A 57,671-nucleotide genomic window follows, 5' to 3' on the forward strand; every position below is an offset into this window, starting at 1 on the left:
AACATCATGAATACATTCGAAGCTTAAAGCCACTCATAGCATAGGACTTACCACTTTCATAAAGCAGATAGCTTATTAAAGTGCGCCTAAAATATCCGGTTATCCACTTTTCATCCCAAAACTCCTTCCCTGTACGAATTTTCCTTGTTTTGCTTCAAGTTTACGAAGGAGTTTCGCAATTACCTATATGTTTTTTGTTTATGCTAAAGTGCTTTGCACTGTAACATCATCAGTATCTTTTTTCACGCAGTTCTTATGTGACTACAAGCGTGCAGTTGACTTCCGCCCCGTTCCTTGGAGTCATCTCTTCGTCTGCAGTAAATGTTTCATACTTCACCGTCAAGGGATATTCCCCCGTCTCCATCTCCTTTTCCAGCGTGATCTCATAGAGACTCTGCCCCGGTTTGATTATTTTTGACGTGTAGATAGTCTCCTCTGTCTCAGGCAGATAAAAGGAAATCCGGAAATAGACCTGATTCTCTTCCGGGTTATTCAGCTCAACGGACACATCTTTTGTTCCGGAAGGAATTTCTATTGATTTGTATCCCGGAATCCGGATCCCCTCTCCCACGGAAGGAGTTGTAGATTCACTCTCCGGCTTTTCCTGATCTTCCTCAAACGCCACATCATAATTGGTCACTTCTTTTGGCCTGGTATAGAACCAGATGCCTGCGGCCGCAATTATCACCAGAAGGATCAGGATCCCGATTTTTTTCTTACTCTTCATATCATCTTTCTCCATAGTTAATTCAGTTAGTTATTACTAACTCTTGTTTTAAAAAGAATCTCACATAAACAAAGAATGAAATATGTGAGATTCATACACTGGAATTAGTTTCTACTAACTGCCGTAATCATATCATACCATTTCTATTTCTGTCAATCCGTGCTAATGATACTAATTCTCATTTATTCTATTTTCTGTTTCTTCTGTTTTCCGGGAATCCACGCACACCGCATGAACCGCGAACCGTCTGCTATATCCGCTGTCAGTGCATGTGGAAAGCGTCATTACTTTATGACTGCTGTCCGGATGAATTCCTGTGTCGATCAGAGAATTACAGACCATACTGTCAATCAGCTTCTGATATTTCTCCCCCGGTTCATATCCGATCTTATAGACATCCCCGCCGTTTTCCGCTTCGTGGCAGGCAAAGATCTGATACCGGTATACTGCCCCTTCTGTGTACAGGGTAAAATACGGATTTTCTTCCCAGAATTCTTTTTTCCGGTATTTTTTCAGGCCGCCGAACATGCTCCCGTCATTCATGTTATGCCCGTATATGACTGTATAATAATCCGTGAAATCCGGCCGGTTCAGTCCCTCCAGAAAGATGCTCCCAGCGATGTGGGATTTGCCATACAGATCCCGTCTCAAATATTTCTCATTATCTCCCGAGTAGAAAACCGGATAATCGATTCCTGTGTTTTCCGGATCATCTGACCGGATCCATGCCACGATATCCGGATTTTCTTCTCTTAATTCGTCAAACCGGATCATCACATCCGTGAGCCACCAGTCTTTTTCCTTTTCCCCGCCGTCCCCTTTCCGGATCTTTGTATAGCTTTCTCTCAGGTTTTCATAGGTCCGGGATGAATTATGTTTATCAAGATAATCCGGGAGAATGTTCCCGAGAGAAAGACTGATCAGCACAAGGGATACCGGAATCAAAAGTTTTGACAAACTGAAATGTTTTCCCTCTTTACAGTCCTGCTTTTTTCTATTCATTTTCATTTATGCCGCTCTCTCTTTTCGGCATCTCCTGACTATGATAAATAATCTTTGATATTTTCTTTCCCTTGCCAAGATAACCACATTTTCTGACTCCATCCCGGACAATCTGATCCAGCTTTTCTTTTGGCATCCGGAACACAGTACTGTCCTCCAGAATAATCTCGCATCCCTCTTCATCTGTAAGATCTTCTGCACATTCCACTTTGTACATATTTTTTCTGTTGATCGCCCCGATCTCTTCCAACGCATTGATCATACGGTAGACAGTCGCTACTCCGATCCTGTTGTCTTCCCTCGAAGCCTTATAAAAGATTTCCTTGCAGCTTGCACAGTCATTTTCCAGAATAATGTCAATCAGTATCTTCCTCTGTCTAGTAATACGGCATCCGTTTTCTTTCAGTCTCTCAATAATCTCATCTTTTCTGTTCAAGATACTATCCCGCTTTCTGCCCGTAAAACGTTGGAACCTGCACTAATATGTTAGCCATATCTACTCCTCCATACACTGCTGATTATCATTATTCTGTCATATTTTTCTTTCCTTAAATTAGTATAGACTAACCGAATTGAAAAATCAACAATTATTCATGTTGTTTTATATTTGACATGGTATAAAAGAATACTGTTAACAGAAAGAGGGAGATTCCGCACACAACGTGAATCTCCCTCTTTGAATGATTTTTATTTCTTTTCATCAGTCAGCAGATTTCTCATGCTCCTGAGACTGATCAGTAAAGTCGATGTGTTATGAAAAAGAGCTGATGACGTTGGCTGAATCATGCCTGCAACGCCAAGAAGGATCAGTCCTGCATTGATACCGATGATCTGATGATAGTTTTTTACGACCCGATTCATCATTCTGTTTGCAAGATGTTTCAGTGTAACCAGTTCCCGAAGGTCTTCCGCCGCAATGGTTATGTCGGCAATTTCCCTTGCGAGTTCTGCACCATCGCTGATAGCGACACCTACATCCGCCGCTGACAGGGCCGGAGAGTCATTGATTCCGTCCCCGATCATGATTACCTTATGCCCCTGCGCCTTCTCTTTCTCCACAAACCCCGCTTTTTCTTCCGGGAGCACTTCCGCATAATATTCATCTACGCCGACCCTTCGGGCGACTGATGCTGCGGTCTTCTCACTGTCGCCGGTCATCATAACGGTTTTCTTTATTCCTGCCGTTCTCAATGCCCGAATCATATCCCCTGCCTCTTTTCTCAGCGGATCTTCAATACATATCACTGCCGTCAGTTCCTGTTCAATGGCAAGATACAGATGAGAATATTCGTCCGGCAGTGATTCGAATCTGTCCCGGTATTCCGGACGGACTTGACATGCTTCATCGTCAAATACAAAATGGCTGCTGCCGATTACCACTTTTTTCCCGTTAATATGGGAAGAGATCCCATGGGCAACAATATATTCTACTTTGGAGTGCATTTCCTCGTGGGCAAGATTCCGTTTCTTTGCAGCATCCACTACGGCTTTTGCCATGGAATGAGGGAAATGCTCCTCCAGGCACGCTGCAATCCGCAGGCATTCTTCTTCCGGCACATCACCAAACGGAACCACTTCTTTCACCGTTGGTTTCGCCTTTGTGAGCGTGCCTGTTTTATCAAAGACCACCGTGTCAGCTTCCGCGGCCGCCTCAAGGAATTTTCCGCCTTTCACGGTGATCCCGTATCCGCCTGCCTCCCGGATTGCTGAAAGTACGGTGAGAGGCATGGCCAGTTTCAGTGCACAGGAAAAATCCACCATGAGCACGGATAAGGCTTTGGTTACATTCCGGGTCAAAAGCCATACCCCCGCGGTTCCAAGCAGGGTATACGGTACGAGCCTGTCGGCAAGATGTTCTGCTCTGCTCTCCATAGAAGATTTCAGCTTTTCAGAATCTTCGATCATTGCCACGATCTTTTCAAATCTGGTGGAACCTGATACCGCTTTTACCAGAACATCAAGTTCCCCTTCCTCAACTACTGTACCCGCATAGACGGACTGTCCCTGTACTCTGCGTACCGGCATGGCCTCTCCCGTAAGAGAAACCTGGTTTACCATCCCTTCCCCGCCGGATACTTCCCCGTCAAAAGGAATGACATTTCCCATATGTACGGTCACTATGTCACCTTTCCGGATCTTGTCGGCCTTTACAAGAATTTCCTGTCCGTCGCGTTTCAGCCAGACTTTCTTAACATTCAAAGACATGCTCCGCGCCAGATCGCCAACTGATTTCTTATGGGTCCACTCTTCCAAAAGCTCTCCGACTCCGAGAAGAAACATCACAGATCCTGCAGTATTAAAGTCCCGGCGCAGGACAGAGACGCCGATTGCCGCTGCATCCAGAAGTGGGACTTCTATCTTTCTTTTTCGGATGCAGTGCAGCCCGGCTGCAAGATATTTTAAAGACCTGGCCGTCACAACCACCGCCCGGAGCGGTCCCGGAACCAGAAGCCGGCATCCGTAGTGCAGCAGCATTTTTGCAATCAGCTTTTCTTTATATGACGCATTCAAGGATCTCCCGGAATTCCGGATCATGTTTTCCGGTACGTTTACCTTTTCGTACCGGAATTCCTTCAACATCCGGATCAGTTCACCACGGTCTCCTGTATAGCAGATGACAGCGTCTGAGGTGCGTTCATACACTTTGACATCTGTTATATTTTTCTGCCTGTCCAGATACCAGAAAAGAGTATCCGCCTCCTCACATGTCATTTTCTTCTGAACGATGTGAATCCGGAGGCGGCCCTTGATCTCATGCTTGATAATATATTTCATGAGCGGTTACATCTTTCCATTGTCAGAAGAGGCCGCACCGTCTTCTTCCGCCTCCTGGACTGCCGCTTCTTCCACTGCGGCTCTTTCCTCATTGATCTGCTGTGCTTCTGCAAGAATATCCTCTGCGTTTTCCTGAACATTCGTTACCGTTTTCATCACGCAGTCCTTTGCGCGCAATGCAGCCGCTGTACACGTTGTATATACTTTCTTTGCATCTTTACTGGATAAAATCTTTACCCCTGCCGTCCCGAAAAGGACTCCTCCTGCGAATAATCCGATTTTCTTCATCAATGAATCACTAAACATATGTTTTACCTCCTGCTATAAATTTTTTTGATGTTTGAATTACTTATGCTTGTATCCGGTATAGAATACCATTATGAAACAGAACACGGCAGCCCATGCCCAGAATCTATGCTGCTTCATGCGCCATCACTTCCTTTTTTACTGAATTATCATAAGGATACTCTATAAGCATAGCAACACATTTTCAGGCTAGTCAAACCTAACTGTCCTTGTTGATAAATCTTCTCAATATCGCATATAATCAGCGATGTTCCCTTAAGTTCTATAACAAAACGGACCGAGGAGATCTGCTCTCTTCGGTCCGTTTGCCATATCTTAATCTATTGGGTTCCTGACGATTACGCCATCTGCGTCGCTGCGTTTTCGATACAGCGGTTTGCATTCAGGCTTCTCGGATATCCGATGTACGGAAGAATCTGAGAGACAACCCGTACAAGAAATTCTTTGTCATTTCCCAGATTCATATTTCCGATGGCATGGGATGTCAGCTGCGGCTCACAGCCTCCCTGTGCCGCCAGAAAGCAGAAGGTAATCAGCTCTCTCTGCTTGAGATCCAGTCCTTTTCTTGTATAAATATCTCCAAAACAGTTGGATGCAAGCCAGCGGTTGATATGTCCGGCTTTCCATGCTTCCAGCATCTGCGGTCCGAAGATTTCAGCCTGGGCAGCGGCTCCTTTTTCCAGACGGTCTTCCATCGTAGTCGTTCCGCGGTTCTCATCCGGATTCGGGATTCCGTTTGCTTCAAACACTTCATTGGTTGCTGCAAAAAATGGAAAAACTCTTCCAAATCCAAGATAGTCTACTGCCTGATAAACGACTTCTTTTACCATTGCCGGAGTCAGGGCGTTCTCCACCGCCTTAGGCAGATAATACCGGTATGCGTCCACGGACTGGCTTCCAATTAATGCAGCAAGGACTGCAAGATATCTGGTGGTCTCATCCAGTGTCTGTCCCGGTTCGTTTACAACTTCGTTATATGCAAATGCTTCCCACCGTTCCATAAATTCTGAATCTGTCTTGTGAAAATTCATTGTTTCTGTCATCGTTTCTGCCTCCTGTTTCTATGTGAATTTCAGGCTCTCCACCTCTTCTTACAGTATAAAACCCCGGTTTTACAAGATCAAATACTTAATCTGAATAGGTATATATAACCAGAAGCTATGCTTCCGGCTTCAGCGGCCCGTAAAAATACGATGCTGTTGCTCCTCCATCAATAAGTATATCTGCTCCGGTGATGAAAATGCTCTTTTCACTCATCAACAGTTCCGCCACATTGGCCACTTCATCGGCGGTACCCGGACGACCTGCCGGACATTTGGCGAACATATTTTTATAGAAATCTCCACGTGGACCGTTAAACTCATCTATTGCCAACGGCGTCACAATGATGCCAGGAGAAATGGAATTGATACGTGCGCCTTTTTCACCCCATTTTACGGACTCTGCCATGACACGTTTCTCATTACATCTCTTTGCCATCTGGTAAGCATGAAGAGTGTCTTTGATCTTTTCCGGTTGAAGAATATCCAGTTTCAAAAGTTCCTCTGTCGGTGTACAGGCAAGCTGCTCATCTTCCTCCGGGGTAAGCGCCGGCATCCTATGTCCGGACTGGCTTGAAACGGTCACGCCCACACCACCTTCCTTGATCACCTTTCCCACTTCCTCAAGAAGCACCGCCGTACCGTAAAGGTCCACTTTCAAAATCGCTTCAATCGGTGCCTGGCTCGGGGAGACTCCGGCGGCATTTACCAGCATGGTAATCTCACCGTACTCCTGTGCCTTTTCGATCAGACTTTGGATGGATGCTCTGGAAGAGAGATCCATCTCCACTGCCTCCGCATCAAATCCTGCGTCATTCATAATTTTTGCGATAGCCTTTGCATGATCCGGATTCTTATCTCCGATCACAATCTTTTTGCCATATCCCATACGGCGCGCAATGGCCATACCGATCTGCCCTGCACCTGTAAGAATCATGACATCTTTTTTCATCTTCGATTCCTCCTATCTTTTGATTCTTATTTTAATCTGATTTCAAAGATCAGCAATTTCCATTTTGAATCCATTTGATAAGTAAAACTTATGTGAAAAATTTGTGTTGCTAAGATGAAATGGTGTCCATAAAAACAGCAAGAATGATGAAAACAGAATCGTTTCATCGTGTTATAATGTTTCCTCAGAAAGGAGGAAATACAAATGCATGGACAATCAGTTTCTATCGTTTCACAGGCAATTCGATATATAGAAGATCATTTAGATAAGAAGCTGGATCTGGAAACAGTCGCGGCCGCTTTACACTACTCAAAATATCATTTACATCGCATATTTGCAAAGATAGTCGGACTAACCGTACATGAATATGTTCAAAGGAGACAGCTTACAGAAGCAGCGAAATTACTCGCTTTTTCTAAAAGATCAATTATGGAAATCGCACTGAGCAGCGGTTATGAAAGTCAGCAGGCTTTTACAAGTAGTTTTAAGGCAATGTATAAAATGACACCTGCTGAATTTAGAACGGCTGAAGAATTTTATCCTTTACAGCTAGAAATTCATTTGAGCAAAGAGCCGACGAAGATGGATTTTACAAAAGACGATATACAATTTGCAACGGTCGAAGACATCAATGACTGGATGGAGTTAGTTCAATTAACGATTGATGGCTATCCCCGGTTAGATGAAGTGGATTATATGGAAAAATTATCTTTCTATATAGCTGACAAAAGAGCCCTGATTTTAAGAGATGAAGGCATGGTAATCGGTATTATGGGGTTTTCAACCGAAACGAGAAGTATTGATTTTCTGGCAGTCCACCCGCAATATCGAAATGCCGGCATTGAAAAAGTCTTCCTTGATAAACTTGCAGATGAACTCCTTACAGGTAAAGAAATCAGTTTAACTACATATCGAGAGGGCGATAAAGCAGATACAGGGTATCGTGAAAAATATTTACGTCTTGGTTTTGCGGAAAGAGAATTACTTACTGAATATGGATATCCTACACAACGCTTTGTACTTCCACCAAAAGATAAGGAGGAAGTGTAAAATGCAGCAGGTACAGGTTACCTGGAAAAAGAAAGTTCTTCTTTTTCTTATCAGCCAAAGCGTCACTCTGTTTGGCTCCCAGGTCGTTCAAATGGCAATCGTCTGGTATGTAACGCTCCATACAACCAGCGGGGCATGGGTAGCAGTTTTTTCCGTATGCTCCTATTTACCACAATTTCTTGTTTCTTTTGCAGGTGGAGTCTGGGCTGACCGTTATAACCGCAAATTTCTTATTATAGGTGCTGATTCAGGAATTGCAGTGTCACATTTAGCATGCTGCTTATTATGCCCTATATTTCAACAGAAATCGTATTACTTGGCTTATTGATCATACTGTCTGTTCTCCGCTCTATTGGTGCCGGAATACAATCACCGGCCGTTAATGCGGTTATCCCACAACTTGTCCCGCCGGAAAATTTAATGCGCTATAACGGTCTCAATGCCATGATGCAGTCAGTTGTTCAGTTTTCTGCCCCTGCTGTTGCAGGAATCGTCCTATCTGTCGGAACATTGCAAAACACTTTGTTGATCGATATTTTGACTGCAATAGCAGGAATTGCATTGCTCTCATGGATATCATTACCGAAACAGGAAGAAAGAGTTACTTCCTCTCCAATTTTATTTGATATGAGAAACGGTGTTAACTATGTGTTCTCGAAAAAAATAATTGGTATCTTACTGGCGGTATACGGACTGTTTACTTTTTTATGTGTTCCGGCAGGCTATCTTTCCGGATTGCTGGTAAACAGAACATACGGTGATACATACTGGTATCTGACCACCGTTGAAATATGCGGATTTGGAGGTATGGCTGTTGGCGGATTACTAATGAGCGTATGGGGCGGCTTTCAAAAACGCAGTAAAACGATGTTCATTGGTTTCGCCGTGTTTGGAGCTATGGCAATAGGAATGGGCATAACTCAAAATTTTCTACTATACCTTATTTTTATGATTTGTTATGGCGTTGCATTAACAACAATACAGACAACAATTACTACCTTGCTTCAGGAAAATACGAATATTTCCATGCAAGAACGTGTATTTGGTTTTATGGGAGCGATGTATGCTGTATGCTACCCTTTTGGCATGGTGGTCTTCGGGCCATTAGCGGATATCATTCCACTGCAATGGGTTATGATCGGTTCCGGAATGATTTTACTTCTGATGCCTGTTTTCTTACATATGACTAGATTATGATTGTTTCAAAAATGCCCGGTTCATATTGAAACGGGCGTGGTATCTGAATATATCATATCTTTACATATCTTTGGTTCCTGCTGTTAGGTTTATCTGGTATTGTCATACGGATAAAATTCATGTCTACTGTTTCTTCTCAAATGTGGTTTGGATTCTAAATTACTGGTTGCCGAAATTCGTCCAATCTTTTCTGAAATCGAAGATACATATGATAATATTTCGTTTGTTATTGTAAAAGGCGGTTTATACTCTCCCATGACAGTACCTCCATGTACTTACGTATTATCTTGCGTACTTTCTTCCTCGTTATTATGAGTTCATCCACTGAAAAAGGGATTGCACACCAGTACCCTGTGTCCAATCCCTTTTCTCTTATTCCACAAATAAAATATGGATCTGTCCTTTTTTATCTTTGACGACTTCTGCCTCCACATCGTAAATTTCCCGGATAAACTCCGGTGTCAGCAAACTCTCCGGTGTCCCTTCTCCTGCGATCCTGCCGTCTTTGAGCGCGTAAATACGGTCACAGAACATGGCCGCGATATTCAGATCGTGGACGGCCGAGATCACCGTCACATTCAACTCCTTTACAATCCGCATCAGCTGAAGCTGGTGGGTAATATCCAGATGGTTGGTAGGTTCATCCAGAATCAGGCAGGGTGTCTGCTGTGCCAGGGCTCTTGCCAGAATGACCCGCTGCTGTTCTCCGCCGGAAAGTGTGGAGAAATTTCTGTCAGCAAATTTCTCCATACCGACGGCCTGCAATGCCTCTTTTACAATGGCATAGTCTCCGGCATTGTCCCGTTCCAGTGCTTTTTTATGGGGAGACCGCCCCATCATAACGATTTCCTGTACGGTAAATTCAAAATTATAATGGTTATGCTGGGCCACCACCGCCAGTTTTCTGGCGGAATCTTTGACACGGATCGTACTCAGCTCTTTTCCATCCAGATAGACAGCTCCCTGATCCGGCCTCAAAGTCCGGTAAATGCATTTGAGGAGCGTTGACTTTCCGCTTCCGTTCGGCCCGATCAGTCCGACAAACTCTTTCTCTTTACTCTGGATGCTGATTCCCTTTAAAATCTCCTGCGCTCCGTAGGAAAGATGAAGATCTTCCGTATTGATTTTCACGCTTCCCCACCTCCAAATCCATAGGATCTCCTTATCATCAGATAAATAAAGCACGGCGCGCCGATCAGAGAGACTAAAATTCCGATCGGCAGTTCCGCATAGTCCAGAATAACCCTGCAGGCCACGTCCGCCCAGATCAGAAAGACCGCTCCGGTCAGTGCGCTGACCGGGATGAGCCTTTTATGGTCTGTCCCCAGACACATCCGTACTGCATGTGGAATAATCAGCCCGACAAACCCGATCATTCCTGCCGCACAGACTGCCGTTCCCACCATCAGGGAGGAAAGAATCAGATACACGATCCGCACCCGGTGGAGGTCGGTCCCAAGTGTCACCGCTGTCTCATCGCCCAAAAGCATCAGATTCAGCTTCCGGGATTGAGTCCAGAAAATCAGTGTTGTGACTATCATGACCGGAAGAACAACCGGCACATTGTCCCAGTCAGCCGTGGCAAGACTTCCCATGCTCCAGTAGGAAATCTGAGTCGTTGCTTCCCGGTTCTGGGAAATATAAATCAGGAAGTTCGCAAACGCGGAGCAGACGGTACTGACCGCCATTCCGGCCAGAATCAGTTTCCCCGCGCTTGTGCGTCCGCCGATGCCGGAAATAAAAAGCACACCAAAGGATGCTGCCAGAGCCCCGAAAAAGGCCATAATCCCCATGCCCTGATCCCCGAATACGGAACCGATCCCAAGCAGAATGGATGCCGCGGCCCCAAGGTATGCCCCGGAGGAGACTCCAAGGACATACGGGTCCGCCAGGGGATTTTTGACGACTGCCTGCATGACAACGCCGCACACGGAAAGCCCCGTCCCCACTGCTGCCGCCATCAGCACTCTCGGAAGACGGATCTGCCAGACTACATCATGGACAGCTCCCTGGCCGTAGGCGGACAGGCTCTCTGTATGAAAGACTTCATATCCGATCACACGGTACACATCCTGAAAGGACAAATCCGCATTTCCAAACAGTACCGCCGTAAAAAGTGACAGTATAAGAGCCGCAGACAGCCCCAAAATCAGAATTCCGTATGTCTTTGTTTTCATCGCTCCTCTTTTCATCATGCTCCCTCTATTCGTTCAGATCCAGATCCGGATACAGGCCCTTGGCAATGGTCTCAATCCCGTCCTGCGTCCTTGTGGCACTTGCATACATCTCACTTAACATAATCGGAACAACCCGGTCATTTTTCACAGCGCTCAGGCTCTGAAATGCTTCGTCTTCCAGAATCTTATCCAGATTTTCCTGCTTCACCGTTTCCGGATCATCCCCGGTATATGGCATGTAGACGACAAAAATCACATCCGGATCTGCCGCTAAAATGTCTTCCTTTCCAACCGTGGATGCGTCCGGATTTGCAAGGCTGGCACCAAGCTGGGTCACCATGTCCCCCGCAATGCTTGCCGCGCCATAATTGGTAAAGGTATCATTCATGCTCTCCACCACCATGACAGACGGCTTTTCTTCCTGTTCTTCGGCCAGCGTTTTTACGTGTTCTACGGTCTCTTTCATTTGATTTACGATCTCTTCTGCACGGCCCTGCACATCAAAAATCTTTCCAATGTTCAGGATATCGTTATATTCATTTTCCAGAGAATCTTCTTTCACCGCGGTATTCGTATTGATATAGACATTTGTTCCTTTTTGAATCCATTCATCCGGGCTTCCAAGGTTATCCTCATCAAACAGGGATACCCAGGAAAAAATCATATCCGGTTCCAGCATCGTCATTGTCTCTTTGGACGGTGTAAACTCGTCCAGATAGTCTGTTTTGGAAAATGCGGCTTTCTGATCATCCGGCACCTCATTATCAAGCCCTGCCGTCGCTACAATCCGGTCCTCCAGTCCAAGAGCAAGCAGCGTCTCCACCGATCCCTGGTAAACCGCTGCCACCTTTTCCGGCGCCTTTTCATAAGTCATCGTGTACTCGGCGCCATCTCGGCCATAAGTCGTGATCGTCAGCGGATATTCTGTTTTTTTCGTACTCTCTGTGGTGTCCTTGCTGTCAGACGAACCGTCATCTGCAGCCTGATTGTCCTCTTTCACCTGATCAGAGCTGATTCTGCCCGCATCCCCGCTGTTGTTTCCGTCACTGCCTCCACAGGCGGAAAGTCCCACCGTCATTGTGGCTGTCAGAAGACACGCCAGTACCTTTTTCACCATGTTCTGTTTCATGTTCTCTCCTTCTTTCTTTCGGTATATTTTCCTTTCCTGTTACAGGATCTTTGGCTTACCCGTCAGATCCATATTCCTACTTACCGGAAGATTCGTTTTGCAGAACAAAAAAACCTGCTTTTTATAAGCAGGCATGACAAAAACATATGGACAGGCAAAGACCGCCGCCCATATTTTCAGATGTCTGCTTTACACGGAAGCTTCATCTTCTCTATCAAGCAGGTTTCCTGGCTTGCCTCTCCTTGCCTGTCCCGGCCTTCTCACGGCATTGCCGCAATGACATAAATTGGGACAGACTCCTTGCTTACAGTGACCGGATCGCCGGAGATTTCCACTCCGTTCCCTTTTAAAATTCATCCTCTTTGACAAAGGAATTCTTCACTTGATAAAGTTATTCAATTCTAACAGGAAATATTACAGTTCCCAATTTAGCATACTTTGGCGTCAATTGCAACCGCAGTTCCCACCGGACATTCTCCCTATGCTTTTTTCTAAAAGCCAGTGCAGAATCTCAGCAAACTCTTCCATGTAATAGTTGCTCCGGTCTTTCTTCCAGAACATGCAATAATTACGCAGAAACGGCTTCCCATCCTTATAAATCGGAATCCGGAGAAAGACGCGTCTTTTCCGCTCCCTCCTCTATCTTCTGATAATATGTTTCTCCATATTGCTGAAGCTGTCAGTCAAGGTAAAATTGTTCTCAATGCCTTCTGTCAGATAGATTTCTCCATCTTCCGTCATTAGAATCATGTCAAATCCCTCGTGGGATTTCCAGTATTCCTGTGCACCTTCCAGTCCTTTTACGAACATGGAGGTGGAAAGGGCATCTCCCATTTTCCCTTCCTCCGTCACAATGGTCACAGAGGCCAGCCCGTTATCCACCGGGTATCCGGTCTTTGGATCAATGATATGCCCGTATCGTTTGCCGTCCTCTCCGGTAAAATACCGCTCATAATTTCCGGAGGTCACCACGGCACAGTCTGACACTTCCAGTACACCGACTTCTCCATCCCCGTAAGGACTCCGTATAGCAAGCCGCCAGTCATTTCCATCCGGTCTGGATCCCACGGTCTGAACATTGCCGCCGATATTTAGAAGGGCAGACGTTACCCCGCTTTCTTTTACAATCTCTGCTGTCAGATCACCGGCATAGCCTTTTCCTACCGCTCCCAAATCCAGTTCCATACCTTCCGGCAGGTGTATTTTCTGCCCGTTCAGTTCCACTTTTTCGTAGCCGACCCGGCTAAGAAGCGACTGAATCTCCTCATTTCCCGGAATCCGGTTTTCGTCAGTTGTAAACCCCCATGCAGTCAGCACCGGATAAATCGTAGGTTCCAGCGCCCCATCGGTCTCTTTTGCCATTTCCAGGGCAAAGCTGACAACACCTGCTGTATCCTCACTGAGCGTCACCACATTTCCATTACTGTGATTGACCGCGTAAATTTCGCTGTTTTCATCCGTGACGGACCACTCGGACTCCAGTGTATGAATCTCTTTCTCCGCCTTTTCCAGCGCTTCGCCGGCATTGTCCCCGTAAGCGGTAAAGGTCATATAGGTATCCATGGCGAAAAACTCTTTTCTGGATTCCTCCTGACTATTGCCGCCTGTATTCTGTGCTCCCTGACATGCCGTCAAAGCAAGACTGCACAGAAGCACAAACGCTGCTGTCCCTGTACGGTAGTTATTTTCTGTCTTATATCTTCTCATGTCTGAACCGCCTTTTACATTGCTTTTAATGAGATTTTATATATTATTATTCGGTACGAAGTGCTGTCACCGGATCACTCTTTGCAGCTTTTCTGGAAGGAATCAATCCACCAAGCAACGTAAGTACGACACTTAACGCGATCAGAATCAGTGCCGGCACTACAGGGAGCACGGCGCTTACCTCATTCGTATCTGCAAGATGATGGATCAATGCATTTCCCGGTATGAGAAGCAGAAGGGTAAGCCCGATTCCAATGAGCCCGGCGCAAAGCCCGATGATAAAGGTCTCCGCATTGAACACCTGGGAAATATTCCCCTTTGAGGCACCAATGGCCCTGAGAATTCCGATTTCCTTTTTCCGCTCCAGCACGCTGATGTAGGTAATGACACCGATCATGATGGAAGAAACCACCAGAGAAATGGCCACAAAGGCGATCAGTACATAGCTGATAATATCGATAATATCCGTAACCGAAGACATAAGAGTACCAACCATATCTGTGTAGGTGATCACCTGCTCGTCTTTTCCCTGTGCCTCCATCTGACTATTATAGCCGTCCAGAATCTTTACGACTTCTTCTTTGCTCTCAAAATCCTTTGGGTAAATGGCAATACCTGTCGGGACATCAAAATCCACATATCCCAGATTTCTTAAATTACTGTCATAGGAAGTCTCTCCCGTAGACTGCATGGACATCATCAGCTCGGAGAGCTCCTCCTCACTCATGTTCATTTCAAACGCATTGGCAAAGGCGTCTGCATCGATGGTCATGGCATCTCCCATGGCCTCCTGAAGGCTCGTTCCCACCCGGCTCATCGCTCTTTGCATCACCGTCTCCATTCCGCTGCTCATCTGGCTTACCACCTGGCTCATGGCAGAGCTGATCTGAGTTTCCAGTGCGTTGGAAATTGCGCCTGTATACGCGCCCATCACTTCTTTCATATAAGTTTCAAGGGCCGTACCAACCTGCGACTGCAGGCTCTCCATATCAACTATCTCCGAAATTCCGGAGGAAAGCGCTTCTTTCCCCGCATCTGTATTCAGGTAGCTGACAAAATAGTCATCCATCTTTGTCAGATCCGGCAGCTGATTCTTTTCTGCGTAATCCAGATATCCGGCTGCCATCTCCCGGGCAATCTTCTGAAGCTGCTCTGTGGTGATGGAAATATCCTGTACAGAATCAAAGATCCTGCTGCCCCAACTGTTGATGATCTCTGCCGCAGCCGGTGTCTGAAGGTATTCCAGAAGATATTCATCAAACCTCTCCGAATCCGTATATCCATGCTCCGACGCATACTCCATAAAACCGCTTAAAACTTCATGGAAGAGGTTCTGAATCTGTTCAACCGATGCGGTGATGCCGCCGTTTGATTCAATGATCTCCAGAATATTTTCTTTGAGAATCTTCTGTGCGTCCGTACTTTTCAAATATCCTGCAAAGTCTTCGCTCAGCCCCGAATAATCTGCCTCCGGATGCTCTTTTGCGTAGTCCTGATAGCCGGAAATCAGATTTCCCGCCAGTTTTGTCATCCCTTCCGCCGAAACAGTCAGGTTCAGATTCCCCATCAGATCATTCAGATTCAGACTGCCTGCATCCGGAAGCTCGATCTGGATTCCGGAAAGATCCACCATTTTGGAAAGGTCCAGAGTGTTTCCATCCATCTGGAACAGGTCGGAAAAATCCACTGCCCCGGAAAGGCTGCCTGAGAGCGCATTGCTGTTGAACTGAAAAGCATTTTCCAGTGCATCCGTATTGACGGTAAATAACGAGTTCATATCCAGTCCGTTCTGGCTTTCTGTCTCACCGAACGCCTCCCCGGTAAAGACATTGACGTCCGGATTCGCAATCTGCTGTTTTACGATCTCACTGTCTTCCGCCTCTTCTGCCACATGCCGGGTCAAAGAAGACGGGTAGCCGATTCCGGAAGAAAGTGCCACTGCATTGGCATCTTCTGCAGGCTGGACAACACCTACTACCTTGAGATCTTCCCCGTTTTTCACGAGATCTTTCATATAGGTTTCATTGCCGGATTTGTCTGTCCAGACACCATACTGACTGTCGTACGTATAATAGTCCGCACTGTTGACCAGTTTAAAGGTAATACCGAGAAAATCTTCATAGGAATAGCTTCCCATATCTTCCGGTGTTTCGATATCTTCTTCATTGATAAACTGCCGGATCATCTCATCCAGTTCCACAGCATCCCGAAGTCCGAGTGTATAAAGCATAAAGTCACTGACATTCCCGTTTGCCGTCAGGACAACCACACACTCATTATAATTCTCCGGCCATCGACCGGCCTTTACATCGTACTGCTCTTTATAGAGATTTTCATTTTCCGGCATTTCATAAAACATGTCCGTACTCATCATGGAGGACATCATACTGTTGGACCCGGAGGCTGATCCGAATCCAAGTGCATCAAATGAGCGGTCCGGATTCACCTGCCGGATGGAATCTCCATCTTCACGGTAAATCTGCGGAGATACAGAATAAGAGTATTCCACCGCATTGGTATAGTCTTTAATATCACTCTCACCGCTCTCCAGATACTTTTTTAAGGATTCCAGATCATTGGAATCCATGGTAGAAAACATATTGCTGACCATCTGGATCACATCCACATCGCCGGCCTCTTTCTCTTCCCCGCCTCCGTCTCCGAGCATGGCGGTCATATCAATCCCCGTGCTCTGGATTTCGAGCGGATACTCCGAAAGTGTATCCTCTTCCACTGACTGAATATACTGATTGACACCTGTAGAAAGCGCAAGAATCAATGCAATTCCAATAATTCCGATTGATCCCGCAAAGGAGGTCAGAAGCGTCCGCGCCTTTTTTGTCCTCAGATTATTAAAACTAAGGGATAATGCAGTCAGAAGTGACATGGATGATTTTCCCATGTTCTGATGTTCCGGCTGTTTCATTGCAGTTTCATCCACCTCATATGGATTGGAATCCGACCGGATCCTGCCATCTTTCAGATTAACGATCCGGGTCGCGTACTCCTCTGCCAGCTCCGGGTTATGGGTGACCATGACAACCAGCCGGTCCTTGGCCACTTCCCTTAAAAGATCCATTACCTGGACACTCGTCGCGCTGTCCAGCGCCCCCGTCGGCTCATCCGCCAGCAGGATATCCGGGTCATTGACAAGGGCACGCGCAATCGCAACCCTCTGCATCTGACCTCCGGAAAGCTGGTTCGGCTTTTTGTGCGACTGTTCCCCCAGTCCCACCTCTTCCAGCGCCTTCTGTGCCCGCTCTCTCCTTTCCGCCTTTCCGACTCCGGAAATCGTAAGAGCCAGCTCTACATTAGCCAGAATGGTCTGGTGCGGAATCAGATTGTAGCTTTGAAAAACGAATCCGATCGTATGGTTTCTGTAGGAATCCCAGTCTCTGTCCTTATACTTCTTTGTCGATATCCCGTTGATAATCAGGTCTCCGCTGTCATAACGGTCCAGCCCTCCGACAATATTCAGAAGTGTCGTTTTTCCGGAACCGCTCGGTCCGAGGATCGCGACAAATTCATTGTCTCTTAAATTCAGACTAACATCATCAAGTGCTTTCTGCACCAGTTTCCCCGTCCGGTACTCCTTTCGTATGTGTTTGATCTGAAGCATATACGTTCTCCTTTTTTGTCATTCTTAAATCCAGTGAAAATACTCTCTCTGATAGCGTGCTTTCTCCCCCGTCATCAGAAGAATGTCATCGCAAAGCGCCAGAACCTTTCCTTTCTCCCGAAGCGAGTCCGTCTTTACCGTACTCATCAGCTCCTCGATCAATGCATAGGCTGCCTGTTTTTTCTCCTCCGGATATCCGGTCATCGGCTCTTCAAATTTTCGGCTTTTCTGATAGACCTCACGTATCAAAAGCTCCTCCCTGGCCATGGAAAGCCTGTCCTGCGGAATCTCACCCTTTATCACTGCGCGATAGCATAAATAAAGAAGCCTCGCATCGTTCAGCGCATTATGAAGTGCCCCATCCACCGAGACATTCAGGATTCTTCCCATCTTTTCCAGGGAAAGACTCCCGTCCTTTCCAAATAAAGTAAAAAATAACTGAAGCGAAATATCCCTCATTCCTTCACCGATCCGGTACATCTCCTCTTCCTCTTCATTCAGAAGCAGATTATCCAGAAAGACCGGCTTATCCGCGCTTCCAAAGACAAAGGTCTGCCGGATGTTCCATTTACGATACAGATCCAGCACTTCACGAAAAACCCGGCCGAATCCAGGCGCGTGGTCGACTTCCACCTGCCTGAGTCCTGTCAGCTCCATGCAGTATGGATTCAGCACAGTATTATATTTAGGGCGTACAAGAGAATAGTATGATTCTTTTTCCTTCATACTTTTCCTCTCAACGATCAATATCCCGACGGAAATGATTTCCGTCGGGTATTTATTCTGATCCCCTGTATTATATTCCAGATCCAGAAACGCGATATAATTTCCAAGTCTCTCCTTCTGCCAGCCCTGCAGGCCCTGCATGGAAATCCGCCTGATTGACCGGATCTGTCCTTTATATTTTCGTTTAACCGCCGGTATGGACTGCTGCCCTTTTACGAGCTTGACACTTTCATCTTTCAGTGTAATCTCATACCACTTGTTGTCATGTTCTTTCCGGTATCTGTTCATCGTTTCACTCCTGTCATGATGTACAACCATATTATATGGTCTGTATCCGGAAAAATCAAGTAGTATGCCGGACCTACTGATTTGACTGGCTGGAAATCAGTGTCACTGTAATATCCTGGGAGGTGTATTCCCCGTCTGATCCTGCGGACTGTACAGTCAGCGTAACATCTTCTCCTGCACGGTAGTAGCCCAGTTCATTCTGGAGATCGCTGGTATCTGAGATGGTTGTTCCATTCAACGCGGTAATAATATATCCACGCTGCAGGTCGGAATCTGTATTATCCTGTGTAAGCCCTGTAATATAAACGCCCTGCGGCATTCCGTAACGTTCTGCCGTTGTCTCATCGATATCCATTACCTGAACTCCGAGACTTCCCTGTTCCTCTTCACTGACTCTTGTCTTTGTCTGCTGGTTCATCAGATTCTGAATAATATCAGAAACTTCGGAAACCGGAATGGCATATCCCATACCCTCTACAGACGAATCACTGATCTTCGCACAGTTGATGCCGATGACCTCACCTTTTGTATTCAGAAGCGCGCCGCCGCTGTTACCAGGGTTGATCGCTGCATTTGTCTGAATCAGAGTTCCGTCATATCCGCTGATCTCTCTGTCCTTGGCACTTACAATTCCGTTTGTCACAGACTGTCCGTATCCAAGTGCGTTACCGATTGCAATGACTTCTTCTCCAACCTGCAGTGCGTCAGAATCTCCAAGTGTGGCCGTCTTGATTGCAGACTTCGTATTACTGCTGATGCTGTCAAGCGGAACTGCTACAACCGCAAGGTCTTTATTGGAATCAGCGCCCTTGATGTTGGCTTCCAGACTGGTGCCATCATTGAATGTTACCGTCAGAGTATTTGCATTCTGAACTACATGGGCATTTGTCACGATCAGAAGCTCTGTATCATTCTCCCCGATGATAATACCGGAACCTACACTCGTGGATTCCTGCTGGGATGTACCGCCGAAGAAGTTCTGTACTTCTTCCACTGACATATTCTGGATCGATACAACAAACGGCATGCTCGCTTTGACCAGATCCGTCAGATCTGTATTGGTTGTCCCTGAGGAGACCTGTGTCAGACTTGCTGTATCCGCCTGCGCAATCTGATTGGAAGAGCTGCCGCTTCCGCCCACCAGATAATTGACTCCATAAAATGCTCCTCCTGCTATGCCGCCAAAGAGAACGGCCAGTCCTGTAACTGCCGCGACCGTCTTGACGCCTTTTCTCTTCTTTGGGGACTTCTTGTGCGGATCCTGCTCCGGAGTCTGCTGTCCATATGGATAAAAAGAATCCTGCTGGTAATTCTGCTGATAATCGTTCCGGTAATTCTGATATCCTTCGTATCCCTGTGACTGATCATCTGTCATATTGTCTTTGTTCTCTTCAGTATTTTTATGGAAATTGAAAAACTGTTTTTTCATAATTATGCACTTCCTTTTTTTATCCTTGTTTCCTTTTTACATCTATTACTATAATGTCTCATTGTGGTGATCATGTGATGAAATTTTGAAAAAAGTATGTCCTGTCACTTTTTCTTATTTTTTCCTAAAGTTGCTGAAAAGCAAATAGAAATCCGATATAATGAAATAAGAATATGATACTTTTGCATTCTATATTTATAAGGAGGGAATTGCATTTTATGAGTCGAAAAAGAAGACGTTCTTCTTCCCGGAAGAAATCCATGGTTCTTCCCGTGATCCTGATTGTGGCAGTCATTGTCATAATCGCAGCAGGAGTATTTCTTTTCTTCCGTCTGCGCGGTACAGGAGAGAATCCTTCCGATATTCTGAAGAATTATTTTTCCTATATCACTTCACAGGATTATGAAAAGATGTACAATCTTGTAGATGCCGGGGATGTCTCCAAAGATGATTTCATTTCAAGAAATCAGAACATTTACGAAGGAATCGGCTGTTCCGATGTCAAAGTAGAGATCAAATCCAAAGAAAAGGACAGTGTTTCCTATTCGGTTACTTTGACAACGCTCGCAGGCGAAATTTCTTATGATAATACCGCTCGCTTTACAACTGACAGTGAAAAAGGAACCGTCCTTGTCTGGGATGACAGCGTGATCTTTCCGGAGCTGACTTCGACGGATAAAGTAAGGATCTACACCGATGAGGCAGCACGTGGTCAGATCCTTGACCGAAACAATGTCGTACTTGCAGGTACCGGAACCGCATATTCCGTCGGTCTTGTCCCGGGCGAAATGAACGAAGATCATTCTGCGGATGTTGAGACACTGGCAGAACTTCTCGGGATGACCAGTGACGCCATCGAATCCGAACTCTCACAGGGCTGGGTGACAGATGACTCTTTCGTGCCGCTGACAACCATCTCCGCTTCCGATGCGGATCTTCGAAGCCAACTTCTCGAGATTTCCGGTGTGATGCTCTCTACTGTAGAAGTCAGAAACTACCCTTACGGAGAAGCCGCCGCACATCTGATCGGATACGTGTCCAGCGTCACTGCCGAAGATCTGGAAGAACATCCGGACGCAGGATACTCTTCTGACAGCGTCATCGGAAAAAGCGGGCTGGAATCTCTGTACGAGGACGAACTCCGCGGACAAAGCGGTTATACCATAGTCATCGAAGATGAAAACGGAGAACAGAAGTCTGTTCTCGCCTATCAGGAAAAGACAGATGGTGAGGATATCCGGCTGACCATTGATATTACACTGCAGCAGTCTCTGTACGAACAGTTCCAGGAAGATGAAGGATGCTCCGTCGCCATGAATCCGTACACCGGCGAGGTGCTTGCCCTTGTAAGTACACCATCCTACGACACAAACCAGTTCATTCTCGGTCTTACTACCGATCAGTGGGATACGCTGAACAATGACGAAAGCCAGCCTCTTTACAACCGCTTCCGTCAGACCTTCGCTCCGGGCTCCACGTTGAAGCCGTTTACAGCAGCCATCGGTCTGGCAGAAGGAACAATCTATCCGAATCAGGATTATGGAAGCAATGGCACAAGCTGGCAGAAAGACTCCAGCTGGGGCAGCTATTATGTCACTACTCTGCAGGACTATTCACCGGGTACTCTGGAAAATGCACTGATTTACTCAGATAACATTTTCTTTGCCAAGGCGGCACTGAATCTCGGAGCAGACAAGTTTACCGCCGGTCTGGACAAATTTGGTTTCAATCAGGTTGTTCCGTTTGAGATCAAGATGTCCCAGTCCCAGTACGACAACGACGGCTCCATCACCGAGGAGATCCAGCTTGCCGACAGCGGTTACGGACAGGGACAGGTACTGGCCAATCCGCTTCACCTGGCTGTCATGTATACGGCCTTTTCCAATAACGGAAGCATGATTCAGCCTTACCTGATTTACAAAGACAATCCGTCTGCTACCGTTTGGATTGAAAACGCGATCTCTCAGGAGAATACATCCATTCTCACAGAAGATCTGAAATCCGTAGTCAACAACCGGGCCGGCTCCGGCTATGCGGCACACCGCAACGATACGGAACTCGCAGGAAAAACCGGAACTGCGGAGCTCAAATCCGAACAGGGAACTACCGGTCAGGAAATCGGCTGGTTCAGCGTCTTCACCACTGATCCGAATGCAGCCAAACCGGTACTGCTTGTCAGCATGGTGGAACATGTAGAAGATAAAGGCGGAAGTACGTATGTTGTGGAAAAGGATGATGCTGTGTTGGATGAGTATCTGGGATCATGATGGATGAAGCGGGGAATTGATGATTTTGAAATTTCAGGGGAAGGTGTGACTCATGCGAGTCAAACCTTCCCCTGTTTAGAACCGTCTATTTCCTGACGGCCCCTTGTCTTATTATTCTACTTTTTCTTTTACTACAGTAACCTGACAACGCTTTTTATAACAGGCAATGCCGTACTTCAGAATTGAGTGGCAGCCCTCTTCCCGTAATTCTTCCGCATATCTGTTTTTATCGATTTGAGCAATGGCTTCCCGACAGACGACTTCAAACTGACTTTCCTCTGCATATTTGACTTCTATAATTATGCCAAGTTCCTTTTCTTCATCGTAAATCCAGATATCGCCGTATCCATTTCCGGATTCCTTATTGGATTTCAAAATCCAGCCATCTTTATACCCCAGTATTCTAAGAAGGATGCCGTGATAAAAGTTTTCTTTCAATGTCTTTTGTACAAACGTATCCCGAATGCTGATGGATTTCTTCAAATAAGAACTAAAGAGCTTCTCTACTTCGGCAGCATTCCCCTGCTCCAATGCATTGCAGAAAGATTCCAGAAGTTTCCCGTCCTTTGCAACTTCTTTCTTAAACATCGCCATAATCTGTCTGATGAAGATACTTCTAATCTCCAGATTTGGAATTACCAGCTTATATCGATCACCATCTGCAGGCTCTTGTCTGGTCAGATACCCGGTCATAAAAAGCATACTCCATAAGTGATTCACAGAATCATAAATCTCATGATACGTCAAATCCTCATGAATTTCTTTCTCTACTTCCTTCCCATCAATCAGCGCTTCCATTTCACCTTTCATCACTCCATTTCCCATCTTTTCAATGAAGTGACGTACAACGTCATTTCCGCTCGTATTGATCCAGTAATTTTTTGGCGCAGCGTCTTTATCATCTATCAAATCATCACAATAACTGATGACGTCCCACGGGCAGTAGACATCCAACGTTCCAAAATGATAGCCATCATACCACTCCCGGACAGTCTGAACTTTCGCTTCCTGTCCATAATATGCCAGCATTTCCTTTACTTCACTGTCCGTAAACCCAAAATATTCATCAAAACGAACGTCTGTAATAGAATAAATCTTGAAATTATTTAGTCCAGTGAAAATACTCTCCTTTGCCACGCGCAGGCAGCCTGTCAGCACTGCAAAATAGAGGCTGGAGTTCGTTTTCAAAACCTGCTGAAGCAGATTTCTCATCAAAAACACCATTTCATTATAATATCCCTGCTCGTTGGCTTTTGACAGCGGAACATCATACTCATCAATCAGAAGGATCACTTTTTTCTCATAGTGTTTCTCCAAAAGTGAAGAAAGGGTCTTTAAACTTCCCATCAATACTGAATCCGACATTGCGAAACTGCCCCTCTGTTCATGGTCTGTACAGACTAGCTGTTCATACTGCCGACGTTCCACTTCATTCAGTTTTGGACTGGATTTAAGAAGTTCATAAAACCGAAGTGCTTCATTTCCAATCACAGAACATAAAAGTGTACGTGCAACATCATAGTCGGATCCTTCCACATCCTTCAGACTGATAGAAATCACAGGAAACTTTCCCATATACTCTTCACAGATCTCTTTCTCCTCCGAAATCTTCAAACCATCAAACAGCGCCCGATTACCGCCGATTTCAAAAAAAGCTTTTAACATGCTCATATTCAGCGACTTTCCAAAACGTCTTGGACGCGTAAACAGATTCACTTCCCCCCATCTTTGAATCAAATCCCGAATCATCACGGTTTTATCTACGTAATAAAAATCCTGAGTACGGATCTTTTCAAAACTTTCGATTCCTACCGGCAGTTTTTTCTTATTCACATTACTCATCTGCTGACCAGCCTTTCTCCCAGCATTACAATCAGGCCTTTACAACCATACATTCCTTTTTGTAAAATGCCATTCCATACTTAATGATCTTCTTCATTCCCCGACGTCGGAGACCTTCTGCATAGTTTCTGTCTTCAATCTGCTTTAATGCTTCCGCACAAGCCCCGTCTAAATTACCATCATTTGCATATTTTATTTCGATCACAATCCCCGTCCGCTCCCGAGTGCTGATAGAAATATCACTGTATCCTGTCCCGGTCTCATCATTAGACTGAACCCTCCAGTTTCCCTGGCTTTGCAACAGTCTCAATACCATTCCATGATAAAAGTTCTCTTTCCTATTCATTCGCACTGCTGTATCACGCACGCTGATCGAATCCCATAAATAATCATGGAGCATGTCCTGAATTGTGGATACATCTTCAGCCGGGAATGCCGCGCAGAATCGATGAATCCTCGCAGAATCCGCAAGGGTTGTTTCCTGAAACCATTCCTTTACCAGATCAATAAACAATTCCCTTACTTCCCGGTTCGGAAGCGCCAGTTTCACCTGCTTTCCATTCAGGCGTTCTTTACAGGTCAGATATCCGGTAGAATACAGAACACTCCAGACATTATCAATCGAGTCCTCCACATCCCGGCAAGTCAGTTCCTGCCGGAGTGTTTTCGTAATCGTACCCCCGCCGATCAACTGCTCTATTTCATTCCGTGTGGTCTGGTCCGATCTTCCCAGTAAACGACGGACAAGATCATTCCCACTTGTATTCGCCCAATAATTCTCAGGTTCGGCTTCCGGATCCGCCAGCAAAACATCACAATAATTAATCACATCCCACGGGCAGTATACATCCACTTTGCCGAAACGATATCCATCGTACCATTCCCGTATCACATCTTTATACGATGTCAAGCCATAAAAGCGCAAGATTTCACCTACATCTGCATCCGTAAAACCAAAGTATTCATCATACCGGACATCGGATATCGTATGTATTTTCAGGTTGTTCAGTCCGGTAAAAATGCTTTCTTTGGAGATTCTGAGACACCCTGTAAGCACCGCAAAATACAGACTGTCATTCGTCTTCAGCGCATTGCCAAGCAGATTACGGATGAAATTTACCATCTCATCATAATATCCGGACTGAAACGCTTTATCCAATGGAACATCATACTCATCGATCAGCAGGATGACACTCTGACCGTAATGTTGCTTCAACAACCTGGAAAGTGTATTCAAACTGTCGATCAATGTAGCATTTGACATAGCATAACTCGCTTCACTTTGGCTGTCTACATTAATGAGACGTTCATACGCCGTTCTATCTTTCTCATCCAAAAACGGACTTTCAAGTAAAAAACGAAAACCTTTGGCTTCATTTCCAATTACTGTCTTTAGTGCTGCCAACGCTGTTTGAAAATTCAAGCCGTCCACACTTTTCAGGCTGATAGAAATCACCGGGAACTTCCCCATATATTTTTCGCATAGTTCCCTTTCCTCTGCGATCTTCAGTCCTTCAAATAAAGTTGGATCATTTCCAATCTCAAAAAAAGATTTCAACATACTGATATTCAAAGATTTACCAAAACGTCTGGGACGGGTAAATAAATTCACTTCGCCCCAATTTTGTAAAAGCTCTTTAATGAACATTGTCTTATCAATATAATAAAAATCATTACTTCTGATTTTTTCAAATCCATCGATACCGATAGGAAGTTTCTTTCTCATCCTCCCCATTCTCCTTTCCGATGCCAGTGACATAAACAATAGGATGTCCTCTTTTCTGTCTGGAAAGGGCAGCTGCCCAGCCAGATTTTAAAAGGACATCATTCACCTGCTATGCTTTACTTTATCATGAAGATGGAAAGCGGTCAAGGTTGGGAGTATCCTTATCTTACCTTCCACGCTTCCTTGACCTTCATTGCTGTCACATAGATCATACCGCCAAGAACTCCTCCCAGCGTATTGTAAAACAGATCGGAAAGCTGGAAGGTCCCCAGGCAGAGAAGCAGCTGTAGAAATTCAATTCCAAGGGAGGTCCCAAAACCGATTCCCAGAGCGGATGCCAGCATCCATGTCACTTTTCTGGTTTTCCATAGTTTATGAGAGAACGTCCAGAACAGGAGCAGGATGTACGGAATAAAAAGAAAGACATTCTCAACTGCCTCTGTGCTCAGTTTACCATCGTCTCCGTTCAGTCCCCATCCTCCCATCACATTGGATAACGGGTTGCTCCAGATACTTCTGTTCAACAGTGTCCGGAAGAGCATCAGCGCCACATAAAAAACAAACAGGAACATTTTCCGGAATTCGGATGATTTCCGAAACATTTCCAGCCAGATCTTCACCGCCCCCTTCCAGCTGGTCGCCTTGGCGAACAGATAGAAAAACATAAAAAATATGGCAAGAAGAACTGCAAAGCCAAAAGGCTCATATATGGCTTTGAGAATGTTGGTCAAAATTGTTTGAAGGATAGAAATCATGATCACCTCCCGGAAGGTTCCTTTGTATCATTTACAAATCAGAATATAATTCTTCCCGGTAAACTCCATTTACAATCAGCTTCCGGAAACTTTCTACTACTCCTGCTTTATCTTCCTGATAGGTGACACCAAACCAGGTGTCCGGAGTCTCCAGTACTTTTACCGTACACTGCTTCTCACGGAGCAGTTCTCCGATCAGATCTGGTAGAAGATACTCTGCCTTCAACGGATTTTCCGAAACTTTCTCCTCAAAAAAGATACGGAACTCTTCTTCCAGCATGGTCAGGAATTTCGGCGCCTGTCCTTCCTTTGCAGGAAAGCCCCACATATTCATGGAAACATAGGATTCCGGGTCCAGCTGGACGCCATCCGTCTCCGCTCCGATTTCGCCCGTTGCCGGATCGATGGTTTTGACAATGTTGCTTGTCTCCTTTACATCCACGATATGACTATGCCCTTCGGCCACCTGACATACTCCTCTGGTGACGCCGCCATTGTCTGACAACGTATTCTTCAGAATAAATCCTGCCATGGCAACCGCCGTATCCGTATGCTCTCCGGCAAGCCAGTCGTGAAGTCTGCGGAACGCTTCCTTTCCATAGTAATCATCCGCATTGATCACAGCAACCGGCTCCTGAATCAGTCCCTTTGCGGCAAGTACCGCCTGCCCGGTTCCCCACGGCTTTGCCCTGTCTTTCGGCACCGCATATCCCTCCGGGATATCCGAAAGATCCTGGAATGCATAGGCCGTCTCCACCTGCAGAGCCCGGCATATCTCCGCCACACGGTTCCCAATCCGCTCTTTAAAGTCCGCTTCTATGTCTTTCCGGATCACAAAAATGATCTTGTTGAATCCAGCCTCAATGGCATCGTGAATGGAATAGTCCATAATAATTTCATCGTGCAGTCCGACCGGTTCCAGCTGCTTGATTCCTCCGCCAAAGCGGGAGCCTATCCCGGCCGCCATAATCAGTAATGTTGTTTTTTTCATAGTGCTTTTCTCCATTTCCATGAAAAAGACCGATAAACCGGCCCTGTTTCTCTTATGAATTTCATATTTGATACTCCAAACAATCTACCTGTAATACTTCAATACTTTTCTGCGCTCCTCTGCAATATCTAATCTTTTTTTCAAAAGTTTCCGCTTTTCCTTTTCAGAACCGTACTCCAGGAAAAGTTCGAACCAACGGCGTATGATAAAATACAGATACAGATATGGTTTTGTATGGAGCTTGGGGTATCGACTCCGCAGCTTTACAGGTGAAGGAAAGAGAATCTCCAGCCATCGGTTTTTCCCTGTATCTATTTCCATCGCCAAAAATCCTGACAGCTTTCGTTCCTGATCCTCTCCGTCTCCATAAATTCCTCCTGCAAACATGTCATCCAGCATCACCTCAGGACGGATCTTCTTTTGGATGAATTCTTCCGGAACCATGCTGAGATCCATGTGAAAATAGTCAATTCCCGTATTCAACATAGCCGCAAACAGCTTTTCTGCCTTCAGATCTTTCAAAAATTTCCGGAATGTGTTCCAGTCTATCCGATCTCCAGTCTTCTGCAATCCCAGAAGAATGTCAAGCATCTGCCTGATTCCGGCACCCTGTTCGTAAAAATGCCTGTAAAAATGGGAAAATACCTGAATCATCTGAAGGGTTGGTTCCAGAACTGAGAAAGAACGGCCCTCAAACTGAACCTCTTCTGTATGTTCCAATGCATGCTCAAACAAAGCATTTAATTTCCTGTTCCGTTCATTTTCCTGTCCAATGGCATTTAGATGCACTTCTAGGTATAAAGACATATCTCTGGCTATGTAATGCAGCTCTCTTGTCTCTTTCAGATTGATCTGAGAGAAGTCTTCCTCGCAGTCGTAGTGAAGCGCCCTCAAAATTTCATCGCACTTCGCCGCATCTTTGAGATCAATCAGAATGTCCTCATCGCCAGACGGACGAAGTTCCGGTTTGGGATACCATACCTTACATGAAATTCCTTTCAGCACTGCATAACGAATCCCCTGCCCGGCCAACTGATCACAGACACTTGCAAAGGATTCTGCCTGTACTACCTGCTTTCCCGCTGCCGCCAGCGCTTCTCCCATCCATTTCTGCTGTAATGAAGCCGGCGCCTTCTGAAAATCCGGCAGACAATATAGTTGATCATAGATCATCGGTGATAATTTCTGTTCGGAACTGATCTTATGTAAACGCTTCCAATCTTCGGCCAACTGATAGCCTTGAAAATCAGGCGGCTGTTTGGTTAAAGCCGCAGAGATAATTTTTAAAAAGTCACGCTGCTGAGTGTTCATGTGAAAGTCCCTTCCCACTTGGTATTTATAACGGTTGATTATTGAATATTCTGCGGCGTCACACCGTAATATTCAATTTCGTATATAATATAAATGAAATCTTACTTAGATTTTCTTGGAATCTCTGATATAACAGGCCTTCTATTCTTATTACGAATTCGACAATCTTATTAGTTATACGATGTACAAATTGTATATACCTCAACACTAACATTTGTGTACTGCTTTAAGGCCCAAAATCCACCAGACCACCGTTTATTAACTTACCCGTGGCTATATCAATGCAAAAAGCAATAATGAACTTGCCAATAAACATTACTATAGACATAATTGAGTATTCCGGGCGATTCCTCCGGAACAGGGGTACATTTTTACCGTAATATACACCATTACATTGCCCCATTTCTTAAAACGTGCTGTATCACATACATATAAGTCTAAATATGTGCCTTCTCCATCTCAGTATACCTGGGTAATCAAGATTACTTTAAATATCTCAAGTATCTTACAATACCCCTTAAAATATGACTATTCCGTCGATTATTTAATAGCTACTTTACCTGATAGTTTTAAACGGACACACTTTAATGCATTGATAGCATCTCACACATTTCTCCTCATCTATGACCGGATACTCAAATCCTTCTTCATCCTCTACCATAGAAATAGCATCTTTAGAACAAATTGCATAGCAGGCTGTGCATCCACAGCATTCCTCTTTTCGATTATACAAAATCGGTATTTTTTTTATATTATTCATCATTAAAGTCCAATCTTCTTTGAAAATAATATTGTTGTATTTTTATTTCATTTTTTGTTTGTTTTATAATTTACAGATATGAAATAAATCAAGCCACCCAAAAGCCCACCTATTGTATTATAAAAAATATCAGAAAATTGAAATGTTCCTATTGCAAAGAATAGCTGCCAACATTCTATAAAAAAACTAAAAGAAAAGCTTGTTGCAATAGATGTCTTTATTATTGACTTAAAGCCTTTATTAAATTCTGGAAATGCTCGAAACAATAATAAAATCAAAGGAATAAATAAAATAAAATTACTCAATACATCGTAATCCCAATTACCATTTGAGTCCATTGTTATAACCCAACCATCTAAAACATGATTATATGGACTCTGAATTAGTGTTCTGGTTAATAAAGTAATGCTTAATATCCAAAAGAAATAGAACAAAAACACAACTATACGTCTAAATCTTTTGTCAGCTCTTATTTTTCTAAGTGAATCTTTTAAAATTTTTTTGAATCCATACTTCTCAAATGCAATATAATTCAATGATGTTAAGAAAGTCAAAATAGTAACCACTAGTAAATTTTGATGAAATACCGTTAGTAGGTAATTACCAAAACTATTAAACAAATCAAAAATCATCACATTTCCTTCCCTGTCAAACTAATTATCGGATCCAAGGGTAGCTTTCTTCATACCAGAGGTTTTTTTGTTTTTAAAGCCACTCCCCCTGCACATAATTAGTTATTTGCTATTCTTCTGCCATTACCATCTTCTCAAAAACAAATAATAATCCATATTTATCTATACTCAGTTTATACCCCGTTCAGTTATTTTAAGAATCATTTCTATAATTTTGTTTTTTATTTTTCTTTTTAATGATATTGTGGTTGGTTTACCATATCTTATAATCATCTCTTCAAAACTCTTAACATTTAAATCATCAAAAAAATAATTTCTTTCTTCAGGCCGATCTGCTGAGCTATATTCTGCTTTATTGTTTCTCACACCATCCTCATAGGATACTTCCTTAAAAACAATCTCTTTTTTAATATCTTCAAATAACTTCCGGCCCTTTTCCGTTCTTATCATAACTAGCGAAGTTCCTTTTCCATCATTTAATTCTGGCACTACCTCATCAATTCCCCAAAAGTCAGCTAAGGTAAGGTCAGATTTATAATCGTTCTTTGCAAGACATTTATAACAGGACAGACGTAGGCAATAATCTCTTAGAAACATAATCATATAAGGATCCTTATCTTTAGATATGTATAACTCATTTTTGCCTTCATCTTTTCTTTTAATCCCAAAGTCAATCCAACTATCATCCTTACATCGGAAATTAATACTTACAAGTCTTTTGTTCTGCTGTTTTTCATTATATTCTACATATTCTCTCCAAAGTTTTGGAGAGGGAACGCCGTGGCAAATAACATCTATACAGTATAAATTACTATACTCTTTTCCGAGAAAATTTTTTAATCCATTGATTTGACATCCGGTTCCTGTAAAGAGAACTGTCAATTCAGACTCAAGATCTGATTTCACTTTCCGATAGGTTCTTCCAACTCTAGCTTGAAGGTATTTGGATCCACGAAGTTTAGCAAGATCACTATATGTATCTACGCGAATAAATTCTGCATATTTACAATCTTGCGACATAGAAACGCCATAAACAATCCCTTTTCTATTAATTATCTCTTCAGCCAATAAAGAAAATATGCCTCCTGACGAACTAGCCATCTTAATATTAATATCCTTTGAATATGCCGCATAAGTATTAAGTATAGTGCTCATTTTTAAACAACCCCGTCTCTTAACCGTTTTATAAATATTATTGTTTAAATATAATCAATCACAGGAATATATTGAACATATATACCCATAATTAGTTATTTTGTTTTCAACTTTCTTTAATGCAGTATTTCGATACGATAATTTATTCACGAAGATTTTTGAATAAAGAGAATCATACACTTTTTTTTCATATATGGATGATAATACACTTTCTAATTTAAATACGCCCTCATTTGTTTTAGGTACAGTATCAATAAGTGTTTTCACTTCTGGTATATCCTCATAAAGGACTGCCATAATACAATCGATAAGTAAATAGCATATAAATACCTTTTCCTGTTCTGCATACGATATAAGAATATCTTTTATTCCTCCTAAAAACGGATGTCTGGGGGTACAAGCCAAAAAGAATGTTGACCAAAGGCCCTTACATACATGATATTGTTCCCCAAGGCCATGTTTTATAGTGAAAAAACTATTCCTGCAAATATTTAATTTATCTATAGAACCCTGCAATAAAACAGTCGAATCAATCCATATCCCTCCCTTTTCGTACAAAATGGACATTCTAAGGATATCAGAAAAATGTGTTATAGAAATCTTCCCATTAATCATTTTATTCTGAATGATATCTGAAATAGAAATATATTGATTAAAGTTTGCTTTATCCAAAATATATACTGGATGCTTTCCACAATTAATCCTAATGCTATTAATGCATAACTTCACAATTTCTGGAGCGGCCTCTATCCCCTGCCACCAAAAAATCCAAATAGGTGCATTATCGGCAATACCAGATTTCTTCCAACTATGAAATTTATTTTTGCACCTTTCAATATCATCAGAATATTTGTTCCTAATAATGTGCTTTACATACTCATGTTTTGTATAATCTGCTTTTCTTCCCAAATATCCTCTTGATCTTAAAATTACATCACTTTGAAAATCCAGTAAACCCATCTTGAATCCGAATTCTTTTGTTAATATTAAACTATTTCTCAAACCTGTAGTGAATTTTTGTATTTTTTTCATCATTAAATTTATCCTTACATAAAGTAGCTAAATAATTAATTTAACCTTCCGATCATACGTTTTACTAGCTGAACAGTTTCTTTAAATTCGGTATTACGATAATAAATAAGCAGATATAAAATATTTGAAATAACTGCACATACTATGGCTTTCAAAAAGAGAAAGATAAATCCTCCGTCTGGCAAGAAATTACAAACTGTATATGTGATCAATGCCACAACAGCAGTAATGCTAATATGCTTAAATAAGCTTGGAAGATAATCTTTCATCGACCTCTTGAACACTGTACAAAATACATTGTATATGCACCAAGGTGTACCAACACATACCATACTTATTACAGTAGAAAGTATCACACCATATAATCCCCAAAACTGAACAGTAATAAGATTGAGCGTGAGATTAGTTAATGCAGTAACAAGCGGGCGAAACCTGTCTTCATGCCAAATTCCAGCTGAATCTTTGTAAAGATTATACAAACAATTTAATTCATATACATAGAAGTAAACGCAAAAACATATCACTATAGAGAATGATAAAGTATTCTCTTGGCCTACCCAAATAGTCATAAATGGTTGATATAACACCAAAAAACAGCAAACACAAACCCCAGCAAGCCAATTAACAATAAACGTAAATATCTGAAAATCATGATAATTCTTGTCTGAAGTTTCAGTAATTATACTGTTACCTATACCAGCAGTACATGAATTAAAAATAATACTAACAAAACCCATAATTGCGGAAAGAATATAATAATAGTTGTTATATTGCGCTAAAACAACTAATCCAAGGAATGCTGAGATTACAATTGAATCCGCAGAATTTACAACAACTCCTCCAATTTTTGCCGTAAAAAGATCTCTTACCTTTTGATTGATATCCATAACTGACTTTTTATCTAATTTACCAACGGCTTGATATTTTGGATACAACTTATTTGTTATAATAGCTGTTACAATATTTATCATACTCTGTGATAATAAAGCTATACACAGATAAAGATAGTAATTTCTGAAAACAAAAAGAATAGCCGCTTGCAAAATATATTGAAAAGTTCCAATAAACAAGTTAACCTTACTTTGAATATCGGTCCGTTGATGAGCTACAACTAAACAATTTTTATATGCAAATAACCAATAAGAAAATACCGTGGCAAAAAGATTCAAAATATATAGTACATAAACATTTATATTTGCAGGTACTTCTCCAGAGATCAAATCAGGGAGAAATGGCATAATGACAAGTCCTAGAAACAAAATTACAGTTCCTATCACTCTATAATATATTTTGTAGAGTCTCATTAGAGCACAAATGCGTTCAGTGTCATCTTCTACTATAGGTTTATACATACTGAAGGTCATAGCTGATCCTACACCCAGTTCTGTAAGGTTCAGAACCTGTAAAATGGATGTAAAGAGACTATTTAACCCCAAATACTCCATACCCAGCGTATAAATCATAACTGTACGAATCACAAAAGGACAGATAGTTTGATATAATCTAAGAAGTGTTCCAAACACAATATTCCTAGATGCATTTTTGGTTCTACTTATCTTCACCGAACAATAACCTCCCATTCAAAGAGCGTGTATAAATGGCGGTCGCTAATGTCTCCATACAGAAATTAGCAATAACCGTTATTTACAATGTGTAATAGGCAATCTTTTATTAATAGTTTTATAAAAGAACGAAAGCGTCTCATTCAACAAAATTGCTATAGCTAGAGAAACAATTAACGAAATAAAAAAAGCAAACAAATCATTGGATGTTACACGATTCAATATTATTCCAATTACTCTTGTATGAACCAGATAAAATTCCCATGAATATTTACCAATAAATTCTAATCCCTTAAAAGTGACCTTTTTTCTATAAGCACCCCATATAATTATAAAAACAAACAATATACCACTTATAGAATCAGAAACAAACCTTTGCCACCTAAAAATAGAGCCTAAAATGCTAAAACAAAATAAAAGTATTGGAATTATAACCCAAGTCTTATTTGCAATTCGTGACATTCTCATCATAATTGTGTCTTGATATTTTGCAAATACAACACCCATACCAAATAAAAAAGCTGTGTTATACCACATGATTTGCTGTCCAAATAAAATACACACGGCAGCAAATAAAGCTTCCGCAATAAAAATGATATATTCTGTTTTTAATCTAAAATATTCTGATACATAGAATATAATATAATTAAAAACAACGGCCGCGAAAAACCAATCTTGTATAAACCAGACAGCTTCTTGACAACTAACTAATAAGGTTCTTCCTGCTAACATTCCAAACACAAAAACAACCACGCATCTTGGGACAAACAATCTCTGAAATTTTTTTATCCAAAAATTCCTTTTCCATTTTTCCTTTTTTAATTCAACCTGCCTTTGTGTGACATACCCTGAAATAAACAAAAATAAAGCAACACCTAAAAATCCGAGAAACGAGTGGCTATTATATATTGAATATCTAATTTGTCCAAAATGGTGAATATATACCATTAATATTGCTAATCCCTTTAATGACCCTGTTTGTTTAATCGATAAAAACTCGGTATTATTTAAAGTTATGATATACTTGGATACTAATAATGTAACAAAAACAATTAGCATTATTAGCAAAACAACATCGTCCATTATTCGTCCTCAACTTTTAAGCATATTTTTTAGAATTTTAATAGATTCATTTTTACGTTTATTCAATTCATGATCTATAGCCTCATAATTTATAGAATCAAATTCAATTGCCGGATTTCTTGCACTCTTCGGATCTATATTTAGTATTTGGTACAATGTATTAAAACGACTTTCCATTGAAAATCTCTGGCCCTTGCGAGGATAATTTCTAAATTGAACATGCGCAAGTATTGCAAAAATAGATCCATGATAGGAATCAGTAAATACAAAACTAGAATGTTGAATTATATATATAAATTCATCTGGTGAAGTATAATACCATTTAGTACCCTTTTTTAAATCAATGATTTTATATCCTTGAATAGAAGCCCACCTATTTATCTCATTATCGTATGAGTTTTCTCCAAGGAAATATTTAACTATATATTTGTCTGGAAGTTTTAGCTCTGGTTTACAAGCTATTTCTTTCCAATAGTTCCTGTCAACTATCAAGGTTGGATCGAGTATTACTGGCACCTCTCTATCACAAAGCTGCATCATAATCTTAGCGCCTTCATATTCTCTCAAAGTAATTTTATCAATTCCATTTAAATAATTTTTAAAAAGTTCTCTCTTGTTTTCTGGTATAGTATCCACTGCAAAACTTGCTGCAATTGACATCCTTTTTTCTTTTTGTATAAATGTCAGGAAATTAATATCTGTAACCCAAGCGGATAAAGGATTCCAAACTTGATCACTACCAGCAATCACAATATCAAATCTTTGTTCGATTTCATCATTATTCATCCCTGAATATATTTCTCTATGATAAAACGAAATATATTTATTATTAAAATGTTCAAAAGCACGTTCTCTTTTTTGTTCTTGTCTAACTTCTTTAATATGTATTACGGATTTAATAGAACATTTTATTAATGGGATCACTCCGTGATCCGGTCTCCTTATCCGAAAAGTTTCTACCTCATATCCATTCTCTTGTAATATTTTCTGTACTGCCAGATTTTGTAGTCTTTGTCCATAATTTGTTCCATCTGTAAATGTCACTATTCCTGCTCTCATATTTTAATACCTTTCTATTCGTTTTTCTTTGAGATCCCTTGCAAATCGAATTGGCAGTAATGACATTATGGCCCATAGCGCAACGATATTGTCATATGCAACTTGGCAATAAACGCCAAGGAATATATAATAGGCAACTATGATCATAAATCCTACTAAATTTATTCTTCTAAAAATTGTTTTTGTAAGTATAAAAGCATTTAAAAGTACCCATGCTAAAACAAACCAAATGCCTCCAAGGCAAATCAATGTTCCTATACTACCCTGACCAAAATGTCTGAATCCGAGCGCACCACCAGAATATATAAAATAATTTCCAAATCCTCTTCCTAAACACCAGCCATCGTAATTGTTTAGTCCATATAAAATTATTGCAAAACGCTCATCGCTTCCATTAGCAGATAATCCCATATCCATTGCGCTTGATGCCATATCTAATTTATCTAATATATTATCATCAATAAACTCCTGTACCCATATATTCCGATTGTATAAAATATATATTATAAATAGTATTCCTATGGCTAGGACTATATATTTCATAATTGTTTTATCTGGAATTCTCATCTCACTCGCATCTATCCCAATCGAAAGTATGTATAATATAAAAGCCAAAGGGAGTAAAAAGAAAAAAGCCTGGTTATAGTTTTCAATGGAAATATAGCAACCAAAAATAACATTTAACAAAATATATATAAACAAAATATTTTTTCTACTTTTTCTTACAACATACTTCCAATAGGTTAGATTATATAACACCACAAAGACCAGAAATAATGATAATTGATGAGTCCCACTATACCCTAGTAATCCTGCAATCAAATCCTCATACATTGGATTTATAGTTCCAGCTGCATTTCTTCCCACCATAAATCCATTGCCTTGTAGCTGAATCATGAGAACAATAACATTTAATAGATAATATCCATTTATCAAATAAAATGCTTTTTTCATCATACCAAAAAATTCTTTTGAATAATTCTCAATAAAATATCCAATAAATAAAACTGACAAAATAGGATAAAGAAGTATGGCAATATTACTTCTTATATTCCCTGGTGAACCGCCTAGCAAAAGTATATTAATGAGGAAAAGAAATACTAACAATCCTAATAGCAATATTTCTACACTATTAGACATAAATTTATATATATGTTTTATGACCGTGACACCAATTAAGGCTGTAAGTAATTTATTACCTATCTGTTCATATCCATTAAACTTCAAAAAAACAAGTTGCATAATAATAAGAAATACAATAAATAAATCTAAGTTTTTTCGAATCCTTAAATTTAGCATTCTTTGTTACTCCTCTATACTTTACTATATCAAATTATTACTAAATATCATCCTGGTATTTTGTTGTATTTATATAATATTCTCAAAACATACAGCAACGGGTAATTGTACAACTTAATATTTATAATATTTTTAACATATGATTTCCGGTGGCCTTCTAATCTTGAAATGTGAACAATGTCATTATTTTTCTCCAAATACATAGGCCCATAATTTTGACTTTTTCGAAAATTATTAATCATTTTTCTTACGCAATCCGGATATCTCAACAAATCCATAAGTTCTTTTTCATTATTAAAAACAATTCCTGATAATCTTTTTTCTATCTGATCCGTAATATTCCCACTTATTCTATTTGTTAAAATAAAAGCATTAGCAGATAGACTTTCATATAATGTATATGAATATGTTTCTGGCCATTTTGCCCACAACAGGACTAAATGTATTCCCGTATTCCGTAACGCTTCTGTCATTACATTTAAATTTGATGAAGAATATTTAATTTTTACTTTTTCCATATTTTCATACATATCATCTGAACTGTTAAAAACTATAAATTCATATTGATCAGTATCTTTATATTTTCGTACAATATCTTTCCAAACATCCCATCCCTTGTGTTCAGCCGGCATACCTAAAAAACCAATTTTAATGTTCTGGTTAGGCGGAATCTGGGACAGATTTCCTGTATATTTTCCAATTTCTTTCTGATGTAAAATTACAATAGTTCTACTTTTAAATTGTGGATATGTTATTAACCATATTTGTCTCACAATTTCTGATGGAGCAATTACTGTAATTCTGTTTATATATGAAAACAGAAAATTTCTTATCTCTTGTGTACGATTTCGGCTCCTTTTGTAGAAAGCACAATCACTACATTTGGATTCACTAATTCCGCTTGGCCCACAATATTCTTTATTGCTATCTAATAATGTATAATTCCAACAAATAGTATAATAGTCATGCAAAAAGACTTTAACGGGTGCATAAGACACATGTTCCAGTAATTTATACAAATGTTTAATTTTTATATAGAGAAAATGATGAAAGTGAATATCTAAGAGTATTTTATTGTCATTATTAAATTTATATAACAGGTTAATTATTTGCTCGATTGTATAAATACCTTGATAATTACCATCGATAACAAGTCCATAGTAGCAAAAGGCCGTTATTCTCTCTTTAAATAAATATTTTTTTACTATAAACAGATTAACATAACTGATATTCTGTTCGTTATACATTATCTGATGTTCCATAAGGACTTTTGCCATTCCACTTATACCTTTTAAATAATTAGCGAACGAAATTGACAAAACATATTTATCATTTTTAAGATCTATTTTTTTCATTGGTATTTTCATAAACTCCCTGTTAAAGTCAATATTACATGGAAACATTTCTGTTTAAATGACATTGCCCTCATGTCTGCAATTTTTAAATATCGAAATTTATTAAAAAAGTTTACTTTGTACTTTGCCATCACATGCGTATATTCTACATATGACTGAGGACATGGTAAGGAACAATTCTTCATCACTTTAATCATTTCATTTGCTATATCTGCCGATGATTCTTTCGTTTTTTTAAAAATCCACGAAAGTCGTCCTTTCCAATTGTTTAATTCAGATAGACCAGCTCCCACTTTATTATCTTCATGCTGTCTGTACATAATTGATGGGATTTTATCATATATTAATCTTCCGTAACATGATGCAATAAGAGCAACCCAATAATCATGCATAGGCTGCATATTCGGTGTTCCTATTGATGTAAGCAAAGTTTGTAAATCCCGATTCCAAACCATAGTACATCCAAAAATATCCGAACTTCTTGAAAGAATCTCTGTATATTCGTCTGCTATTTTTTCTCCCAGCAATTTCTCACAAATAATATGTTGTGAGTCGTATACCGGAGTCAAATTGCTGCAATATGCGATAGGCAGGTTGTCAACTTCACTATTTTTTATCACACTTATTGCGCGAATTAATTTATCAGGATACCAAATATCATCCTGATCCGCAAAGGCATAAAAATCTGCTATATTACAATGTTTTACCAAATGCATAAAACTTTTTGCAGGTTTAAGATTTTCACCTGAATAGTAATCCAAATTATACCTATTAGCATAATCCTCTAATATAGAAAGCGTACTGTCAGTAGATCCATCATCTCTAACTAGCACATGAACATTACACTCCTTTTGATTAAATATACTATTAAGTTGCTCACTAATAAACTTTTCTCCATTATATGAAGACATTAAAACCTCGATATTATACATAGCTACCTTCTTTAATATTATTCTGCAAACAAAAACAAAAATTCTGTTATTTTATTTTGAGGAAGATGCTTTTTAAATATATCTATAAACCAGATTATTATGACACATAATATTATTGTCACCAATGTTAATATAGCACTCCCTAAGATTGTCTGTCGGATTACCTTGTATGTCGTGTTAATGTTTAAATGGCTTAATATAATTTCTAAGCATTTAAAAAACACTCTTTTAATTGGTTCGTGACATGCCATAACTACTATAGATTTTCTTCCTAAATAAGTTATAACTTTATTCATGAAGCTTAAATGTTTTGCTATATCGAAAACTAACACAATTCCACAAATTCCAGAAATATAATACAGAAAATAGAAATTTCCAAAAAGTAAATTAAAAAGACTTACATCACCATTAATTAAAGCAGTAAAAAAACCTGCTACTCCAGATAAAATAGTTATTATAATCCAATACTTTTCACATACTCTTTGCACGTTATTATATTTTTCCCATAAATCTCTAATACAGATTGCAATTAGCATCCATGTAGAAGCACATATACCTCTAGTAATCCATTCATAACAAAAAATATCGATATTAGATTTTGAATAAGGCAATGAATGGAGCTCCACAATAATAATTAATATTATTATTGAAATTATTGTTATTTGCTTTGTTCTTTTCTTTAAATACGGAATTAATGATGCAATAACCATATAAGCGAAAAAAAGAGTAGGAAGAAACCAAATCGGCCCCATATCAAGCTCCCTAAAGTATCGTTCAACAAATACCCAATACACAGTCAAAATAATACGATACTCACAAAATGGAATAAATAATCTTTTTATCTTGCCGCTAACATACTTCTTATTTAGAATTGCACCCTCCCTATGTTTCTGTTTCCATATCAGCCATCCTGCAATAAAAAAGAATAATGGCATATGAAATGAATAAATCCACGTTATTAATGTTTCATTTTTAGAAACATGTCCAAGTACAACTAATATTATTCCTATTCCTTTTGCCACATCGATCCAAGCTATTCTATCTTGCCTTAATCCGTCAATCAAACGTGTTGCACCTCCAGAGTCAAACAATTATTTTCTATTATATTTTACCATTTCCTCTACGGTACATGGCTCTCTCAATCCCATATCCAGATACGGCTTACTAAATGCAAGTAATTTCTGCTTTGATTCTTCATAATTTCCAATGACTTTTGCTGGAACTCCTGCAACAACACTGCCACTTGGAACATCCTTGGTAACAATTGCTCCTGCTGCCACAATACAGTTATCACCAATCGTAACACCAAAATTAAGAATGACATCAGCACCTATGTAAACATTGTTTCCAATCTCAATTTTTCCATATCGGCACAAATATTGATCCGTATATTCTTCGTGATTAAAAACGGTGTTCAAAGCAGAATGTGTAATCAATCTCACGCCTGCCGATATAACCACATTATTATGTAAATGAACCAGAAATGGCTCAGCAGGCAAAATATTGGACTGATAGTAACAGTCCTCCCCTATTTCAGCAAAAATCTTATGTTTTTTCATATAAGCCATTTTCTTCCATCCATCCCTAATAGACAGCATCCTAAACTGACGCCAATACCGCCTAAATTTATCATAAATTATATACAGTTTCATGTTTACCTCATTTCCTATAAGCTAACATCCCTTTAACATTAAAAATGATTCTTTCTAAAGTAATTTTCTTTCTATTAAACCAAATACTTTTTACATAGTACTTCACTTTACTCCGTTTACTTTTCTTTCTAATGAGTTTCGGTGTGATTTCATAGTATTTATCTGTCGTGGTGTCTGGATAAATCAAATACTGCTTTTCGGGTTTGTATTCTTTAATTTTGAATGTCGTTGGACGACACCAATAATGGAGATACATATACTCCTGTGTTTCTATCTGACCTTTGTACAGATAATATCTTGTGATCACTCCATTTTTCCAGGTGAAAATCTGAGCTTCGTTCTTCTCTTTATCCTCCTCTAACTGCCAGTCTAAATAAAACCCATAATCATATTTTAGAAGATTTGCAAAATCAATTCCCTTATATACAGGAATTTTCAATCCCTCATAGATCGTATCCATTCCGGGTTCGTCAAAAGCATATCCTTTATCAGTGGAATAAACCTCTTTATAATTTAGTTTCCCCTCCAAGCATGTTCTGAACCGAGCACACACTTCCGGTGTATTTTTAAAAAGCATCGAATGCCCATTAAATCCGATTTTTTCGTATTTGCTTAATAGTTCATCTGTATAAAATCTACGAATATTTCCCCAAACCAGATCAACATCGCAATCTCCCCAAAAGTCATAACCTCTTAGTTCATCTGAGAAAATTTCACCATATGCAGGTTTGTAATCACAAAGCTTGTACGGTCTTTCCAATGAAATAGGAAAATCAAAAATCTTTTGAACTCTTTTTTTCATTTGATCGAAAGTCCAATATTTTACTTTTACATTAGGCGGATAATTATATTCCGTATGATCATCGGTAAATATTAACCAATCAATCGTTGGATTACATCCACAACTCATTAGCCAGAATTGAAAACCTTTAGGAAACTTTCCAAAATATGGTACAACATAGGCTATCGAATACATCCTAATTCCTCCAATTATTATACTTTGATCGAATTATTAGTTATCTACATGCTGACTTATAGATAACTGTATCCTTTTTCCATTTCTGATAAATGATCATGCCCGGTAATGCACATACCGTCACCACTCCCCTAAATTTAGTTTTTTTTATCAATTTTCCAATACTATATCCAGCAAATTTCCCATAAACAATATATTGAAGTCCTCCTTTAATCCGGTACTTCATTCTTATATCAGGTTTTATAAATTCTTCTGCTCTATGCATACATCCTATCGGGGACGCAATGTTATGTTTACGACGATTAGTAGTTAATCCATCTTCTATATAGTTACCAACATAAATTGCCTTGTTAACATGAACCATTTTGTATTTACGAGCCATACGAATCCATACTAAATCTTCTCCAAGGAATTTTTCTCCTGGATATTCTGGAAATGGAAATTCTTTTAGACAGCGAGTAAAAAAGACTTCTGCCTTATCAGCATTTGTATCATTCCGGTTGATACGAGCCTCTATATAAGAAATAATTTCTTCATTCTTTTTGAACTTCATACCGTTTATTTGTCCATCCGGAAAAGATCGAAGAAACGCATATCCACAAAGATTACTTCGATTTTTATATCTCCTGTGAATGTCCAAAATTGAAGCAATTGCATCAGAAGTTAAAAAGTCGTCAGAGTCAACAATAAATGTCAGTTCATTCTTAATCGTTCTAATCCCTTCATTTAATGCTGTGTGCTTTCCACCATTATTTTTATATATATACCTAATTGGAAAATCTGATTTAAACTGAAGCTGTTCAATCAAACCTTGCGTATTGTCATTGCTGCCATCATCAACAATAAGCCACTCAAAGTTCTTGCTTGTTTGACAACACAGTGAATCATATAATACTTTTATTTTATCTCGCCTATTATAAGTAGGCGTTAAGACAGTCACAACCATGAATTATCTCCATACAAATTCCTTAAATAAGACCTTTTACCCCTTCATCTGACTCGCAATATCCGCATCCACAATCTCTTCACCCGTTCTGCCTTTAAGCTGCTCTTTCGAAGCTTCACTCAGTCCATCATTAACCACCGCATTAAAGTCACATGTGCTACAGCGATCCAACTGTTCTTTTGTTACCCTGCCATCCCGGTAATCTCGGCAGATCTTATTCTCGTACATGGAGTATGGCTTTTTCGTAAACAATGCTTTCACCTTATGCCGAAGCACCCACCAGGCCGGTACCCAGATATACTTGTGCATGGCCGGGCTCACGCTTCCGATCATCCAGCAGTTCCGATCACAGCAGCGTACCTTTTTCCGGACTTTCTCAGCTTCAGGGCTGTTCCACAGTTCGTCCCAGGTTTGCTTATTCAAATTTCCCATTACTTCTTTATCCTTGGTCCCGTTACACGGCATCACATCTCCATACGGATCGATAAAGAAGGTATCAAAACTCATATCACATGGAAGCAGCCGTTTCTGTCCGTAAATGTAATTAATCAGCCCGTGGTTGAAATACGCACGGAACCACTTTTTCGGACTGTTGCTTCTGAGCAGTTCATTAACCAGTTTTTCGAAGTTCTTTGCAACCATCGGACGGTTATGAATGATATTCTTGGCTTCTACAAAATAAAAGCTGTTATGCAGGGATGCTGTGGCAAATTCCATTCCCATCTTGTCCGAAATCCGATATAACGGAACCAGATCCTTTGCATTTTTATCCTGAACCGTCATCCCAAAACCTACGTCTTTCATGCCCATCTTCCTGAGGGTTTTTAAGGTCTGATATCCTCTTTGATATCCGTCCTGCAGACCGCGAATTTCATTATTGGTCTGTTCCAGCCCCTCAATAGAAATCCGGATGCCAATCTGCGGGAATTCTTTACACAGATCTACGATCCGGTCTGTAAAAAATCCATTGGTCGAAATCACGATCCGGTCACTTTTCTTATAAAGCTCCCGGACGATTTCCTTCAAATCTGTACGGATAAACGGCTCTCCTCCGGTAATGTTTGTAAAATACATTTTTGGAAGTTTCCTGATAGTTTCAATGGAAATCTCCTCTTCCGGTTTTGACGGGGCTTTATATCGGTTGCACATGGAACAGCGCGCATTACATCGATAGGTAACGATGACGGTTCCGTTCAATTTTTTCTCATTGTTCTTTTTCTTCGTCATACTTTTTCCAGCGGCTCCTTCTACTGATTTCTTTCCTCTGTAAATCTGCATCAGTTTTTTTGCATAGGTTTCTACATCATCAAAACGGATCTCTTTGCAATTCTGTCTGTACGTTTCCAACAGTTCCGGATTCATCCAGAGTTTCTGAATCTTTCTCTTTAGCTCTTCCGCATTCCCACTCTCAAACAGTTCTCCTGTCTTTCCAGCATCAATCAGTTCCGGTATTCCGCCAATCTCTGCTCCCAGAACAGGAGTCCCATACATTTGAGATTCCATAACCGAGAACGGGCAGTTTTCATACCATTCTGACGGATATACCGAAAATCTTGCCTCCCGTATCAGAGTTTCCAGCTCTACCCCACTTTGAAATCCTGCATTTCTGATATTAGAGATCTGGTTCACCTGCTCTTCCAACGGTCCTGTTCCCGCAAAGACAAACGGGATCTCCGGCAGCTCCCGGCAGACCTGAAGGAGTGTCCGGATTCCTTTCTCTTCGGAATATCTTCCAAAATACAGCACATAGTCTTTTTTCTTTGTATCTTTCCATTCCACCTGATCTACAAAGTTATGAAGCGCCACTGTTTTTCCTGCAAATACCGGGTTGGTATCCATCTTTTCTTTCAGGAACCGGCTGCAGCAGATGATCCGGTCGATATATCTGTACGCCTGAATTCCATTCCAGAACATTGCTTCCATCATACCAACAGCCGATTTCGCGGCCGACCCGTGGATACATTTTCCTTTCACACAATTCAGAAAATGTCCTCCCAGGCATTTTTCGCAGTTTTCATGCCGGTCAGGATTATGCAACATATGATTGGGGCAAATCAGCTGATAATCATGTGCCGTATAAATAATCCTGCATGGCCGCTTTTTCTCTTTTCTCCACTTCACAATCTCCAGGATAATAGACGGTGTCAGCTGATAATTAAAGTTGTTGATGTGGCATACATCCGGCTGAAAATCCTCCAGCACAAGCCGTAGCTTTCTTCTCGCCTCCACACTGTAGACGGTCTTGACCGGATAGGTCAGTTTCGACAGCTTGCTGCCGCCATGGAAATCCATATCCGATGTATAAGCATTCACACGGTTCCCCACACAGCGGCCCTCATGCTCCATGCCGAAAAACTGAACCTCATGTCCCTGCTTTTCCAGATATTCGCCAAGTTTAAAAATATACGTCTCGGATCCTCCGTTTGGATAGAGGAACTTATTAATCATCAGTATCTTCATCTTCCGATTTTCCTTCCTGTAGTGCTGCGTCCTGCCAGTTTTCCTTCCACTCGTTCAATCACACATTTCATTACAAATGAAAATATTACAGTTCCAACAAAAACAAGAACCACTGTTACGATATATTGAATCCACCCGTCTCCGAGCACTGTATGAAGCCCTGTTTTCTCGACGACTCGAAACATAAGCATGTGGGACAAGTAAATCTCCATGCTGATACCGCTTATAAATTTTGTCACTTTATTCTGAAGCACCCCTTTTGATGCAAGTGTCGCATACATCAAAAGCAGCACCGAAACAAGAAGCAGCGTAATCGTATTTCCACCAATGGTATAGTACAAAATAACCGTCAGCCAGACTCCGGCCAACACTGCAAACTTATTTATTTTTGAAATCTCGTCCCGGTAAAGATAGAGCAAGCCACCAGCCAGGAAGAAGCAGGCACTGTAAAGAATATTTCTCCTGTCTATTTCAAAATAGTTTGCGCACACGAAGTTATAAATCAGGCTGATGAGAAAGGAAAACCAGGCCCGTTTTTTCGTTTCAATCAGGAAACAGAAAAATGGAAAACACAGATAAAATACAAACACCAGTCCCAGGAACCATCCAACACCAATGACTTCTATATCACCTGCATTTGGTAAAAAGCCAAACAATAATGTCAAATCCGCAAACGCTTGAGCGAATGAATCTACAGATGGCGACATCAGGAGATCGATAATCACCAGAATACCAAAGAATGGCAAGGTCTTTAGAAATCTTCTTTTATAGAATTCAGATATAGAGATTTCATTATTTAGTACTTTTTCATAGTATCCACAGCACATACCAAAAGCAGAAATCACCATGAAAAGAAATACGAAATTTGTAAATTCCGGTATCATCCTCTCATAGAGATACCCCGAGATTTTATAGCTTGTGTTTGCCTGTATATGCATCATCACAATGCCAAGTGCTGCTATTGTCCTTAGTCCATCAATTGCTCCGTAATGTTTCTTTCCCATTTTCATTCCTTTTTCTATTTGTTATACAGTCTCGCCGTCTCCTTCGCAACTTCATCCCAGTCATATTTCCCGCAGATGAACTCCGTTGCATCCTTTTTATACCCCTGCACCAGCTCTTCCCGATCGCAGGCGGTCTGTAGCTTCTCTCTCAGATCTTCCACATTACCCTGTAGGAATACCATCGCCTTGTCTTCCACGACTTCGGTGCATTCTGCAATGTCTGACACCAGACAGCAGTTTCCATAACTCATGGCTTCCAACAGGCTCAGCGGCATTCCCTCCAGATCCGAAGGGAGGGTATACAAGTAAGCATTGCTGTACAATTCTTCCAGCATCTGTCCTCGAACAAATCCGGTAAACAGAATCCGGTCATCTCCTGCTGCCAGTGCCTTTAGTTCTTTGACAAACTGGTCAGTATCAGATGTGCCTCCCGCTATAACCAGTTTTTTGTCTGTCTGCACCTGACGATATGCCTGGATCAGATATTTGAGCCCTTTTTCCGGTACCAGCCTTGCCAGAAACAGAATGTAGCCATCCTTTTCCAGACCAAACTTTTTTTGAATCAGATCCGCTTCACGAAGTTTCGTCCGATTAACACCATTTGGTATAAATCTTGTCTTCCGTCCGTAGGTTTTCATAAAGTAGTCCTGTACTCCTTTGCTCAGCACAATCACTTCATCTGCAAAACGGACAGCGCATTTTTCTCCCAGCATGATATAGGTGCTGGCAAGCTTGCCCCATTTGGCTCTTTGATGATCCAGACCGTGAATCGTCGCAATGCATCGTTTTCCCATTAATTTTGGCAGCCACAGCATGGCGCACGGACCTTCCGCATGGAAATGCACCACATCATACGGCCCGAAGGCTGCACGAATTGCTGCCACGGTGGAGGCACTCATCGCTGCCAGTCCCCGCTTATCAATCGTAGGAACATTCACGATCCGCACCCCTTTGTATGTTGTTAATCCTTTTTTTCCGCCCTGCTTTCCACTTCGGTTATAGCAGGTTACCTGATGCCCCATTTTTGCCATTCGGGTGCTCAGTTCTTCCACTACTACTTCCACGCCACCCTGTCCCAGAGCCGGCATACATTTCATACCAAGGAAAGCAATGCGCAGTTGATTTTGTTTCTTTTCTCCCATCACATCGATCCTTCTTTTTTAACCACTGCAAGTACTGTCTTCAGCAGAATCCGAAAGTCCATCCCCACACTCCAGTCTGTAATGTATTCCGTATCCAGCTTGACCACTTCCTCAAAATCCGTGATCTCGCTTCTTCCGCTTACCTGCCACATTCCGGTAATCCCCGGTTTGATAGCAAGTCTTGCACGATGGTGCAGTTCATATTTTTCCCACTCGTCCAGTGTCGGAGGTCTTGTCCCTACCAAAGACATATCCCCTTTCAGTACATTGAAAAACTGCGGAAATTCATCGATTGAGGTCACCCGGATCAGATTTCCGATCCCGGTCTTCTTCCTGCCGTCCGGCAGAATCTTATTTCCAATCACACGGGTATCAAAATCCAGCTTGAACATCATGCCGTCTTTCACCCGGTTTTCTTTCATCAATTCTTTCTTCCGTTCCTCTGCATCCAGATACATGCTTCGGAACTTATACATTTTAAATTTCTTTCCATTTTTTCCCACCCTTACCTGTGAGAAAAAAATCGGCCCCGGCGACTGAATATAAATAGCCGGTGCAATAAAAACAAATAAGATTCCTGTCAGAATGCAACCCACCAGTCCGCCTGCAATATCCAGGCATCGTTTTAGAAATGCCTGCTTGTCTGTTGTATAATTGATGCTGGTAGTCAGTACCAAGTAATTTCCGATTTTCTCCACCAGCGGTTTCTTTCCCACCTTGTTGGTAGCCTGAGAAATATTAAAATGTACAGTAACTCCTGTCTCCACCAGCTTGTTTATCAGGCTTTGAGGAAGCGTTTCGTTATCTCCTGGAATTAGGAGCACCTCATCAATCCATTCCCGGCAGACATATTCCGGCGCGGTATCAACATTTGCCACCACCGGCAGTCCCCCGATATCTTCTCCTATGATATTCCGGTCTGCAATCACCAGTCCGGCCAGATTATACATTTCGTAATTATTATGCTTAATGCTCAGGACCACATCCAAAGCCGCCCGGTCGGTTGTCACGATCAGTAGTGATCGATCGCCTCCGGTTCGCATTTTTTTCCGAAGCATCCGCTTCCAAAGGAGTCGCACTCCATAGGTGAGAAACAGATAAATCACCCCAGTCAGATATAGAACGATTCTGGAATAATTCTCTGCTTCCTGAATGGTAAACAGGTACAGGGTTGCAAACAGCAGTACCAGCACAACGTGTTTCAGAGTAACGGCAAACTCGATATAATATCCTCTTTTCAATACATTTTTCAATGTCTCAAAGAAAAACATCACCATCACATCTGCCAGTTCCAGAAAGATCGCCATATTGAGATATAACTGGTTTTCATATGGACTGCCTGCCTGATGCCTAAACAGGTAGGCCATCATGAAAGCAGCCTGTAAGCAAATCAGATCCAGCACCAGAAAATCCCAGTGTTTTAACCATCCTTTTGAACTCTTTTTATACATTCGTTCTGTACCTTCCTCTTTTCCTGTATCCTCTCGTCCTTATCCTAACGAAACCGAATCACATCGTTTCCTTCCAATATTCTTTTGGGGTTTTCCCTTAATAGCAATTCCGGACATGCACTTCCGTACCGTCTCGCCAGTAGATCTCTTAATGGTGCCAGACTCAACGTTCGGACATCTACCCGGTGGGCGTCGGTTGCTGCAAGCGATACCAATTGTCTGTCCAACATGTAGTCTGCTACATCCGCTGCTCCTTCTCCAAACCGCCCGAAGATGCTTCCTTTGTCCAACTGCAGTACCGCTCCCATCCTTGCCCATTCTTTTACGTGAGCAGGTACCCGCTGTACGCAGCGATATCGTTCTGGATGTGCTAGAATCGGAATATACCCGGCATCCAGAAGATAGATCAGCATCCGGTAAATCTGCCATGCCGGAGCATCCAGCCGGACTTCCACCAATACATAACGGGTCCCGTTGATCGTCAGCAGTTCTCCCCGTTTCAACTTTCTTACCAGTTCCGCTCCGTCCAGAATCTCCATTCCTTCTACCAACCGTAATGGGATCCGTTCTTTTTCCAGAAGCTCCCGGAACTGCTCCAGCCTTCTGCGGTATACACGAACCATGTCCGCTGAATTTCTTCCCGGCAGATTTGCATGACAGGTAGCTGCCACAGTCTCAATACCGGATTCGACTGCTGTCTGCGCCATTTCGACTGCCTCTTCCCAGGACCTGGCTCCATCATCCAGCCCCGGGAGCAGATGGGCATGCAGATCAATCATGACTGTAGCTCCTCAGTATCATTTTTCTTCTTTGACTCCTGTTTCTTTCCATAGCCATAAGAGCCGTATCCATAGTAACCATATCCGTAACGTCCATAACCATAGTAGCCATATCCGCCCCTGTGTACCGGAACACCGTTGAACACGTATCCCAGAAGCGGTGCTTTGCTGTCTTCCAGCCCGGAAATACTGTCCAGAATCCGGCGTTTCTGCACCTGATCGTAACGGATCACATACAGGATGCCGTCCGACTGTTCCGCCAAAATGCTGGCGTCCTCAAACATTTCTACCGGCGGTGCATCCAGAAGAATCAGATCCCACTGTGCTTTCATTTCTTCCATGACCTCATGGAAACTGCTATGATTGAGGATCTGCTGAACACCTTTGACAGGTTTGTTTCCTCCAAGGAAATCTACTCCAGTCTCTTTCTCCCGATAAACTGCTTCTTTCAGCGTACATTTTCCTGCCACAACAGAAGCGAGTCCTCTTCCTTTTTCCTCCGTCAGATGCTTCCGGTCTGCCTGCTTGCGCAGGTCAGCGTCAATAAACAGAACTTTTACCCCATGGGATGCCGCTGCAATAGCAAGGTTATAAGCCAAAGTGGACTTTCCTTCTCCCGGCATGGTGCTGGTCAGTACCAGTACTTTACCGCCCTTTTCCTCCAGTTCACGGGAGATCCGGATCTGCAGACTCTGAATATTCTCCCGAAATGCCTGAGGTGTCCGGTTATCCTGCATCTGAATCCATCTGGTAGTCTGTTTTTTCCGAAGCTTTCTGGAGACTTCCGGTATATTAGCAATACAGGAAAGGCTCATGACACTTTTCAACTCTTCCGGCTTCTGTACCGTTTTCTTGAAAAAAGCATACAGGCAGATAAGAAGAAATCCTGCTCCTGCCCCGTAGACAGCACCTTTTTTGATCTGTCCCCGGTAACTTGGCCGGTTGTACGGCTCCGTCGGAGTCGACGGCTCGTCGATCATATTAAATTTCGTATCCCCGATGACAAACCGTGCCACGTCCGGATACACCTTAATAGCAGACTCCAAAATCGCTTTGGCATCTTCCGGGCTGTTGCTGGTTACGGTCATGGTAATCATATTCGAGTCGGAAACTGCCTGTGCGGAGATACTTCCGTTCACCGCATCCACTCCCAGATCTTCCTCAATCGCCTCTGTCAAAAGGCTGCTGCTTAAAATATAAGGAAAGGTTTTCGCCAGCTGTCCGGCTGTTGTCGTATCATAATAAAAGTTATAGGTACTGTTTTCTGAATCTGTAGATCCTCCGGTCAGCACCGTAAAGGTTGCAGAGGATTGATACATTGGTGTATAAAACAGGCTGGTAGCTCTGAGATAAAATGCCCCTGCCCCGACTACAGCCAGAAGAATGATCAGCCACCAGAAGCGGAGAATCCCCTGAATCACATTCCAGAACAGAGCCCCCAGATCGATCACGTCATCTTCATCAATCCTGCGGGACAGGTTCTGGTTATTCTTGCTATAAAGATCTCTCTCTGCCATCCTTACACCTCCTCGCTGCCATCAGTTCTGCCATATCCGTAGTAGGAATGTTCCCGAAGAGAACTCCACAACTGTTCTTTCAAAAAGGCGTTTAAAATGAAACCTGTAAAGTCCACGCCTGCCTGGCGGATCGTATCCGAAGCATCGTTTGCCGCTCTCACATCCGTCCAGTCCTGGCGAACGATCAGTACTGCGTTATCTGCCATTTTCAGCATCAATTCCGCATCGCTGGATACGGACATTGGAGGCGTATCCAGAATAATGTAGTCCATCTTTTTCCGACCGGCGTCAATCAGCGCTTTCATTTCCATTGAATCCAGATACCGTGCTGCATTATGGATGCTCTTCTCCTGAAACACCGTATAGATCTTTTCCTTTTTCTCATAAATTAGAACATCTTTAATCTCTGCCTTTTTGTCCAGATAATCCGATAGATACTTTCGGTTTTCTTCCTTTTTTTCAAACACTTTATAAAGAGCCGGCTTCTTCAAATCCACGTCAATCAGCATTACTCTCCGCCCTTTTTCCGCCAATGCAAGGGCCAGGTTTGCCGCCACAGAAGATTTTCCTTCATTTTCCGCCACACTGGTCACCATCAGTACCTTCTGGTCTCTCCTTCGCATATGATGGTCGATTCGGGTTGCTGTCTTACGTACTGCCTCTCCAAACGGCATACTGACCAGTTTGGAAGAGATCAAAATGGACTTGTTCAGTTTCCGCAACGCTCCCCGGACGGTTTTATTTTTCCGCTCATATGGAATCAGTTCCAGAATCCGTCCATCCAGATTTCGTTTGGCTCCTTCCCTTGTTTTCACTGTGAACCGCAGGATAGACAGTAAAACGATCAGCCCGCCGGATCCAACTGCTCCTGCCAGAATAGCAAGCTTCTGGTACCGGGAACTATTCATGGCATTGGAAGGTGCATACGGAACCGATGGTTCCTGTACGATCCGGAGCATCGCATTGGAGAAGAGATAGTCCGATACCTCATCATAATTCCGGATGGCAGACTGGATCACCTGATACGCCCTTCTAGGGTTTTCACTCGTTACCTGCAGCGTGATCAGGTTCGTTTCCTCAATCACGGTTGCCTGAATCGTTTCGTTGATGGAATCTTCACCGAGCTCTTCTGCAATCTTTTCTTTTAAGACATTACTGTCGAAGACTTCGCTGAAGACTCCGGCCATCTGGTTGGTCAAAGACAGAGAAGAATAGGCATTGCTGCCTCCCCTCGCACTGACTGCCATGGTGGCCTGGGCGGTAAATTCCGGCACATACAGGAAGCTCATGACTCCGGTCACTGCAAACCACCCTGCTGCAGCCGCCAGAAGAATCACCCATATATTTTTCAGCAGGTCCCGGATGATACACAGGATGCTGATTTCATCTAGTCTGAATTCTCTTACTTCATTCTTCATCTGGTATCTCTCCTTTTACTCCCGCACGATTACGGTCAGCCAGGTTTCCCCCCTGCCTGTATCGCCGTCTGTCTGATATTGAACCTGATAGGTTCCAGCTTCCCCGGTATTGACCTGAGAACTGATGGAAAGGCTGCCTGCATCCAGCTGGTTGCCGTCCATATCTTCCACATAGTCCACATACTCTTCCGGGTGGAATTCTGCTCCTTTTTTTACGTACACAAGAGACTGTGTCAGGTGAATGTCTGTGCTGAGCTGAGATGCTTCCACGATATGAACCGGAAGTTCCGCCTGTGTCGTGTCACCCAGACTGTTGGATACTTCCACCTGGATCGTATAGTCTCCGGCGGTCCGGTAATCGACATTACTCTCCAGCAGTTTCACCATAGAAGAAATGTCTCCGTCGATCTGATCCGTAGCATGGACATAGCTCCGTGCATTGTTCTCGGTTCCTACTGCAAAGACCAACGGTTGTGTCAACATAAATTTCGGAGCCTCATAATCAGTGAAACGGACTCTTCTGGTCAGAGTTGCCGCCTGATTGGAAGAATCAAAGACCACGTATGTCAGGTTGCATACTCCCGGCTCAATGAACTGGGAAAAGTTGCCTGCCATGATCTGGTCTGTCAGATCCCCGTCTTTTTCGTCCTCTGCTGTCAATCCTTCCAACAGATCGCTTTCTTCATAAGAAGTGGAGACTTCCAGTTCTTCACGGTCGCTTGTGATGACCGGTCTGGTCGGATCTTCTGTTGCCTGTTCTTTAATCCGGGCCGCCCCGTAGATTCCAAGGCTTGCGATAAAAAGGATGATAACCAGTATTCTTATATATCTCATCTTGTTTTCTCCTGTCTCTTAGCTTGGTCAGAATGCATCCAGAAATTCCTGAATGCCCTGTTCGTCTACCTGCGTAATCCCATGGTCCTGGATTTTATAGACCCGGTTACACATGGCAAATACGCTGGGCCGGTGTGCGGCCACAAGAATAGTCCGGTGCGGTTCTTTTTTAATGATTCTCCGAAGCACCCTCCGTTCTGTCGCCACATCCAGCGCACTGGTGGCTTCATCCAGAATCATGACCGGGGCATCTGCAAGAAGCGCTCTTGCAATAGACAGTCTCTGTTTTTGCCCCTCGGAAAATCTTGTTCCTCGCTCCCGAACCTGTGTATTCATTCCTTCTTCCAATTTTTCAACAAACTCCCAGGCGCACGCTGCCTCCAGAGCCTGCCTGATTTCTTCGTCTGTCGCTTCGGGTTTGACCATCCGCATGTTGTCCGCAATCGTCCCTGTAAAAAGGGTGTTGCTCTGAGGGATGTAGCTGAACAGGCATCGTGTAGCCGAAGATGCCTCCATTGCTGTCCGTCCTGGATTACCAAGATAGACCCGGCCTTTTTGCGGATGGTACAGACCCAGAAGCAGGTTTAGCGTCGTCGTCTTGCCCTGCCCGGACGGCCCGATCAAGGCAACAATCTCACCCGGATTGGCGGAAATATCCGCATTTTGGTAAATCCAGTTGTCTTCCTCATAGGCAAAGTCTACATTCTCCATGCGGACAAAGACGCCTTCTTCCTTGCTTCTTCGTTTCGCTTCTTCTGCTTCTTCTTTTTGTTCCATAGAATCCCTTGGCAGGCTGGTGACTTCCATGATTCGCTCTGCGCTGATTCCGGCCCGGATCACCGTCGGCATGAGACTGATGATTCCGCTGAAAGATCCCCGGAGGGATCCTGCCATAGAGACAAACATCGTCATAGTCCCGTAACTGATGTCTCCTCTCCACAGCCGGTATGCTGCAAATCCATAACAGGCATAACCTACTGCCTGTCCTACCAGGGAGGTCACGATAGTTGTCCACTGCTGAAACTTGTTCTGGAGCAGGGCCACATCCACGGTTTCTTTCTGGATTTTGTAAAATTTTTCCATAACCCGGTCCACCATGCCGAAGGCTTTGATGAACTGCAGGTTCTGGAAGGTTTCCTGGTCAAAGACCGTCCGGTCGCTGGCTACTTCCTGATTATCTCTCTGGAAGTCCCGCATCTTTTTCATGGAATACCGGGAAGTCAGGAAGGAAACCGGAGCTCCTGCCATAGCAATCACTGCCATGATGGGATCATTTTTCACCACGATTACAAAGGCTCCTCCAAAACTGATCAGAGTCGTCACCACGTTAGGCAGGAAGGTGAGAATCGTATTCGCCACCATACTGGCATCTCCATTCACCCGGTAAAGGAGATCACCGGAACGATATTTTGACAAAGATTCCCAGTTCGTCTGCAGAACCTGCTCATAAATATCACTGCGGATTTCGTTAGTGACTTTGAGACGAACCCTGAGAGAAAGCCGGGTCTTGACGGCATTAATAAAAATCTGCGAAACGCCGACACCCACATATACTACAGCCACCTGTACGATTTCTGCAGAATTCACTCCTGTCACAGCATCTACCAGATCCCGGCTGACCACGGAAGTCCCCAGAGATAACACCGATCCGGAAGCTCCCAGAAGGATATATACCCCAATTAGAAACCAGTACTTCCGGACATAGGCATACATCCAAAGGAGCTCCCCGATCAGCTTTTTCAACTTGCCTTCTTTGATTTTCTGAATGATATGTTTGATCGAACTCATGGCAATTTGATCAATTCTCCCTGCCAAAAATAGTTTTCTCGGTTAGGTCTACCGCCTCTTCATCCGGACGGCAGGACAGTTCGTAAACCGGAAGTTTGGAAAGCAGATGATCCAGTGTTTCCAGACAAAGCTCCATACCATTCTCCAGCCAACGGGGATAGAAGACACTGTTGGAAACAGCAGTTACTTTCTCAAATCCCTCTAACTTGCGAATGGAGTTTTCTGGAGCCTGTTTGAGAATAACCAGCGCCTCTATCGGTACACTCGTATTCTCGCAATAAGGAGAAGAGCCGTGCCACGGAGTTCCCCAACCGAGAAAATTTTCTTCTGTTTCCTGCACAAAGACGATATCGCCGTTGATAATCAGGGCGTTCCGGTACTGATTCCAGAGTTCCGCCTGGGTGGTCTTTCCTATACCGGAAGGACCGAGGAACATCAGGCCGTGACCCTGATAGTCAATGAGGGAACTGTGAAACTGGATCATGTGATGCTGGGAAGCATGAGCGTAAAAGGCTTGGATAAGGAACGCAGTAATACATTCTCTATTCTGTAAGGGATAAAAAGAAATTTTTTTCCAATTATCCTCTACAAACATGAATTCATTCCTTTCAAAAAAGGTAGAGTGCCTATCATCCATATTCAATTTTTCTATCCCGTAAAATATTTCAGCAGTTTTCGCCTTACAAATTGTTAAATGATATTGTTGTAAAGATATTGTTGTAAATTTCTTCCACTCTTCGTCAACAATTTCTTTTTCTGCTACAATATCAATTCCTGCTATGCAGTAATTCTGTCTAAACATCCTCTATCTTCCAAATTAGCACCATATTGCCCTACGAATGCAGATTTTTTAAAAAAGTCCCAAGCCCCTAACATTTCATTTAGATCATCAGCATGTCCCGCATTAACATGCTCCCTTAATCCTTGTGCATCTGCTGAATGTTCCACTCCTTGCTCACATTTCCCATCATTTTTTTCCAAATATGCCGGCCAAGTTTCAGATAATGGACAATTTGGATCGTTAAAATACCAACCTGTACCTGTAAATCCATCTCCATTCCAATATAACCAATATCCTGTTTCCTCAGCTCCACCACCAGACGTTTCCAAGGTCATAATTCCATTGTTTACTGCTTTAGCATCTACTTCTATATAAATCTGTCCCATACCCATTCTCCTTTCTCTTCATCAAACCATTTCTTAATCTTCTCACAAAACTCTTCTGTTACCTTGTGCGGGCTCCCGCACTCTGCATTCAGCATTCCGGCACACTTGAAGCATACCTTCTGCACTTTGCAGGTCTTACATTCCTCTGGCCAGTCCAGTTCTTCTTCATACCGGATCAGTTTCTTCCATGCCTCCTGAAATGCCTGCTCTCTTATTTTGATATGTGGTTCATTCATAAAGCTGCAGAACCGCATTTCTCCGTCCCATGTAATCCAGTACCCCAGCCGGTAGTCCTTACAATAGTTACACGGCTTCCGTTCGATATTGACCGGTGCTTCTTTTAATCGGTACTGAATCTCTTTTTTCTTTTGTTCATCCAGCTTTTCCTGTACCCGGACGTCCTTTGCTTCACTGTCCGCACCCCGAACTGAGGACTTAACTCCTGCTGTCATCACCCATGGGAGCTGATGACAGTACGCATAAAACGCCATCCGTTTGACATCTTCCTCATTCTGTCGGATGATGGTACTGACCAGTTGGATAGGGATCTTCATTTCTTTCAGTGTCCGGATCCCCTGATCGACTTTCGTAAATCCATTCGGCACCTGGCAGACCTGTTCATAGATCTCATCATTGGATCCATACAGAGTGA

Annotated in this window: 50 protein-coding genes, 1 pseudogene and 1 riboswitch (1 of these 52 running past the window's edge); of the genes and pseudogenes, 4 read left to right on the forward strand and 47 right to left on the reverse strand. The window is 42.2% G+C overall.

Features of this window, described 5'->3' with window-relative positions:
- Positions 1-253: 253 nt before the first annotated feature.
- The 7 genes from H6A32_RS08380 to H6A32_RS08410 all read right to left on the reverse strand — a co-directional run bounded on the left by H6A32_RS08380 (position 254) and on the right by H6A32_RS08410 (position 6,802).
- On the reverse strand, positions 254-727 hold the full coding sequence (locus tag H6A32_RS08380) for a hypothetical protein (protein ID WP_242959061.1): 474 nt from the start codon (positions 725-727) through the stop codon (positions 254-256).
- A 171-nt stretch (positions 728-898) separates the two neighbouring features.
- Entirely contained in the window at positions 899-1,735 is an 837-nt protein-coding gene (gene srtB, locus H6A32_RS08385) for a class B sortase (protein ID WP_118637398.1), read from the reverse strand.
- Positions 1,722-2,165 (reverse strand): Fur family transcriptional regulator, encoded by a 444-nt coding sequence (locus H6A32_RS08390; RefSeq protein ID WP_118637396.1) that lies wholly within the window; start codon positions 2,163-2,165, stop codon positions 1,722-1,724. The genes srtB and H6A32_RS08390 overlap by 14 nt, the downstream gene beginning before the upstream one ends.
- A 251-nt stretch (positions 2,166-2,416) precedes the next feature.
- Positions 2,417-4,504 (reverse strand): heavy metal translocating P-type ATPase, encoded by a 2,088-nt coding sequence (locus H6A32_RS08395; RefSeq protein WP_138373460.1) that lies wholly within the window; start codon positions 4,502-4,504, stop codon positions 2,417-2,419.
- A gap of 6 nt (positions 4,505-4,510) precedes the next feature.
- Positions 4,511-4,810 (reverse strand): DUF6110 family protein, encoded by a 300-nt coding sequence (locus H6A32_RS08400; protein WP_087169497.1) that lies wholly within the window; start codon positions 4,808-4,810, stop codon positions 4,511-4,513.
- A 338-nt stretch (positions 4,811-5,148) separates the two neighbouring features.
- Positions 5,149-5,853, reverse strand: a complete 705-nt coding sequence (locus tag H6A32_RS08405) for a carboxymuconolactone decarboxylase family protein (RefSeq protein WP_243097675.1) — start codon at positions 5,851-5,853, stop codon at positions 5,149-5,151.
- 115 nt (positions 5,854-5,968) lie between these two features.
- Positions 5,969-6,802: an SDR family oxidoreductase gene (locus tag H6A32_RS08410; protein WP_204864106.1), complete on the reverse strand. Its 834-nt coding sequence runs from the start codon at positions 6,800-6,802 to the stop codon at positions 5,969-5,971.
- A 204-nt stretch (positions 6,803-7,006) separates the two neighbouring features.
- On the opposite strand from H6A32_RS08410, the gene H6A32_RS08415 reads away from it, so the two are divergent.
- The 3 genes from H6A32_RS08415 to H6A32_RS08420 are packed head-to-tail and all read left to right on the forward strand — an operon-like array spanning position 7,007 to position 9,049.
- Positions 7,007-7,852: a GNAT family N-acetyltransferase gene (locus H6A32_RS08415; protein ID WP_204864107.1), complete on the forward strand. Its 846-nt coding sequence runs from the start codon at positions 7,007-7,009 to the stop codon at positions 7,850-7,852.
- Position 7,853: 1 nt separating this feature from the next.
- A complete protein-coding gene (locus H6A32_RS16680) occupies positions 7,854-8,180 on the forward strand; it encodes an MFS transporter (RefSeq protein ID WP_275950818.1) in 327 nt (108 codons plus the stop codon).
- Complete coding sequence (locus H6A32_RS08420; protein ID WP_275950819.1) at positions 8,126-9,049, forward strand: MFS transporter; 924 nt, start codon at positions 8,126-8,128, stop codon at positions 9,047-9,049. The genes H6A32_RS16680 and H6A32_RS08420 overlap by 55 nt, the downstream gene beginning before the upstream one ends.
- A 52-nt stretch (positions 9,050-9,101) precedes the next feature.
- Here H6A32_RS08420 and H6A32_RS17015 read toward each other — a convergent pair whose 3' ends face one another.
- The 8 genes from H6A32_RS17015 to H6A32_RS08455 form a co-directional block, all read right to left on the reverse strand.
- A complete protein-coding gene (locus H6A32_RS17015) occupies positions 9,102-9,170 on the reverse strand; it encodes a Fic family protein (RefSeq protein WP_430749583.1) in 69 nt (22 codons plus the stop codon).
- 251 nt (positions 9,171-9,421) lie between these two features.
- The gene (locus tag H6A32_RS08425) at positions 9,422-10,180 is read right to left on the reverse strand and encodes an ATP-binding cassette domain-containing protein (RefSeq protein WP_204864108.1); all 759 of its coding nucleotides are present in this window, start codon (positions 10,178-10,180) and stop codon (positions 9,422-9,424) included.
- The gene (locus H6A32_RS08430; RefSeq protein WP_243424881.1) at positions 10,177-11,226 is read right to left on the reverse strand and encodes a FecCD family ABC transporter permease; all 1,050 of its coding nucleotides are present in this window, start codon (positions 11,224-11,226) and stop codon (positions 10,177-10,179) included. Before H6A32_RS08430 ends, H6A32_RS08425 begins: the two co-directional genes overlap by 4 nt.
- A 25-nt stretch (positions 11,227-11,251) precedes the next feature.
- Positions 11,252-12,355, reverse strand: coding sequence for an ABC transporter substrate-binding protein (locus H6A32_RS08435; RefSeq protein WP_204864110.1), 1,104 nt, complete (start codon positions 12,353-12,355; stop codon positions 11,252-11,254).
- Positions 12,356-12,555: 200 nt separating this feature from the next.
- Positions 12,556-12,756, reverse strand: a riboswitch (cobalamin riboswitch).
- A gap of 238 nt (positions 12,757-12,994) precedes the next feature.
- Entirely contained in the window at positions 12,995-14,062 is a 1,068-nt protein-coding gene (locus H6A32_RS08440) for an FAD:protein FMN transferase (RefSeq protein WP_243424882.1), read from the reverse strand.
- Between the two features lie 46 nt (positions 14,063-14,108).
- On the reverse strand, positions 14,109-17,681 hold the full coding sequence (locus H6A32_RS08445; protein ID WP_204864111.1) for an ABC transporter ATP-binding protein/permease: 3,573 nt from the start codon (positions 17,679-17,681) through the stop codon (positions 14,109-14,111).
- Between the two features lie 24 nt (positions 17,682-17,705).
- Complete coding sequence (locus H6A32_RS08450) at positions 17,706-18,695, reverse strand: 3'-5' exonuclease (RefSeq protein ID WP_204864112.1); 990 nt, start codon at positions 18,693-18,695, stop codon at positions 17,706-17,708.
- Positions 18,696-18,768: 73 nt separating this feature from the next.
- Entirely contained in the window at positions 18,769-20,124 is a 1,356-nt protein-coding gene (locus H6A32_RS08455) for a S1C family serine protease (RefSeq protein ID WP_243424883.1), read from the reverse strand.
- A gap of 218 nt (positions 20,125-20,342) precedes the next feature.
- Between H6A32_RS08455 and H6A32_RS08460 the strand changes: the two genes are divergently transcribed.
- Complete coding sequence (locus H6A32_RS08460) at positions 20,343-22,391, forward strand: penicillin-binding transpeptidase domain-containing protein (RefSeq protein WP_204864113.1); 2,049 nt, start codon at positions 20,343-20,345, stop codon at positions 22,389-22,391.
- Positions 22,392-22,502: 111 nt separating this feature from the next.
- On the opposite strand, the gene H6A32_RS08465 is transcribed toward H6A32_RS08460, so the two are convergent.
- The 32 genes and pseudogenes from H6A32_RS08465 to H6A32_RS08615 form a co-directional block, all read right to left on the reverse strand.
- Complete coding sequence (locus H6A32_RS08465) at positions 22,503-24,233, reverse strand: AAA family ATPase (protein ID WP_204864114.1); 1,731 nt, start codon at positions 24,231-24,233, stop codon at positions 22,503-22,505.
- Positions 24,234-24,264: 31 nt separating this feature from the next.
- A complete protein-coding gene (locus tag H6A32_RS08470; protein ID WP_204864115.1) occupies positions 24,265-25,959 on the reverse strand; it encodes an AAA family ATPase in 1,695 nt (564 codons plus the stop codon).
- Between the two features lie 161 nt (positions 25,960-26,120).
- On the reverse strand, positions 26,121-26,714 hold the full coding sequence (locus tag H6A32_RS08475) for a VanZ family protein (RefSeq protein WP_204864116.1): 594 nt from the start codon (positions 26,712-26,714) through the stop codon (positions 26,121-26,123).
- Positions 26,715-26,745: 31 nt separating this feature from the next.
- Positions 26,746-27,705 (reverse strand): sugar phosphate nucleotidyltransferase, encoded by a 960-nt coding sequence (locus H6A32_RS08480; RefSeq protein ID WP_191427925.1) that lies wholly within the window; start codon positions 27,703-27,705, stop codon positions 26,746-26,748.
- An 84-nt stretch (positions 27,706-27,789) separates the two neighbouring features.
- Positions 27,790-29,016 (reverse strand): nucleotidyltransferase domain-containing protein, encoded by a 1,227-nt coding sequence (locus H6A32_RS08485; RefSeq protein ID WP_204864117.1) that lies wholly within the window; start codon positions 29,014-29,016, stop codon positions 27,790-27,792.
- Positions 29,017-29,572: 556 nt separating this feature from the next.
- Positions 29,573-29,779, reverse strand: a complete 207-nt coding sequence (locus H6A32_RS16685) for a 4Fe-4S dicluster domain-containing protein (protein WP_346342258.1) — start codon at positions 29,777-29,779, stop codon at positions 29,573-29,575.
- A 44-nt stretch (positions 29,780-29,823) separates the two neighbouring features.
- Positions 29,824-30,408, reverse strand: a complete 585-nt coding sequence (locus H6A32_RS08495) for a VanZ family protein (protein ID WP_204864119.1) — start codon at positions 30,406-30,408, stop codon at positions 29,824-29,826.
- A 168-nt stretch (positions 30,409-30,576) separates the two neighbouring features.
- Complete coding sequence (locus tag H6A32_RS08500; protein WP_204864120.1) at positions 30,577-31,563, reverse strand: Coenzyme F420 hydrogenase/dehydrogenase, beta subunit C-terminal domain; 987 nt, start codon at positions 31,561-31,563, stop codon at positions 30,577-30,579.
- Positions 31,564-31,617: 54 nt separating this feature from the next.
- Positions 31,618-32,598, reverse strand: a complete 981-nt coding sequence (locus tag H6A32_RS08505) for a capsular polysaccharide synthesis protein (RefSeq protein WP_204864121.1) — start codon at positions 32,596-32,598, stop codon at positions 31,618-31,620.
- 32 nt (positions 32,599-32,630) lie between these two features.
- Positions 32,631-34,157, reverse strand: a complete 1,527-nt coding sequence (locus H6A32_RS08510) for a polysaccharide biosynthesis C-terminal domain-containing protein (protein WP_204864122.1) — start codon at positions 34,155-34,157, stop codon at positions 32,631-32,633.
- A gap of 78 nt (positions 34,158-34,235) precedes the next feature.
- Entirely contained in the window at positions 34,236-35,240 is a 1,005-nt protein-coding gene (locus H6A32_RS08515; protein ID WP_204864123.1) for an acyltransferase family protein, read from the reverse strand.
- Between the two features lie 9 nt (positions 35,241-35,249).
- A complete protein-coding gene (locus H6A32_RS08520; RefSeq protein WP_204864124.1) occupies positions 35,250-36,299 on the reverse strand; it encodes a polysaccharide pyruvyl transferase family protein in 1,050 nt (349 codons plus the stop codon).
- Between the two features lie 3 nt (positions 36,300-36,302).
- Positions 36,303-37,598 (reverse strand): hypothetical protein, encoded by a 1,296-nt coding sequence (locus H6A32_RS08525; protein ID WP_204864125.1) that lies wholly within the window; start codon positions 37,596-37,598, stop codon positions 36,303-36,305.
- A gap of 47 nt (positions 37,599-37,645) precedes the next feature.
- Positions 37,646-38,953, reverse strand: coding sequence for a hypothetical protein (locus tag H6A32_RS08530; RefSeq protein ID WP_204864126.1), 1,308 nt, complete (start codon positions 38,951-38,953; stop codon positions 37,646-37,648).
- An 8-nt stretch (positions 38,954-38,961) separates the two neighbouring features.
- The gene (locus H6A32_RS08535; RefSeq protein ID WP_204864127.1) at positions 38,962-39,885 is read right to left on the reverse strand and encodes a glycosyltransferase; all 924 of its coding nucleotides are present in this window, start codon (positions 39,883-39,885) and stop codon (positions 38,962-38,964) included.
- Positions 39,886-39,902: 17 nt separating this feature from the next.
- The gene (locus H6A32_RS08540) at positions 39,903-40,949 is read right to left on the reverse strand and encodes an acyltransferase family protein (protein ID WP_204864128.1); all 1,047 of its coding nucleotides are present in this window, start codon (positions 40,947-40,949) and stop codon (positions 39,903-39,905) included.
- 27 nt (positions 40,950-40,976) lie between these two features.
- Positions 40,977-41,537: an acyltransferase gene (locus tag H6A32_RS08545; RefSeq protein ID WP_204864129.1), complete on the reverse strand. Its 561-nt coding sequence runs from the start codon at positions 41,535-41,537 to the stop codon at positions 40,977-40,979.
- Positions 41,538-41,544: 7 nt separating this feature from the next.
- Positions 41,545-42,513, reverse strand: coding sequence for a DUF6625 family protein (locus H6A32_RS08550; RefSeq protein ID WP_204864130.1), 969 nt, complete (start codon positions 42,511-42,513; stop codon positions 41,545-41,547).
- Positions 42,514-42,553: 40 nt separating this feature from the next.
- Positions 42,554-43,459 (reverse strand): glycosyltransferase family 2 protein, encoded by a 906-nt coding sequence (locus tag H6A32_RS08555; RefSeq protein WP_204864131.1) that lies wholly within the window; start codon positions 43,457-43,459, stop codon positions 42,554-42,556.
- A gap of 36 nt (positions 43,460-43,495) precedes the next feature.
- Positions 43,496-44,686, reverse strand: coding sequence for a radical SAM protein (locus tag H6A32_RS16355; RefSeq protein ID WP_243424886.1), 1,191 nt, complete (start codon positions 44,684-44,686; stop codon positions 43,496-43,498).
- Positions 44,687-44,791: 105 nt separating this feature from the next.
- Positions 44,792-45,919 (reverse strand): annotated as a pseudogene (locus H6A32_RS16360) (glycosyltransferase); the annotation flags it as partial.
- Complete coding sequence (locus H6A32_RS08565) at positions 45,916-46,923, reverse strand: acyltransferase family protein (protein ID WP_204864133.1); 1,008 nt, start codon at positions 46,921-46,923, stop codon at positions 45,916-45,918. The gene H6A32_RS08565 and the pseudogene H6A32_RS16360, both read right to left, overlap by 4 nt.
- A gap of 14 nt (positions 46,924-46,937) precedes the next feature.
- Positions 46,938-48,065: a glycosyltransferase family 4 protein gene (locus H6A32_RS08570; protein WP_204864134.1), complete on the reverse strand. Its 1,128-nt coding sequence runs from the start codon at positions 48,063-48,065 to the stop codon at positions 46,938-46,940.
- The gene (locus H6A32_RS08575) at positions 48,065-49,516 is read right to left on the reverse strand and encodes a sugar transferase (RefSeq protein ID WP_204864135.1); all 1,452 of its coding nucleotides are present in this window, start codon (positions 49,514-49,516) and stop codon (positions 48,065-48,067) included. The genes H6A32_RS08570 and H6A32_RS08575 overlap by 1 nt, the downstream gene beginning before the upstream one ends.
- 44 nt (positions 49,517-49,560) lie before the next feature.
- Positions 49,561-50,295, reverse strand: coding sequence for a tyrosine-protein phosphatase (locus H6A32_RS08580; protein ID WP_204864136.1), 735 nt, complete (start codon positions 50,293-50,295; stop codon positions 49,561-49,563).
- Positions 50,292-51,812, reverse strand: coding sequence for a polysaccharide biosynthesis tyrosine autokinase (locus H6A32_RS08585; RefSeq protein WP_204864137.1), 1,521 nt, complete (start codon positions 51,810-51,812; stop codon positions 50,292-50,294). The genes H6A32_RS08580 and H6A32_RS08585 overlap by 4 nt, the downstream gene beginning before the upstream one ends.
- A gap of 2 nt (positions 51,813-51,814) precedes the next feature.
- On the reverse strand, positions 51,815-53,230 hold the full coding sequence (locus H6A32_RS08590) for a polysaccharide biosynthesis tyrosine autokinase (RefSeq protein WP_204864138.1): 1,416 nt from the start codon (positions 53,228-53,230) through the stop codon (positions 51,815-51,817).
- A 15-nt stretch (positions 53,231-53,245) separates the two neighbouring features.
- A complete protein-coding gene (locus H6A32_RS08595) occupies positions 53,246-54,064 on the reverse strand; it encodes an immunoglobulin-like domain-containing protein (protein ID WP_204864139.1) in 819 nt (272 codons plus the stop codon).
- Between the two features lie 27 nt (positions 54,065-54,091).
- On the reverse strand, positions 54,092-55,852 hold the full coding sequence (locus H6A32_RS08600; protein WP_204864140.1) for an ABC transporter ATP-binding protein: 1,761 nt from the start codon (positions 55,850-55,852) through the stop codon (positions 54,092-54,094).
- A 10-nt stretch (positions 55,853-55,862) separates the two neighbouring features.
- Positions 55,863-56,336, reverse strand: coding sequence for a hypothetical protein (locus H6A32_RS08605; protein ID WP_204864141.1), 474 nt, complete (start codon positions 56,334-56,336; stop codon positions 55,863-55,865).
- Between the two features lie 293 nt (positions 56,337-56,629).
- Positions 56,630-57,019: a hypothetical protein gene (locus H6A32_RS08610; protein WP_204864142.1), complete on the reverse strand. Its 390-nt coding sequence runs from the start codon at positions 57,017-57,019 to the stop codon at positions 56,630-56,632.
- Positions 57,001-57,671, reverse strand: partial view of a radical SAM protein gene (locus tag H6A32_RS08615; RefSeq protein ID WP_204864143.1) — the 3' portion only. Its footprint extends 418 nt past the window's final position; the window shows 671 of its 1,089 coding nt (coding positions 419-1,089); its start codon lies off the right edge, out of view; it ends in the stop codon at positions 57,001-57,003. The genes H6A32_RS08610 and H6A32_RS08615 overlap by 19 nt, the downstream gene beginning before the upstream one ends.

This window comes from Drancourtella massiliensis (assembly GCF_016900655.1).
Lineage (GTDB): Bacteria > Bacillota > Clostridia > Lachnospirales > Lachnospiraceae > Sellimonas > Sellimonas catena.

Coding starts and splice junctions, on each gene's coding strand:
- H6A32_RS08380 (WP_242959061.1), bottom strand. CDS start 727: ATGAAGAGTAAGAAAAAAATCGGGATCCTGATCCTTCTGGTGATAATT.
- srtB (WP_118637398.1), bottom strand. CDS start 1,735: ATGAAAATGAATAGAAAAAAGCAGGACTGTAAAGAGGGAAAACATTTC.
- H6A32_RS08395 (WP_138373460.1), bottom strand. CDS start 4,504: ATGAAATATATTATCAAGCATGAGATCAAGGGCCGCCTCCGGATTCAC.
- H6A32_RS08400 (WP_087169497.1), bottom strand. CDS start 4,810: ATGTTTAGTGATTCATTGATGAAGAAAATCGGATTATTCGCAGGAGGA.
- H6A32_RS08405 (WP_243097675.1), bottom strand. CDS start 5,853: ATGACAGAAACAATGAATTTTCACAAGACAGATTCAGAATTTATGGAA.
- H6A32_RS08410 (WP_204864106.1), bottom strand. CDS start 6,802: ATGAAAAAAGATGTCATGATTCTTACAGGTGCAGGGCAGATCGGTATG.
- H6A32_RS08415 (WP_204864107.1), top strand. CDS start 7,007: ATGCATGGACAATCAGTTTCTATCGTTTCACAGGCAATTCGATATATA.
- H6A32_RS16680 (WP_275950818.1), top strand. CDS start 7,854: ATGCAGCAGGTACAGGTTACCTGGAAAAAGAAAGTTCTTCTTTTTCTT.
- H6A32_RS08420 (WP_275950819.1), top strand. CDS start 8,126: ATGCTGCTTATTATGCCCTATATTTCAACAGAAATCGTATTACTTGGC.
- H6A32_RS08430 (WP_243424881.1), bottom strand. CDS start 11,226: ATGAAAACAAAGACATACGGAATTCTGATTTTGGGGCTGTCTGCGGCT.
- H6A32_RS08435 (WP_204864110.1), bottom strand. CDS start 12,355: ATGAAACAGAACATGGTGAAAAAGGTACTGGCGTGTCTTCTGACAGCC.
- H6A32_RS08440 (WP_243424882.1), bottom strand. CDS start 14,062: ATGAGAAGATATAAGACAGAAAATAACTACCGTACAGGGACAGCAGCG.
- H6A32_RS08445 (WP_204864111.1), bottom strand. CDS start 17,681: ATGCTTCAGATCAAACACATACGAAAGGAGTACCGGACGGGGAAACTG.
- H6A32_RS08450 (WP_204864112.1), bottom strand. CDS start 18,695: ATGAACAGATACCGGAAAGAACATGACAACAAGTGGTATGAGATTACA.
- H6A32_RS08455 (WP_243424883.1), bottom strand. CDS start 20,124: ATGAAAAAACAGTTTTTCAATTTCCATAAAAATACTGAAGAGAACAAA.
- H6A32_RS08460 (WP_204864113.1), top strand. CDS start 20,343: ATGAGTCGAAAAAGAAGACGTTCTTCTTCCCGGAAGAAATCCATGGTT.
- H6A32_RS08465 (WP_204864114.1), bottom strand. CDS start 24,233: ATGAGTAATGTGAATAAGAAAAAACTGCCGGTAGGAATCGAAAGTTTT.
- H6A32_RS08470 (WP_204864115.1), bottom strand. CDS start 25,959: ATGAGAAAGAAACTTCCTATCGGTATCGATGGATTTGAAAAAATCAGA.
- H6A32_RS08475 (WP_204864116.1), bottom strand. CDS start 26,714: ATGATTTCTATCCTTCAAACAATTTTGACCAACATTCTCAAAGCCATA.
- H6A32_RS08480 (WP_191427925.1), bottom strand. CDS start 27,705: ATGAAAAAAACAACATTACTGATTATGGCGGCCGGGATAGGCTCCCGC.
- H6A32_RS08485 (WP_204864117.1), bottom strand. CDS start 29,016: ATGAACACTCAGCAGCGTGACTTTTTAAAAATTATCTCTGCGGCTTTA.
- H6A32_RS16685 (WP_346342258.1), bottom strand. CDS start 29,779: ATGATGAATAATATAAAAAAAATACCGATTTTGTATAATCGAAAAGAG.
- H6A32_RS08495 (WP_204864119.1), bottom strand. CDS start 30,408: ATGATTTTTGATTTGTTTAATAGTTTTGGTAATTACCTACTAACGGTA.
- H6A32_RS08500 (WP_204864120.1), bottom strand. CDS start 31,563: ATGAGCACTATACTTAATACTTATGCGGCATATTCAAAGGATATTAAT.
- H6A32_RS08505 (WP_204864121.1), bottom strand. CDS start 32,598: ATGATGAAAAAAATACAAAAATTCACTACAGGTTTGAGAAATAGTTTA.
- H6A32_RS08515 (WP_204864123.1), bottom strand. CDS start 35,240: ATGGACGATGTTGTTTTGCTAATAATGCTAATTGTTTTTGTTACATTA.
- H6A32_RS08520 (WP_204864124.1), bottom strand. CDS start 36,299: ATGAGAGCAGGAATAGTGACATTTACAGATGGAACAAATTATGGACAA.
- H6A32_RS08525 (WP_204864125.1), bottom strand. CDS start 37,598: ATGCTAAATTTAAGGATTCGAAAAAACTTAGATTTATTTATTGTATTT.
- H6A32_RS08530 (WP_204864126.1), bottom strand. CDS start 38,953: ATGAAAAAAATAGATCTTAAAAATGATAAATATGTTTTGTCAATTTCG.
- H6A32_RS08535 (WP_204864127.1), bottom strand. CDS start 39,885: ATGTATAATATCGAGGTTTTAATGTCTTCATATAATGGAGAAAAGTTT.
- H6A32_RS08545 (WP_204864129.1), bottom strand. CDS start 41,537: ATGAAACTGTATATAATTTATGATAAATTTAGGCGGTATTGGCGTCAG.
- H6A32_RS08550 (WP_204864130.1), bottom strand. CDS start 42,513: ATGTATTCGATAGCCTATGTTGTACCATATTTTGGAAAGTTTCCTAAA.
- H6A32_RS08555 (WP_204864131.1), bottom strand. CDS start 43,459: ATGGTTGTGACTGTCTTAACGCCTACTTATAATAGGCGAGATAAAATA.
- H6A32_RS16355 (WP_243424886.1), bottom strand. CDS start 44,686: ATGACGAAGAAAAAGAACAATGAGAAAAAATTGAACGGAACCGTCATC.
- H6A32_RS08565 (WP_204864133.1), bottom strand. CDS start 46,923: ATGGGAAAGAAACATTACGGAGCAATTGATGGACTAAGGACAATAGCA.
- H6A32_RS08570 (WP_204864134.1), bottom strand. CDS start 48,065: ATGGGAGAAAAGAAACAAAATCAACTGCGCATTGCTTTCCTTGGTATG.
- H6A32_RS08575 (WP_204864135.1), bottom strand. CDS start 49,516: ATGTATAAAAAGAGTTCAAAAGGATGGTTAAAACACTGGGATTTTCTG.
- H6A32_RS08580 (WP_204864136.1), bottom strand. CDS start 50,295: ATGATTGATCTGCATGCCCATCTGCTCCCGGGGCTGGATGATGGAGCC.
- H6A32_RS08585 (WP_204864137.1), bottom strand. CDS start 51,812: ATGGCAGAGAGAGATCTTTATAGCAAGAATAACCAGAACCTGTCCCGC.
- H6A32_RS08590 (WP_204864138.1), bottom strand. CDS start 53,230: ATGAAGAATGAAGTAAGAGAATTCAGACTAGATGAAATCAGCATCCTG.
- H6A32_RS08595 (WP_204864139.1), bottom strand. CDS start 54,064: ATGAGATATATAAGAATACTGGTTATCATCCTTTTTATCGCAAGCCTT.
- H6A32_RS08600 (WP_204864140.1), bottom strand. CDS start 55,852: ATGAGTTCGATCAAACATATCATTCAGAAAATCAAAGAAGGCAAGTTG.
- H6A32_RS08605 (WP_204864141.1), bottom strand. CDS start 56,336: ATGATCCAGTTTCACAGTTCCCTCATTGACTATCAGGGTCACGGCCTG.
- H6A32_RS08610 (WP_204864142.1), bottom strand. CDS start 57,019: ATGGGACAGATTTATATAGAAGTAGATGCTAAAGCAGTAAACAATGGA.